Source organism: Streptomyces sp. NPDC037290 (assembly GCF_055603245.1).
Window position 1 is genome coordinate 1 of sequence record NZ_JBVJVZ010000023.1, and the last position, 54,890, is coordinate 54,890.

The 54,890-nt window shown below is 70.8% G+C and carries 56 protein-coding genes, 1 rRNA gene and 1 pseudogene (1 of these 58 running past the window's edge); 29 read left to right on the forward strand and 29 right to left on the reverse strand.

Going from position 1 to position 54,890, the window contains the following annotated elements:
• The 10 genes from rrf to ACZ7HQ_RS38500 all read left to right on the forward strand — a co-directional run.
• Positions 1–86, forward strand: a 5S ribosomal RNA gene (gene rrf, locus ACZ7HQ_RS38455); the annotation flags it as partial.
• Positions 87–146: 60 nt separating this feature from the next.
• Positions 147–791, forward strand: coding sequence for an HAD family hydrolase (locus ACZ7HQ_RS38460; RefSeq protein ID WP_471000151.1), 645 nt, complete (start codon positions 147–149; stop codon positions 789–791).
• 93 nt (positions 792–884) lie between these two features.
• Complete coding sequence (locus tag ACZ7HQ_RS38465; RefSeq protein ID WP_471000153.1) at positions 885–1,625, forward strand: VC0807 family protein; 741 nt, start codon at positions 885–887, stop codon at positions 1,623–1,625.
• An 87-nt stretch (positions 1,626–1,712) separates the two neighbouring features.
• Positions 1,713–2,924 (forward strand): MFS transporter, encoded by a 1,212-nt coding sequence (locus ACZ7HQ_RS38470; protein WP_471000155.1) that lies wholly within the window; start codon positions 1,713–1,715, stop codon positions 2,922–2,924.
• Positions 2,875–4,047: an acetoin utilization protein AcuC gene (locus tag ACZ7HQ_RS38475; RefSeq protein ID WP_471000157.1), complete on the forward strand. Its 1,173-nt coding sequence runs from the start codon at positions 2,875–2,877 to the stop codon at positions 4,045–4,047. The genes ACZ7HQ_RS38470 and ACZ7HQ_RS38475 overlap by 50 nt, the downstream gene beginning before the upstream one ends.
• Before the next feature lie 84 nt (positions 4,048–4,131).
• Complete coding sequence (locus tag ACZ7HQ_RS38480; RefSeq protein ID WP_471000159.1) at positions 4,132–4,947, forward strand: phosphatase; 816 nt, start codon at positions 4,132–4,134, stop codon at positions 4,945–4,947.
• A gap of 129 nt (positions 4,948–5,076) precedes the next feature.
• On the forward strand, positions 5,077–5,289 hold the full coding sequence (locus ACZ7HQ_RS38485; RefSeq protein WP_121791081.1) for a helix-turn-helix domain-containing protein: 213 nt from the start codon (positions 5,077–5,079) through the stop codon (positions 5,287–5,289).
• 147 nt (positions 5,290–5,436) lie between these two features.
• Positions 5,437–5,535 (forward strand): 30S ribosomal protein bS22, encoded by a 99-nt coding sequence (locus ACZ7HQ_RS38490; protein WP_003948845.1) that lies wholly within the window; start codon positions 5,437–5,439, stop codon positions 5,533–5,535.
• A gap of 217 nt (positions 5,536–5,752) precedes the next feature.
• Positions 5,753–6,814, forward strand: coding sequence for an NAD-dependent epimerase/dehydratase family protein (locus ACZ7HQ_RS38495; RefSeq protein ID WP_471000161.1), 1,062 nt, complete (start codon positions 5,753–5,755; stop codon positions 6,812–6,814).
• A gap of 12 nt (positions 6,815–6,826) precedes the next feature.
• Positions 6,827–7,906: a lysophospholipid acyltransferase family protein gene (locus tag ACZ7HQ_RS38500; protein ID WP_471000163.1), complete on the forward strand. Its 1,080-nt coding sequence runs from the start codon at positions 6,827–6,829 to the stop codon at positions 7,904–7,906.
• Between the two features lie 84 nt (positions 7,907–7,990).
• Here ACZ7HQ_RS38500 and ACZ7HQ_RS38505 read toward each other — a convergent pair whose 3' ends face one another.
• From ACZ7HQ_RS38505 to ACZ7HQ_RS38515, 3 genes are all read right to left on the reverse strand, one after another.
• Complete coding sequence (locus ACZ7HQ_RS38505) at positions 7,991–9,220, reverse strand: DUF5667 domain-containing protein (protein WP_471000165.1); 1,230 nt, start codon at positions 9,218–9,220, stop codon at positions 7,991–7,993.
• Positions 9,221–9,466: 246 nt separating this feature from the next.
• Complete coding sequence (locus tag ACZ7HQ_RS38510; protein ID WP_471000167.1) at positions 9,467–10,246, reverse strand: ECF subfamily RNA polymerase sigma factor, BldN family; 780 nt, start codon at positions 10,244–10,246, stop codon at positions 9,467–9,469.
• A gap of 407 nt (positions 10,247–10,653) precedes the next feature.
• Positions 10,654–11,583 carry an HAD family hydrolase gene (locus ACZ7HQ_RS38515; RefSeq protein ID WP_471000169.1) on the reverse strand — a complete coding sequence of 310 codons (930 nt, stop codon included), beginning with the start codon at positions 11,581–11,583 and terminating at the stop codon, positions 10,654–10,656.
• 171 nt (positions 11,584–11,754) lie between these two features.
• Here ACZ7HQ_RS38515 and ACZ7HQ_RS38520 point away from each other — a divergent pair, with 171 nt between their 5' ends.
• From ACZ7HQ_RS38520 to ACZ7HQ_RS38545, 6 genes are all read left to right on the forward strand, one after another.
• On the forward strand, positions 11,755–12,027 hold the full coding sequence (locus ACZ7HQ_RS38520; protein WP_471000171.1) for a glutaredoxin family protein: 273 nt from the start codon (positions 11,755–11,757) through the stop codon (positions 12,025–12,027).
• A 281-nt stretch (positions 12,028–12,308) separates the two neighbouring features.
• Positions 12,309–13,070, forward strand: a complete 762-nt coding sequence (locus ACZ7HQ_RS38525) for a redox-sensing transcriptional repressor Rex (protein ID WP_471000173.1) — start codon at positions 12,309–12,311, stop codon at positions 13,068–13,070.
• A complete protein-coding gene (locus ACZ7HQ_RS38530; RefSeq protein WP_471000175.1) occupies positions 13,067–14,797 on the forward strand; it encodes a glutamyl-tRNA reductase in 1,731 nt (576 codons plus the stop codon). Before ACZ7HQ_RS38525 ends, ACZ7HQ_RS38530 begins: the two co-directional genes overlap by 4 nt.
• Complete coding sequence (gene hemC, locus ACZ7HQ_RS38535) at positions 14,794–15,753, forward strand: hydroxymethylbilane synthase (protein WP_471000177.1); 960 nt, start codon at positions 14,794–14,796, stop codon at positions 15,751–15,753. Before ACZ7HQ_RS38530 ends, hemC begins: the two co-directional genes overlap by 4 nt.
• Positions 15,750–17,462 (forward strand): bifunctional uroporphyrinogen-III C-methyltransferase/uroporphyrinogen-III synthase, encoded by a 1,713-nt coding sequence (locus ACZ7HQ_RS38540; RefSeq protein ID WP_471000179.1) that lies wholly within the window; start codon positions 15,750–15,752, stop codon positions 17,460–17,462. Before hemC ends, ACZ7HQ_RS38540 begins: the two co-directional genes overlap by 4 nt.
• 284 nt (positions 17,463–17,746) lie before the next feature.
• Positions 17,747–18,412 carry a hypothetical protein gene (locus ACZ7HQ_RS38545; protein ID WP_471000181.1) on the forward strand — a complete coding sequence of 222 codons (666 nt, stop codon included), beginning with the start codon at positions 17,747–17,749 and terminating at the stop codon, positions 18,410–18,412.
• A gap of 18 nt (positions 18,413–18,430) precedes the next feature.
• Here ACZ7HQ_RS38545 and ACZ7HQ_RS38550 read toward each other — a convergent pair whose 3' ends face one another.
• Positions 18,431–19,423 carry a phospholipase D-like domain-containing protein gene (locus tag ACZ7HQ_RS38550; protein WP_471000183.1) on the reverse strand — a complete coding sequence of 331 codons (993 nt, stop codon included), beginning with the start codon at positions 19,421–19,423 and terminating at the stop codon, positions 18,431–18,433.
• A 229-nt stretch (positions 19,424–19,652) separates the two neighbouring features.
• Between ACZ7HQ_RS38550 and hemB the strand changes: the two genes are divergently transcribed.
• Positions 19,653–20,645: a porphobilinogen synthase gene (gene hemB / locus ACZ7HQ_RS38555; protein WP_471000185.1), complete on the forward strand. Its 993-nt coding sequence runs from the start codon at positions 19,653–19,655 to the stop codon at positions 20,643–20,645.
• Between the two features lie 21 nt (positions 20,646–20,666).
• On the opposite strand, the gene ACZ7HQ_RS38560 is transcribed toward hemB, so the two are convergent.
• From ACZ7HQ_RS38560 to ACZ7HQ_RS38570, 3 genes are all read right to left on the reverse strand, one after another.
• Complete coding sequence (locus ACZ7HQ_RS38560; protein ID WP_471000187.1) at positions 20,667–21,512, reverse strand: hypothetical protein; 846 nt, start codon at positions 21,510–21,512, stop codon at positions 20,667–20,669.
• Between the two features lie 3 nt (positions 21,513–21,515).
• A complete protein-coding gene (locus ACZ7HQ_RS38565) occupies positions 21,516–21,923 on the reverse strand; it encodes a hypothetical protein (protein ID WP_471000188.1) in 408 nt (135 codons plus the stop codon).
• 180 nt (positions 21,924–22,103) lie between these two features.
• On the reverse strand, positions 22,104–22,925 hold the full coding sequence (locus ACZ7HQ_RS38570) for a DUF4253 domain-containing protein (RefSeq protein WP_471000190.1): 822 nt from the start codon (positions 22,923–22,925) through the stop codon (positions 22,104–22,106).
• 141 nt (positions 22,926–23,066) lie between these two features.
• Between ACZ7HQ_RS38570 and ACZ7HQ_RS38575 the strand changes: the two genes are divergently transcribed.
• A complete protein-coding gene (locus ACZ7HQ_RS38575; protein ID WP_471000193.1) occupies positions 23,067–24,218 on the forward strand; it encodes a hypothetical protein in 1,152 nt (383 codons plus the stop codon).
• Between the two features lie 13 nt (positions 24,219–24,231).
• On the opposite strand, the gene ACZ7HQ_RS38580 is transcribed toward ACZ7HQ_RS38575, so the two are convergent.
• Positions 24,232–24,618 (reverse strand): VOC family protein, encoded by a 387-nt coding sequence (locus ACZ7HQ_RS38580; protein ID WP_471000196.1) that lies wholly within the window; start codon positions 24,616–24,618, stop codon positions 24,232–24,234.
• 72 nt (positions 24,619–24,690) lie between these two features.
• Between ACZ7HQ_RS38580 and ACZ7HQ_RS38585 the strand changes: the two genes are divergently transcribed.
• Complete coding sequence (locus ACZ7HQ_RS38585) at positions 24,691–25,665, forward strand: helix-turn-helix transcriptional regulator (RefSeq protein ID WP_471000199.1); 975 nt, start codon at positions 24,691–24,693, stop codon at positions 25,663–25,665.
• A 46-nt stretch (positions 25,666–25,711) separates the two neighbouring features.
• Here the strand turns inward: ACZ7HQ_RS38585 and ACZ7HQ_RS38590 are convergent, their stop codons facing one another.
• The 5 genes from ACZ7HQ_RS38590 to argS all read right to left on the reverse strand — a co-directional run bounded on the left by ACZ7HQ_RS38590 (position 25,712) and on the right by argS (position 32,475).
• Entirely contained in the window at positions 25,712–26,269 is a 558-nt protein-coding gene (locus ACZ7HQ_RS38590; RefSeq protein WP_471000202.1) for an SUKH-4 family immunity protein, read from the reverse strand.
• 20 nt (positions 26,270–26,289) lie between these two features.
• Positions 26,290–27,948, reverse strand: a complete 1,659-nt coding sequence (locus tag ACZ7HQ_RS38595) for a nucleic acid/nucleotide deaminase domain-containing protein (RefSeq protein ID WP_471000205.1) — start codon at positions 27,946–27,948, stop codon at positions 26,290–26,292.
• 125 nt (positions 27,949–28,073) lie between these two features.
• Complete coding sequence (locus tag ACZ7HQ_RS38600; protein ID WP_471000207.1) at positions 28,074–29,750, reverse strand: WD40 repeat domain-containing protein; 1,677 nt, start codon at positions 29,748–29,750, stop codon at positions 28,074–28,076.
• Positions 29,747–30,625: a nucleic acid/nucleotide deaminase domain-containing protein gene (locus tag ACZ7HQ_RS38605; protein WP_471000210.1), complete on the reverse strand. Its 879-nt coding sequence runs from the start codon at positions 30,623–30,625 to the stop codon at positions 29,747–29,749. Before ACZ7HQ_RS38605 ends, ACZ7HQ_RS38600 begins: the two co-directional genes overlap by 4 nt.
• Before the next feature lie 71 nt (positions 30,626–30,696).
• The gene (gene argS / locus ACZ7HQ_RS38610; RefSeq protein WP_471000213.1) at positions 30,697–32,475 is read right to left on the reverse strand and encodes an arginine--tRNA ligase; all 1,779 of its coding nucleotides are present in this window, start codon (positions 32,473–32,475) and stop codon (positions 30,697–30,699) included.
• Between the two features lie 149 nt (positions 32,476–32,624).
• Between argS and lysS the strand changes: the two genes are divergently transcribed.
• Positions 32,625–34,364 (forward strand): lysine--tRNA ligase, encoded by a 1,740-nt coding sequence (gene lysS / locus ACZ7HQ_RS38615; protein WP_471000215.1) that lies wholly within the window; start codon positions 32,625–32,627, stop codon positions 34,362–34,364.
• A gap of 86 nt (positions 34,365–34,450) precedes the next feature.
• Here lysS and ACZ7HQ_RS38620 read toward each other — a convergent pair whose 3' ends face one another.
• The 3 genes from ACZ7HQ_RS38620 to ACZ7HQ_RS38630 form a co-directional block, all read right to left on the reverse strand.
• Positions 34,451–35,689 (reverse strand): DUF2637 domain-containing protein, encoded by a 1,239-nt coding sequence (locus ACZ7HQ_RS38620; RefSeq protein ID WP_471000218.1) that lies wholly within the window; start codon positions 35,687–35,689, stop codon positions 34,451–34,453.
• A 120-nt stretch (positions 35,690–35,809) separates the two neighbouring features.
• Positions 35,810–36,691, reverse strand: a complete 882-nt coding sequence (locus ACZ7HQ_RS38625; protein ID WP_471000221.1) for a DUF3558 domain-containing protein — start codon at positions 36,689–36,691, stop codon at positions 35,810–35,812.
• 128 nt (positions 36,692–36,819) lie between these two features.
• Positions 36,820–37,692, reverse strand: a complete 873-nt coding sequence (locus ACZ7HQ_RS38630; RefSeq protein WP_471000224.1) for a DUF3558 domain-containing protein — start codon at positions 37,690–37,692, stop codon at positions 36,820–36,822.
• A gap of 222 nt (positions 37,693–37,914) precedes the next feature.
• Between ACZ7HQ_RS38630 and ACZ7HQ_RS38635 the strand changes: the two genes are divergently transcribed.
• Positions 37,915–39,108: an RtcB family protein gene (locus ACZ7HQ_RS38635; RefSeq protein WP_471000227.1), complete on the forward strand. Its 1,194-nt coding sequence runs from the start codon at positions 37,915–37,917 to the stop codon at positions 39,106–39,108.
• A 7-nt stretch (positions 39,109–39,115) separates the two neighbouring features.
• On the opposite strand, the gene ACZ7HQ_RS38640 is transcribed toward ACZ7HQ_RS38635, so the two are convergent.
• From ACZ7HQ_RS38640 to ACZ7HQ_RS38655, 4 genes are read right to left on the reverse strand one after another with little or no spacing between them, the layout of a single operon-like run.
• Positions 39,116–39,271 carry a hypothetical protein gene (locus ACZ7HQ_RS38640; protein ID WP_471000230.1) on the reverse strand — a complete coding sequence of 52 codons (156 nt, stop codon included), beginning with the start codon at positions 39,269–39,271 and terminating at the stop codon, positions 39,116–39,118.
• Positions 39,271–40,032 carry an SDR family NAD(P)-dependent oxidoreductase gene (locus tag ACZ7HQ_RS38645; protein ID WP_471000233.1) on the reverse strand — a complete coding sequence of 254 codons (762 nt, stop codon included), beginning with the start codon at positions 40,030–40,032 and terminating at the stop codon, positions 39,271–39,273. Before ACZ7HQ_RS38645 ends, ACZ7HQ_RS38640 begins: the two co-directional genes overlap by 1 nt.
• 55 nt (positions 40,033–40,087) lie before the next feature.
• On the reverse strand, positions 40,088–40,426 hold the full coding sequence (locus tag ACZ7HQ_RS38650) for a YnfA family protein (protein WP_471000235.1): 339 nt from the start codon (positions 40,424–40,426) through the stop codon (positions 40,088–40,090).
• A gap of 33 nt (positions 40,427–40,459) precedes the next feature.
• The gene (locus ACZ7HQ_RS38655) at positions 40,460–40,864 is read right to left on the reverse strand and encodes a winged helix-turn-helix transcriptional regulator (RefSeq protein ID WP_471000240.1); all 405 of its coding nucleotides are present in this window, start codon (positions 40,862–40,864) and stop codon (positions 40,460–40,462) included.
• A gap of 134 nt (positions 40,865–40,998) precedes the next feature.
• On the opposite strand from ACZ7HQ_RS38655, the gene ACZ7HQ_RS38660 reads away from it, so the two are divergent.
• From ACZ7HQ_RS38660 to ACZ7HQ_RS38680, 5 genes are all read left to right on the forward strand, one after another.
• The gene (locus ACZ7HQ_RS38660) at positions 40,999–41,889 is read left to right on the forward strand and encodes an NADP-dependent oxidoreductase (RefSeq protein WP_471000243.1); all 891 of its coding nucleotides are present in this window, start codon (positions 40,999–41,001) and stop codon (positions 41,887–41,889) included.
• 75 nt (positions 41,890–41,964) lie between these two features.
• The gene (locus tag ACZ7HQ_RS38665; protein ID WP_471000245.1) at positions 41,965–43,050 is read left to right on the forward strand and encodes an LLM class flavin-dependent oxidoreductase; all 1,086 of its coding nucleotides are present in this window, start codon (positions 41,965–41,967) and stop codon (positions 43,048–43,050) included.
• On the forward strand, positions 43,047–43,667 hold the full coding sequence (locus ACZ7HQ_RS38670) for an FMN reductase (protein ID WP_471000248.1): 621 nt from the start codon (positions 43,047–43,049) through the stop codon (positions 43,665–43,667). The genes ACZ7HQ_RS38665 and ACZ7HQ_RS38670 overlap by 4 nt, the downstream gene beginning before the upstream one ends.
• Before the next feature lie 201 nt (positions 43,668–43,868).
• Positions 43,869–44,615: a response regulator transcription factor gene (locus ACZ7HQ_RS38675; RefSeq protein WP_471000251.1), complete on the forward strand. Its 747-nt coding sequence runs from the start codon at positions 43,869–43,871 to the stop codon at positions 44,613–44,615.
• Positions 44,616–46,025 carry a sensor histidine kinase gene (locus ACZ7HQ_RS38680; RefSeq protein WP_471000254.1) on the forward strand — a complete coding sequence of 470 codons (1,410 nt, stop codon included), beginning with the start codon at positions 44,616–44,618 and terminating at the stop codon, positions 46,023–46,025.
• A 44-nt stretch (positions 46,026–46,069) separates the two neighbouring features.
• Here ACZ7HQ_RS38680 and ACZ7HQ_RS38685 read toward each other — a convergent pair whose 3' ends face one another.
• Together ACZ7HQ_RS38685 and ACZ7HQ_RS38690 are read right to left on the reverse strand one after the other, a co-directional pair.
• A complete protein-coding gene (locus ACZ7HQ_RS38685; protein ID WP_471000257.1) occupies positions 46,070–47,896 on the reverse strand; it encodes a phosphatidylglycerol lysyltransferase domain-containing protein in 1,827 nt (608 codons plus the stop codon).
• A 157-nt stretch (positions 47,897–48,053) separates the two neighbouring features.
• Positions 48,054–48,329, reverse strand: a complete 276-nt coding sequence (locus tag ACZ7HQ_RS38690; protein WP_471000259.1) for a hypothetical protein — start codon at positions 48,327–48,329, stop codon at positions 48,054–48,056.
• Positions 48,330–48,418: 89 nt separating this feature from the next.
• On the opposite strand from ACZ7HQ_RS38690, the pseudogene ACZ7HQ_RS38695 reads away from it, so the two are divergent.
• Positions 48,419–48,568: pseudogene (locus ACZ7HQ_RS38695) on the forward strand (M55 family metallopeptidase); the annotation flags it as partial.
• 130 nt (positions 48,569–48,698) lie between these two features.
• Here the strand turns inward: ACZ7HQ_RS38695 and ACZ7HQ_RS38700 are convergent.
• Entirely contained in the window at positions 48,699–49,322 is a 624-nt protein-coding gene (locus ACZ7HQ_RS38700) for a CGNR zinc finger domain-containing protein (RefSeq protein WP_471000262.1), read from the reverse strand.
• Between the two features lie 80 nt (positions 49,323–49,402).
• Between ACZ7HQ_RS38700 and ACZ7HQ_RS38705 the strand changes: the two genes are divergently transcribed.
• Positions 49,403–50,197: an MBL fold metallo-hydrolase gene (locus ACZ7HQ_RS38705; RefSeq protein WP_471000265.1), complete on the forward strand. Its 795-nt coding sequence runs from the start codon at positions 49,403–49,405 to the stop codon at positions 50,195–50,197.
• A 129-nt stretch (positions 50,198–50,326) separates the two neighbouring features.
• Positions 50,327–50,809: a hypothetical protein gene (locus ACZ7HQ_RS38710; RefSeq protein ID WP_471000268.1), complete on the forward strand. Its 483-nt coding sequence runs from the start codon at positions 50,327–50,329 to the stop codon at positions 50,807–50,809.
• Here ACZ7HQ_RS38710 and ACZ7HQ_RS38715 read toward each other — a convergent pair.
• From ACZ7HQ_RS38715 to ACZ7HQ_RS38740, 6 genes are all read right to left on the reverse strand, one after another.
• Complete coding sequence (locus ACZ7HQ_RS38715) at positions 50,806–51,993, reverse strand: SPFH domain-containing protein (RefSeq protein WP_471000272.1); 1,188 nt, start codon at positions 51,991–51,993, stop codon at positions 50,806–50,808. The genes ACZ7HQ_RS38710 and ACZ7HQ_RS38715 overlap by 4 nt on opposite strands.
• Positions 51,994–52,004: 11 nt before the next feature.
• A complete protein-coding gene (locus ACZ7HQ_RS38720; RefSeq protein ID WP_471000275.1) occupies positions 52,005–52,256 on the reverse strand; it encodes a hypothetical protein in 252 nt (83 codons plus the stop codon).
• A gap of 112 nt (positions 52,257–52,368) precedes the next feature.
• Positions 52,369–53,610, reverse strand: a complete 1,242-nt coding sequence (locus ACZ7HQ_RS38725) for a serine hydrolase domain-containing protein (RefSeq protein WP_471000278.1) — start codon at positions 53,608–53,610, stop codon at positions 52,369–52,371.
• Positions 53,611–53,669: 59 nt separating this feature from the next.
• Positions 53,670–53,795 carry a hypothetical protein gene (locus ACZ7HQ_RS38730; RefSeq protein WP_471000281.1) on the reverse strand — a complete coding sequence of 42 codons (126 nt, stop codon included), beginning with the start codon at positions 53,793–53,795 and terminating at the stop codon, positions 53,670–53,672.
• A 208-nt stretch (positions 53,796–54,003) separates the two neighbouring features.
• Complete coding sequence (gene infA, locus ACZ7HQ_RS38735) at positions 54,004–54,228, reverse strand: translation initiation factor IF-1 (RefSeq protein ID WP_471000284.1); 225 nt, start codon at positions 54,226–54,228, stop codon at positions 54,004–54,006.
• A 31-nt stretch (positions 54,229–54,259) separates the two neighbouring features.
• Positions 54,260–54,890 carry the 3' portion of a GNAT family N-acetyltransferase gene (locus ACZ7HQ_RS38740; protein ID WP_471000287.1) on the reverse strand. The gene runs 167 nt beyond the window's last position, so the window shows 631 of its 798 coding nt (coding positions 168–798); its start codon lies off the right edge, out of view — the gene reads right to left on this strand; the stop codon is at positions 54,260–54,262.

Consider the following 54,890-nt stretch of genomic DNA (forward strand, 5'->3'; position numbering starts at 1 on the left):
GTTACATTCCGAACCCGGAAGCTAAGCCTCACAGCGCCGATGGTACTGCAGGGGGGACCCTGTGGGAGAGTAGGACACCGCCGAACAATCTTTGAGAAAGGCCCACGCCGGATGGCGTGGGCCTTTCTGCGTTTAAGCTCGACCGTATGCGCTATGACCTGGTCATCTTCGACAATGACGGGGTACTCGTCGACAGCGAGCCCATCTCCAACCGGCTACTGGCCGCCCAGCTGACCGAGTTGGGGCACCCGACCTCGTACGAGGAGTCCATCCGGGACTACATGGGGTCGGCGATGCACCGGATCCATGACCTGGTGCTGGAGCGGACCGGGGAGCGACTGCCGGACGACTTCGACGACGTCTTCCATGCGCGGGTCTTCGCGGCGTTCGAGCGGGAGTTGCAGCCCGTGGCCGGCGTGGGCGGCGTACTGGAGAAGCTGGCCGCGGACGGAGTGCCGTACTGCGTGGCCTCCTCCGGGAGTCATGCGCGGATCCGGGTCGGGCACCGGACGACCGGACTCGACCAGTGGTTCACCCAGGAGCGGATCTTCAGCTCCGAGGACGTGGGGCGGGGGAAGCCGGCGCCCGATCTCTTCCTGTACGCCGCAGAGCGGATGGGGACGCCGCCGGAGCGTTGCCTGGTCGTGGAGGACTCTCCGCTCGGCGTGCAGGCGGCCGTGGCGGCACAGATGGCCGTCTACGGGTTCACGGCGATGACGCCGGCGGCGAAGCTGACGGGAGCGGACCACCTGTTCTCCACCATGGGGGAGTTGGCTGACCTGCTGGTATGACCGGCGCCATCGGCGTGGGCCTGACAATTGTCATGCGGACCTCCGGACGATCGTTTCTACAGGCGGACCCCCTGCGGGGGCGAAGCTGAGGGCATGACGAAGAACACGGGGGCCCAGGGCCGGACCGAGCAGCAGAAGCAGAACCCGAGCGTGCTGGACAACTTCAAGCCGCTGATCCTGGACGTGGCGGTGCCGCTCGGCTCGTACTACCTGTTCAAGGACGCCCTCGGGATGAGCACCTTCGCCGCGCTCGCCTGGAGCAGTGTGGTGCCGGCGGTGCGGACCGTGTGGGCCCTGGTGAGGGAGCGCAGGGCGAACGGACTCGCCGGGCTGATCCTGGCCGTCAACCTCGTTTCGCTGCTGTTGACCTTCGTCTCCGGTGACCCGCGGCTGATGCTCGCCAAGGACGGCGTGGTCAGCAGCACCGTCGGTTTCGGGATCCTGCTCTCCGTGCGCATGGGCAAGCCGATGATGACCGCGGGCCTGAAGCCCTTCCTGGTGAAGGCCGACGCGGCCAAGGAGGCCGCCTGGACGCGCCTGACGTCCGGAGCGGCGGCACGGTCCGCGGAGTTCCTGCGCAAGGAGCGGGCCTACTCCGTCGTCTGGGGCCTGGCGCTGCTCACCGAGTGCGTCGCGCGGGTCGTGGGCGCCTACACCGTCCCCGTGGACACCATGGTCTGGCTCGGCACGGTCTTCTTGGTCGGCGCGATCGGGATCGGCATGCTCGTCGGCGGTGGACTGGCCATCGAGCCGATGGAGAAGATGCTCAAGGCCGAGACCGAGTCCGGAGCCGGGGTCGGGGAGGCCGGGGCCCCCGCGCCCGTCGCCGCCTGACCCACGCGATCCGCCAGGTAAAGCTGAAGGAAATTCATCTTTGGCCGGATCTACCCACAGGTAGCCCGGGGCCCTACGCTCGCCGCCATGACTGATGTGCTGCGGCGCGGTAGGGCCTCGCTGGCGTTCGCCTTCTTCGCCCAGGGCGCGACCTTCGCGCTGCTGGTGACGCGCATCCCGGCCATCCAGGACCGGTACGGCGTCTCCGACGCGCTGCTGCCCGTCTTCCTGGCCGCCGTGCCGATCCTCGCCGGTGTGGGCAGCGTGACCACCGAGCAGCTGGTGAAGCGGATACGGCCCAGCCGGCTGCTGCGCTGGTCCCAGCCGATGGTGCTGCTGGCGCTGCTCGGCGCCGGGGCGGGCGGGCGGATCGCGGAACTGGCGGTGGCGCTGGGCGGGTTCGGGCTGGCCGTGGGGGCGCTGGACGCCTCCATGAACATGCTCGGGGTGAGCCTGCAGCGGTCGTACGGGCGCAGCATCATGCTCAGCTTCCACGCCGCGTACAGCCTGGGCGGGATCCTCGGTGCCTCGCTGGCGTGGGTCGGGGCGCACTGGCATCTCGCGCTGTGGGTGTCGTACCTGCCGGTGGTGGCCGTGCTGCTGCCGGCGACGCTTCTGGGGAGCCGGTGGTACGTGGACGGGGACGCCGCGCCCCTCGACGCGCAGGGCACCCGGGGTGGGGGTGTCGTCTTCAAGCTGCTGCTGCCGCTGTGCCTGGTGATGACCTTCGCCTACATCGGGGACTCGACCGTCTCCAACTGGAGTGCGAAGTACCTGAAGGACGTGCTGGGCAGTTCGGAGCAGCTGGCGACCGTGCCGTACAACGTGTACATGGTGACCACGCTGGCGGGGCGGGCCCTGGGGGACTTCGGCGTGCGGCGGTTCGGGGCCGTGGCGGTCGTACGGCTCGGGACGCTGGTGGCGGCGGGCGGGTTCGCGGTGGTGGCCTCGGCGCCGGGAGCGTGGGTCGGGATGCTCGGGTTCACGCTGCTGGGGCTCGGGTTGTGTGTGCTGGTGCCGCAGACGTTCGCGGCGGCGGGCAGGCTGTTCCCGGGGGCTTCGGATGCGGCGGTGGCGCGGCTGAACATCTTCAATTACGTCGGCTTTCTGGTCGGTTCGCCGTTGGTCGGGGCCCTGGGCGATGCGTGGAGCTATCGCGGGGCGATGCTTGTGCCAATGGTGTTGGTGCTGGTGACGTTGGTGTACGCCAGGTCGTTCGCCGCTCAACCGGACCGATACGGTGGCGGGCATGAGCGGCCGCGCACAGCTGATGTGGGACGAGGCAGTAACGGGCTATGACTTCGGCCGGGACCATCCGATGGATCCGGTCCGGCTGGCACTGACCCGGAAACTGGTGGGTGCCTTCGGGCTCGACCGGGAGATGGAGGTCGTCGCGGCCAAGCCGGCCGGCGAGTCGACGCTGCGGCTGGTCCATCGGGAGGACTACATCGACGCCGTGAAGGCCGCGTCGGCCGATCCGGCGGCGGCGGACGTCTCGTACGGGCTCGGGACCCTCGATGATCCGGCGTTCGCGGGGATGCACGAGGTGTCCGCCCTGATCGCCGGGCAGTCGGTGGGGGCGGCCGAGGCGGTGTGGCGGGGGGACGCCGATCACGCGGTGAACTTCGCGGGCGGGCTGCACCACGCGATGCCCGGGGCCGCGTCGGGATTCTGTGTGTACAACGACGCCTCGCTGGCCGTCGCCCGGTTGCTGGAGCTGGGCGCCGAGCGGGTCGCCTACGTGGACGTCGACGTGCACCACGGGGACGGGGTGCAGGCGGCGTTCTGGGAGGACCCGCGGGTTCTGACGATCTCGCTGCACGAGCATCCCCGTACGTTGTTCCCCCAGACCGGGTGGCCGGAGGAGACCGGGGCCGGGGCGGGGGAGGGGGCCGCGGTGAACGTGGCGCTGCCGGCGGGGACGGGGGACGCGGGGTGGCTGCGGGCGTTTCACGCGGTGGTGCCGGAGCTGCTCGCGGAGTTCCGGCCGCAGGTGCTCGTGTCGCAGCATGGGGCCGACACGCACTTCGAGGATCCGCTGGCGCATCTCGCGGTGTCGCTGGACGCGCAGCGGGCCGTGCAGGTGGCGTGCCATGAGCTGGCGCACGAGTACGCCGGGGGGAAGTGGGTGGCTCTGGGGGGCGGCGGGTACGCCGTGGTGGACGTCGTGCCGCGGTCGTGGACGCATCTGGTGGGGATCGCGGCGGGGCGGCCGGTGGCGCCGGAGGCGATGATCCCGGAGGCGTGGCGGCAGGAGGTGTTCGCCAGGACCCGGCAGTTGGGGCCTCAGCGGATGACTGACGGGCGGTGGCCGGTGAGTTGGGCGTCCTGGGAGGCCGGTTACGACCCGGCGGATCGGCTGGACCAGGCGGTACTGGCCACTCGTCGGTCGGTGTTCCCGCTGCGCGGCCTGCTGCCCTGAGCCGCGGGGGGTCGGTTAGGCCAACCGTGCGGTATTCCTCCGTTCCCGTCCCGGTCCCGCCGTCCATGCGCCACCATCGCATCCGTGGTGACCGGCGGAGCTCTGCGTGCGCACCTGCTGGCTGTTGGGCTTGCCGGGGAGGTCGGGACCTCCCGGGAGGACAGTCTGCGGAGTTATCGGCTGTTCGCTGCCCGGGATCCGCGCGTGCTGATCGGGATCGATCCCGAAGGGGCCTGGGGGCAGCGGGATTTACTGGCGCTCATGGCGGAGAAGTGCGGGGTTTCGGCCGATCCTCGGCACACTTCGGGCCCGGATGTGATCGATCCTGAGCGGACGCTGGCCGCGCTGGACGCCTTCGCCGGTCGGATCCGCGCCGCCGCGAGCCGCGGTGCGCCCGTGCTGTTCGGGACCGGGCACCCGCAGCGGCTGCTCGGGTTCTACGCCGGCTTGGCGGACGCGCTCTCGGCGGCGGGGTGTGACGTGCTCACCCCTGCGCAGGGTCGCTCTGTCGACATATTGACCCGGTTCGGTCTACGTACGTGTGCGGTCGACTACGCACGAGGAGTCGGGTTGGTGCGGGAAACCGGCGGCGGGCGCCCCGGTTGTGAGCCGGGCGTGCACTGCCATTCGCCGCTGCCGGTTCGGGTGGTCCTGGAGGCCGCGGCGGCGGGCGGAGGTCCGTTGCCCGAGTTGGTCGTCGGGGACCACGGGTGGGTCTGCGGTGCAGGTCAGCTGGGGTTCGAGGCGATCGGGCTGGCCGACACGGACGATCCGGCGCTGTTCGTGGGGGAGGCGGAGGGGCGCGTGTCCGTCGTCGTTCCGGTTGATGACGCCGTGCCGTCTGATCACTACCGGCCGCTCACCCGCTACGTACTCAAACGAGCGTGTCTGTCACAGTAGGCCTGCGATGGGTGCACCTCTTCCCCACTTGCATCACCCGCCCCTACATTGGGGAGTGAGCACGCAACGACGAAGAGTCACCGGAAGGGGAAGCCGGTGGCCGTCGAGTGCGGAAGGTTCAGGTGTGTCATGGCTGCAGCTGGCGAGAGGCCTCTGAACGAGGTTCAGTTCCTTACCGTGGCGGAGGTCGCCTCGGTGATGCGAGTGTCGAAGATGACCGTGTACCGCCTGGTGCACAGCGGTCATCTGCCCGCGATCCGGGTGGGGAGGTCCTTCCGCGTCCCGGAACAAGCGGTACACGAGTACCTCCGTGACAGCTATGTGGGGGTGGAGACAGCCTGACGGCAATCCCAGGGTGACCCCCGGGTGACCTGGGGTGCCCCCCTCGATTACGACCTTGGCGCTCGGTTGGGTAGGCTAGCCCCTCGTAGGTCGTGTGGGCCCATGGCGCCCAAACAACCGAGTGATGAGAAGTGAGCGAGGGTAGTCGTGGGCTCTGTTATCAAGAAGCGGCGCAAGCGGATGGCCAAGAAGAAGCACCGCAAGCTGCTCAAGCGCACGCGCGTTCAGCGTCGCAACAAGAAGTAAGCGACGCCGCGAGAGCGTGTCAGCGCGGCTCTGTGGCCTCCCATCAGTACTGGTGGGAGGCCACAGGCATATCCGGGGTACCCGGCATATTCCGATCAGTGAATTTCCGTCACTTCATGCATCGGGTGGTCATCACAGCGCAACATCAACACGCTAGGTTGGCCGCACACGGGGAACGCGCGGGACACGGCTCAACGCGGGAAGGAAGGCGCTGATCTTGGGGAAGGTCGTGCTCGTCACCGGAGTGGCCCGGCAACTGGGCGGCCGGTTCGTACGGCGGATCCAGCGGGATCCCGAGGTCGACCGGGTGATCGCCGTGGACGCGGTGCCGCCGGCGCACCATCTGGGCGGGGCGGACTTCATCCAGGCCGACATCCGGCAGCCGACGATCGCCCGGGTGCTCGCCGAGACGGGCGCCGACACGGTCGTCCACATGGACGTGACGGGCACGGCGCTGGGCAGCGGCAGCCGGGCCACGGTCAAGGAGACCAACGTCATCGGCACCATGCAGCTGCTCGGCGCCTGCCAGAAGTCGCCGACCGTCAAGCGGCTGGTGATCAAGTCCAGTACGAACGTGTACGGGTCGGCGCCGCGGGATCCGGCCGTGTTCACCGAGACGACTCCGCCGAAGTCGCTGCCGAGCGGTGGCTTCGCGAAGGACACCGTCGAGGTCGAGGGGTACGTGCGCGGGTTCGCCCGGCGGCGGCCGGACGTCGCCGTGTGCGTGCTGCGGTTCGCCAACATCCTCGGGCCGGCCGCGGAGACCCCGCTCGCCGCCTACTTCGCGCTGCCGGTCCTGCCGACCGTGTTCGGCTACGACCCGCGGCTGCAGTTCGTGCACGAGGACGACGTCATCGAGGTCCTCAGGATCGCCTCGCACGAGCCGCGCCGGGGCACCCTCAACAGCGGCACGTTCAACATCGCGGGGGACGGCGTACTGCTGCTGTCCCAGTGTTCCCGGCGGCTCGGGCGGCCGACCGTGCCGCTGCTGCTGCCCGCGGTCACCTGGGCGGGTTCGCTGGTGCGTACGCTCGGTATGACGGACTTCTCGCCGGAGCAGATCCGGTTGCTCACGCACGGGCGGGTGGTGGACACGGTCCAGATGCGCGAGACGCTGGGCTTCAGGCCCAGGTACACGACGGCGGAGACGTTCGCGGACTTCGCCCGGGGCCAGGGCCCCGGGCTGGTGCCCCCGGAGGCCCTCGCGGGGGCCGTCGACCGGATCGCCGCGCTGGCCGCGCGGGGCGGCGGCCGGCCCACCACGCACAGCGCCAACTGAGGAGCGGCAACGATGGCGGACGCCAAGGTCATTCCGTTCGACGACGACCGGTCCCGTGGAAGCACCGTGCAGCGCCCGGCGCGGCGCCGGAGTGCGGGCAGCCGGCGCGGCGCGCTCGGCGAGGCCGGGACCGGGGAGATGGGCGAGGTCCAGCCCCTGCCCGGCCGGGCCAGGGCGCGGGAAGATGGGCCTGTGAGCCGTGAGGAGGAGCCGGAGGAGTCGCTTCGGCGGCCGGGGGCCGACGGGCGGGACGGCGGCCTGGAGCGGCGCGTGGCGGCCGGGCTGGCCTTTCTGCGACGCCGGCTGACCGGGGACTACGACGTCGACGACTTCGGTTACGACGAGGAGCTGACCGACCAGGTCCTGATGTCGCTGCTGCGGCCGGTGTACGAGAAGTACTTCCGGGTCGAGGTGAAGGGCGTCGAGAACATCCCGGCCGAGGGTGGGGCGCTGATCGTCGCCAACCACTCCGGGACGCTGCCGCTGGACGGGCTGATGCTGCAGGTGGCCGTGCACGACCACCATCCGGCCGACCGTCACCTGCGGCTGCTCGCGGCCGACTTGGTGTTCGTGCTGCCGGTGGTCAACGAGCTGGCCCGCAAGCTGGGGCACACCCTGGCGTGCGCGGAGGACGCCGAGCGGCTGCTGGCGCAGGGCGAGCTGGTCGGAGTGATGCCGGAGGGCTTCAAGGGCATCGGGAAACCTTTCAGCGAGCGGTACAAGCTGCAGCGCTTCGGCCGGGGCGGCTTCGTGTCGACCGCGCTGCGGCAGGGTGCGCCGATCATCCCGTGCTCGATCGTCGGGGCGGAGGAGATCTACCCGATGATCGGCAACGCGAAGACACTGGCGCGGCTGCTGGGGTTCCCGTACTTCCCGCTGACGCCGACGTTCCCGTGGCTCGGCCCGCTCGGTGCGATTCCGCTGCCGACGAAGTGGACGATCCAGTTCGGCGAGCCGATCCCGACGGACGGGTATCCGCCGGAGGCGGCCGAGGACCCGATGCTGATGTTCAACCTGACCGACCAGGTACGGGAGCAGATCCAGCACACGCTGTACAAGCTGCTCGTGCAGCGGCGGTCGGTGTTCTTCTGATCGGTCCTCCGACGCCGGTGCTGATACGACGATGGGGGCGCCCCGCTCGGAAAGGGCGCCCCCACTGTCGTGGCCGTGCCGGGGCTAGTGCGTCTCCTCGCCCTCGATGCCCAGGCCGGGCAGGAGGCCCGGGAGGAGCGGTGGGAGGGTGACGTCCGGTGCGCTCGTCGGGGGCTTGCTGGTCGACGGCGCGCTGCTGCCGGGGCCGAGCTTCGGCGGGTCCAGCAGGCCGCCCGTGTTGCCGCCGATGAGGCTCTCGCCGCCGTTGCCGGTGGCCGAGCCGCTCGGGTCTCCGGTGCTGGCGTGCTTGCCGGAGGACGGGGTGTGGCCGGAGGCGCTGGGCGCGGTCGACCGGGGGCCGCCGGACGAGCCGGTGGATGCCGAGCCGGAGCCCTGCCGCTTGCTGCCGCCGCCCTGGGAGGGCGGCTGCGGGAGCAGGGACTGCAGCGGGGCGACCTCTTGGTCTATGGCGTCGAACACCGACGACACCTGTTCTTTGACGTCCCCGAGTTGCACGGGCAGCTTGTCGCTGAGCGCGCTCCAGGCCTCGCGGTGCGCCCGGGAGAACGTGGACAGGGCCTGGATCGGGCCGAGCGAGCCGGGGTCGGCCTCGTAGGCCTCGTGGAGCAGGCGGTGGCCCTCGGTGACGTCGTGCTGCATGCCGGAGAGCGTGCGGCGGATCTCGCCGATGGACTCGTGGTCGAGCCGGCCGCCGCGGCCGCGCTCCATCAGCCGACGGGCCTCGCTGAGCCGGGTGGAGGCCTGGTCGAGGTAGGTCTGGCCACGCTGGTCGTCACCCGTGGCCATGTAGTTGAGCTTGAAGTCCTCGATGCCGCGTTTCAGGCCGTACAGCGAGTCGCCGGGCAGGGCGTCGGAGCTGGCGGCGGCGACCCCGCCGAAGGCCCCGGCGGCCACGCCGACGCTGAGCCCGCCCGCGGCGAGCCCCTTGGTCAGCCGGGAACGCGGGCGGAGTTTGCCGAGCGGGCTCGCCCGGTGCGCGCCCCGGCTTCGCCCGCGCTGTTCCGGCACCGGCACATCCGCCGCCCCTGTGCCCTCCCGGAGCATGGCCTCCATCGCGGCCACCAGCTGGGCGCGTTGCACGACCTTGACCTCGGGGTCGAGCTGCGGCTTGGGCAGTGCGCCGAGGTCCGAGGCGACGGCCAGCAGTGCGCCCCGCTCGGTCTGTTCCTCGGCGGTCGGCGGGGAACCCGCCGCGCTCTCGGACTGCTCGGCCGCCGTGTCCCGGTCGGACTGCTCCTCCAGGGCCTGGGCGAAGGCGTTCGCCCGCCGGTGGGTTGATACGTTCGCGATCACTGGCGGCACCTCCTCTCGTCATGACGGTCGACTCCCCAGGGGGTCCTGAGGGTTGCACGCCGGCGACCACTTCACACGATCGAGCGATCAGGGTCGGCCAAGACGTGACCACAGGGAGCCTGTATCCCGCACAACGACTGGCGCGGCACTTGGGTTACGGACGGCGGATGACCGGATCGGAAAGGCAACCGGCTTTCACCGAGCGTGAGTTGGGCATCGCTGTGCGTGGCGGGCGGGAGTCGTGGCTCAGCGCGCGTCGTCCGGCAGAAGCCGGGCCAGCGTGCGTACGGCGCGGTACTGAAGGGTCTTGATGGCGCCCTCGTTCTTGCCCATGACACGGGCGGTCTCGGCGACCGACAGGCCCTGGAGGAAGCGGAGCGTCACGCACTCCTGCTGCTGGGGGTTGAGCCGGCGTACGGCGTCGAGCAGCGCGGCGTTCGACAGGGACTCCAGGACGGAGTCCTCCGGGGAGCGCTCGACCTCGTTGGCGTCGAGCATCTCGCCGGTGGTGACCTCCAGCCGGAACCGGCTGGACTTGAAGTGGTCGGCGACGAGGTTCCGGGCGATCGTCACCAGCCAGGCCCCGAAGTCCCGGCCCTGCCAGGTGAAGGTGCCGATCCTTCTGAGAGCCCGCAGAAAGGTCTCGCTGGTGAGGTCCTCGGCGGTGGCCCGGCCGCCGACGCGGTAGTAGATGTACCGGTACACCGTGTCGCTGTACTGGTCGTACAGCCGGCCGAAGGCCTCGGCCTCGCCCGCCTGGGCGCGCTCGACCAGGTCCATCATCCGGGCGCTGTCGCTGTCGGCGGCCGGGCGGCGGGCGGTGGTGGCGCCGGCGGAGCGCCCTCGTCTGCCCACCGCAGCGCTGCCGTCGGCCAGTGCGTAGCACGGGCCGACGGGCGCGGCGGTGGCGAAGGCGGGGACGGCGTACGCGGTGGGGACGAGGCCGCGCAGCGTCTCTTTGACCGTTGCGACTGTTGCGCGCAGCGTAGCCAGGCCCGAGGCGTCAACCCCGACGTGTGGGTACACGGGACTCCCAGAGGCAGAGCTTCCATCACGTGCAGTGCGGGACCGTTCACCCGTCGTAGCGACGGAGGGGTACCGGTTTGCGTCTGAGGAGAATAACGCTTCGTGCAGGCACTGCTACACCGAGTTGCTCAAATCATCGATTGCGTCGCTTCTGTTATCGATTGACGCCCGATCAAGTGCCGTAGCTTGACCGGTTGTTGATCGAAAAGGGGCGCGTTTCGGTGAAGTCCGGGGCGTGTTGAAATGGCCGCGGCATAATCCGTGCGCGGTAGCGGTGCGGGCGGGCTTGACGCGCTGCCGCAGGCTGCGCGGAGAACTTGGGGAACTGTCCGAGCAACCACGACGGCCCCGCGGCCTGCACCACCGCGCCGGCCCTCCGGCGCTGAGCCGGGCCGGCCGCCCCGGGCCTATCGGCGCCGTCGGCTCAGGGCGATCGCCGCCGCGGTGCCACCGGCGACCGCGCCGACCCCGGCCGCCGCCGGGATGCCGACCTTCGCCGCCTTGCGGCCCGTGCGGTAGTCCCGCAGGCGCCAGTCCTTCTCGCGGGCGTGTTTGCGCAGCTTGGCGTCGGGATTGATGGCGTAGGGGTGGCCGACCAGGGACAGCATCGGGATGTCGTTGTGGCTGTCGCTGTAGGCCGCGCAGCGCGAGAGGTCCAGGCCCTCCGCGGCGGCCAGTGCGCGGACCGCCTCCGCCTTCGCGGGGCCGTGCAGGGGTTCGCCGACCAGCTTGCCGGTGTAGACGCCGTCCACCGACTCCGCGACCGTGCCCAGCGCGCCGGTCAGGCCCAGGCGGCGGGCGATCACCGTGGCGATCTCCACCGGGGCCGCCGTGACCAGCCACACCTTCTGCCCGGCGTCCAGGTGGGCCTGGGCCAGGGCGCGGGTGCCGGGCCAGATGCGGTCGGCCATGTACTCGTCGTAGATCTCCTCGCCGATCGAGGAGAGTTCGGCGACCCGGTGGCCCTTGACGATCGACAGGGCCGAGTCCCGGGCGTCCTGCATGTGTTCCGGGTCCTCGACGCCGGCCAGCCGGAACCACGCCTGCTGCCAGGCGAACCTGGCCAGGTCGCGGGTCTCGAAGAACTTCCGCTTGTACAGGCCCCGGCCGAAGTGGAACAGGGCGGCGCCCTGCATCACGGTGTTGTCGAGGTCGAAGAAGGCAGCCGCCTTGTCGTCGCCGATCACCGGGAACTCCGGTTCCTCGTCGGCGACCTGCGGGGTTTCCTGCACTTCCTGCGAGGACTTGCGGGCAGCCTCCGCCGAGGCCTCGCCTGCCAGCACGCTGCGCGCCGTGGCGGAGCGCCTACGAGGGGTGAGCCATCCGAGAGCGGCCATGTCGTGAGCATAGCCAGTTTGTTCGGTGCTTCCGTCGGTCGAGAGGTTGGAAGCGTGTGAACTCTCCGCGACCGAGCCGTTAAAGGCGGCCGAGCCGTCGAACAGGCGCCAGGAGCGGCGGCCCGTGCGTACGGGGGAGCGGTCGTCGGGCGACGCGGGAGAATGGCCGGTATGAGTCCCCTCTTCCGGCGCAAGGGCGAGCCCCGCGAGCGGCTCGTCACACTGATCCGCAAGCCCGGCTGCCATCTGTGTGACGACGCGCAGGTCGTCGTCGACAAGGTCTGTGGCGAACTCGGCGTGTCCTGGGAACAGAAGGACATCACCGAGGACCCTGTCCTGCACGGCCGGTACTGGGAGCAGATCCCGGTCGTACTGATCGACGGTGAACAGCACACCTTCTGGCGCGTGAACGAGGAGCGACTGCGCCGGGCACTGACCGCGTAGTCCAAACTGGCCCGGAAAGTCGCTTAGGATCGACGGCGGTTTGGTCTCGGGGGCGAGATTCGTGAGGAGAGTGTGCGGTTTTGCCCCCAGTAACGAAGGAACGGCGGTGCGTATGTGCCGGTTCCCGACCAGGGCGCCCTTGGTGCGTGACCCCGGTCACTTCTGCCGGGCAAATCGGACACCATCTTTGTGCACGCGTTCACAAAGACATAGCCTGCTGTCGACGGGGCGGTCTGGGGACGTATGACCGCCCGCAGCCCCGCTCTACCCGCAGGAGCACCGTGGCAACTGGCCGAACACACCGACCGGCGACCCGTAGCCGAGGGATTCCCGAGGCCACCGTCGCCAGGCTTCCGCTGTACCTCCGAGCCCTGACCGCACTGTCGGAGCGCTCGGTACCCACGGTCTCCTCCGAGGAACTGGCCGCGGCGGCGGGGGTCAACTCCGCCAAGCTGCGCAAGGACTTCTCGTACCTGGGCTCCTACGGAACGCGCGGTGTCGGCTACGACGTGGAGTATCTCGTCTACCAGATCTCCCGTGAACTCGGCCTGACCCAGGACTGGCCGGTTGTCATCGTCGGTATCGGCAACCTCGGCGCCGCCCTCGCGGGCTACGGCGGGTTCGCCTCCCGCGGGTTCCGCGTGGCCGCCCTCATCGACGCCGATCCCGCGATGACCGGAAAGCCGGTCGCCGGCATTCCGGTGCAGCACACGGACGACCTCGAGAAGATCATCAAGGACAACGGGGTGTCCATCGGCGTCATCGCCACCCCCGCCGGAGTCGCCCAGCAGGTCTGCGACCGGCTCGTGGCCGCCGGGGTCACCTCCATCCTGAACTTCGCGCCGACCGTGCTGTCCGTCCCGGACGGCGTCGACGTGCGCAAGGTCGACCTCTCGATCGAACTGCAGATCCTCGCCTTCCACGAGCAGCGCAAGGCCGGCGAGGAGACCGCAGCGGGCGACGGCGCGCTGCCCGCCACCACCCGTGACACCTCCGCCGACCAGGGGCCCGACGGGGACGTACCCGCCGTGATGCCGGCATGAGTCTCCTCGTCGTCGGACTGAGCCACCGCAGCGCGCCGGTCAGCGTGCTGGAGCGGGCCGCGCTGAGCGCGGACGCCCAGGTCAAGCTGGTCCAGGACACGGTCGCCGCCGAGCCGGCCACCGAGTCCGCGGTGCTCGCCACCTGCAACCGCATCGAGCTGTACGCCGACGTGGACAAGTTCCACGCCGGTGTCGCCGAGCTGTCCACACTGCTCGCCCAGCACAGCGGCGTCGGCCTGGAGGAACTGACCCCCTACCTCTACGTCCACTACGAGGACCGTGCCGTCCACCACCTGTTCTCGGTGGCCTGCGGCCTGGACTCGATGGTCGTCGGCGAGGGACAGATCCTCGGGCAGATCAAGGACTCGCTGGCCAGGGCACAGGAGCTGCACACCGCCGGACGGCTGCTGAACGACCTGTTCCAGCAGGCCCTGCGGGTGGGCAAGCGCGCCCACTCCGAGACCGGAATCGACCGCGCCGGCCAGTCCCTGGTCACCTTCGGCCTGGAGCAGCTGGCCGTCACCGTCCCGGTGCCCGCCTGGGCCGATGGCAAGAAGGCGCTGGTCATCGGCGCCGGTTCGATGTCCTCGCTGGCCGCGGCCACACTCGCGCGGGCCGGAGTCGCCGAGGTCGTCGTCGCCAACCGCACCCTGGACCGGGCCGAGCGGCTCGCCCAGATCCTGACGGAGGCCGAGGACAACACGGCCACCGCCCGCGCGGTGCCGATGGACGCCATACCGGGCGAGCTGACACGTGCCGACGTCATCGTCTCCTGTACCGGGGCGACGGGCCTGGTGCTCACGGCGGAGGCGGTCGCCCAGGCGGTCGAGGGCCGCACCGGCGCCCCCGTCGCCGAGATCGGTCGTCCGGCCGAGGACGGCAGCGCCCGTACGGCCTCGAAGGCCACCGTCGCCCCGGCCTCGAAGACCACCGCCACTCCGCTGCCGCCCACCGGCGTCGGCACCGACGAGAACTGCCCGCTGGACCTGGCCGCCGTACAGCCCGGCTTCTCCGTGATGGGCGAGGCCGCGGTCGCCGGCATGGACGCGGCCACCCTGGAGCAGCACGCGGCCTGGGTGGCGGGCGGCACGGTGGACCGCCGGGAGCGCCGTACGCCCGAGGCGGACGCCGAGCTGATCACCGCGCTCGCCGCCACCGCCGCCACCGTGGGCCGGATCCCCGAGCGGCGCAGGCCGGAGCCGGTGGCCGAGCGTCCGGCGCCCTCCCTCTTCCTCCTCGACCTGGCCATGCCCCGCGACATCGACGCGGCCGTGCACCGGCTGGCCGGGGTACGGCTGGTGGACATCGAGTCGCTGGCGGAAGCTTCCGCCGACGCGCCGATGGCGGCCGATGTGGACCTGGTCCGGCGTATCGTCTCCGACGAGGTCGCGGCCTTCGGCGCGGCGCAGCGGGCGGCGCACATCACGCCGACCGTGGTCGCGCTGCGCACCATGGCCGCCGACGTCGTCGCCAGTGAGATCGCGCGGCTCGACGGCCGCCTGCCCGACCTGGACGAACGCCAGCGCGGCGAGATCCGCCAGGCCGTGCACCGGGTCGTCGACAAGCTGCTGCACGCGCCGACCGTGAGGGTCAAGCAGCTCGCGGCCGAGCCCGGCGGCGCCGGGTACGCGGACGCGCTGCGCACCCTGTTCGACCTCGACCCCGAGACGGTCGCCTCCGTCTCCCGGGCCGGGGACAGCACAGACAAGAAGGACCGACCGGCATGAGTGACAAGGCTTTGAGACTGGGGACGAGGCGGAGCAAGCTCGCCATGGCCCAGTCCGGTCAGGTGGCGGAAGCCGTGAGCCGGGTGACCGGGCGGCCCGTCGAGCTGGTCGAGATCACCACCTACGGCGACACCTCCCGCGAGCACCTGGCGCAGATCGGCGGCACCGGCGTGTTCGTCACGGCGCTGCGCGACGCGCTGGTGCGGGGCGAGGTCGACTTCGCGGTTCATTCGCTGAAGGACCTCCCGACCGCGCAGCCCGAGGAGCTGGTCCTGGCCGCCGTACCGGTGCGCGAGGACCCGCGGGACGTGATCGTCGCGCGTGACGCCCTCAAGTTCACCGACCTGCCGCGCGGCGCGCGCATCGGCACCGGTTCGCCGCGCCGCATGGCGCAGCTGAACGCGTACGCCCGCGCCCACGGCCTGGACATCGAGACGGTCCCGATACGCGGCAACGTCGACACCCGCATCCGGTACGTCCACGACGGCGAACTCGACGCGGTCGTCCTGGCCGCCGCCGGACTGACCCGGATCGGCCGGATCGACGAGGTGACCGACTTCCTGTCGGTCGACACGGTTCTGCCCGCCCCCGGCCAGGGGGCCCTGGCGATCGAGTGTGCCGCGGACCACGCGGACCTGATCGCGGCGCTCGGCGAACTCGACGACCCGTTCACACGGGCCGCCGTGACCGCCGAACGGTCACTGCTCGCCGCCCTGGAAGCCGGTTGCAGCGCCCCTGTGGGCGCGCTGGCCGACTTGCTGGCCGACGGGCAGTTTGTCAAGGAAATGCGCCTGCGGGGCGTCGTCGGCACGACCGACGGCACCCGCATGGTGCAGCTGTCCACCACCGGTCCCGTGCCCCAGACGCACGACGAGGCGATGGCACTCGGTCGCGAACTCGCCACCGAGATGCTCGCCCAGGGCGCGGCCGGTCTGATGGGGGAGCGAGCACATTGAGCCCCACCGCCCTTCCTGCCGCCGGTCCTGAACACGGGCACGTCACCTTCCTCGGTGCCGGACCCGGAGATCCGGGACTGCTGACTCTGCGCGCCGTGGAGGCGCTGTCGAACGCGGACGTCCTGGTCGCCGAGCACGAGGTGCTCGACGTGATCCGGACGCACGCCCGACAGGGCGTCTCCGTCGTGCCGACGGACGGCGACTCCTCCTCGGTGTCGCCGCCGGGCACGGGCACGCCCCAGCTGACGGTCGTTGACGGCACGTCAACCACCGCCGCTGTCCCGGGCCCTGCCCGGGATGCCGCTCATCTTGTCATGGAGGCTGCGCGGGGCGGCAGGCGGGTCGTGCGTGCGGTGTCCGGGGACCCGGGACTTGATACGTACGCGGTCGAGGAAATGCTCGCCTGCGCCGCCGCCGGTGTGCCCTTCGAGGTGGTCCCGGGCGTCGCGGCGGCGGTCGGTGTGCCCGCGTACGCCGGTGTGCCGCTGCGGGACGCCGAGGGCGCGGACGTCCGTTTCGTGGACGCCCGTACGGCGTCGGACCGCTGCTGGACGGAGGTCGGCGCCTCGGACGGCACGGTCGTCGTCTCCACGACCCTGGACTCGGTCGCCGCGGCGGCGGGCGAGCTGGTCTCGGCGGGCCGCAAGCCGGACACCCCGCTGTCGGTGACGATCGCCGGTACGACGACCCGTCAGCGCACCTGGACGGCGACGCTCGGCACGATCGCGCAGACCCTGAAGCAGGCGAAGGTGCTGCCGTCCCCCGACGGCGGCCGGCCGGTGATAGCCGTGGTCGGCGAGCGCAGCGCCGCCGCCCGGCGCGACCAGCTGTCGTGGTTCGAGTCCAAGCCGCTGTTCGGCTGGAAGGTGCTCGTGCCGCGCACGAAGGAGCAGGCGGCGTCGCTCTCCGACCAGCTGCGGTCCTACGGTGCCGTGCCGCACGAGGTCCCCACGATCGCGGTGGAACCGCCGCGCACGCCCCAGCAGATGGAGCGCGCGGTCAAGGGCCTGGTGACGGGCCGCTACGAGTGGATCGCGTTCACGTCGGTCAACGCGGTGAAGGCGGTGCGGGAGAAGTTCGAGGAGTACGGCCTTGATGCTCGGGCTTTTGCGGGTATCAAGGTGGCTGCGGTGGGCGAGCAGACCGCGAGGGCGCTGGTGGCCTTCGGCGTGAAGCCGGACCTGGTGCCGAGCGGCGAGCAGTCGGCCGCCGGTCTGCTGGAGGACTGGCCGCCGTACGACCCGGTGTTCGACCCGATCGACCGCGTCTTCCTGCCCCGTGCCGACATCGCCACGGAGACCCTGGTCGCCGGTCTGATCGAGCTGGGCTGGGAGGTCGACGACGTGACCGCCTACCGGACGGTCCGCGCGTCGCCGCCCCCGGCCGACACCCGCGAGGCGATCAAGGGCGGCGGCTTCGACGCGGTCCTGTTCACCTCGTCCTCGACGGTCCGGAACCTGGTCGGCATCGCGGGCAAGCCGCACAACGTGACGGTGATCGCGTGCATCGGCCCGGCCACGGCGAAGACGGCCGAGGAACACGGGCTGCGGGTGGACGTCATGGCACCGGAGCCGTCGGTGCACAAGCTGGCGGAGGCGCTGGCGGACTTCGGCATGAAGCGGCGGGCTGCCGCGCTGGAGGCCGGGGATCCGGTGACTCGGCCGAGCGAGCGGCGGCCGGGGGCGCGGAGGCGTCGGTCGACTACGTGAGGTGTGGCGGAGTGCTCCTTGCCGGGGCACTCCGCCTTTTTGCGCCGTCAGCGCTGCGAGGCGTACGGCGCGAAGCTCGCCCAGGCGCGATTACGCCGCTTTTCTGGGATGCCTGCCCGCTGCGTCCCCGCAACCACTCCTGACCGAATCGCCCTCGGTGTGATCTCGTCTCTGCGATGCTGACCGGCATGGGTGGGGGAGTTCGACGACGTGAGGGTGCAGCCCGCTGGTTACGGCGGCGTGCTGCGGCGGTGGCGTTGACATGCTTCGGGTTTGCGGCCGCTGTGCTGCATGTTCTGGCACCTGGGCTGAAGATCGACGGGGTCACGGTCGCACTGCTCGCGGTGGCGGCGATGCCGTGGCTCGGGGATCTGATCCGCAGCATCGACGTGCCGGGCTTGGGGAAGATCGAGTTCCAGGACATGCAGCGGCGGCTGGAGGCGGTCCAGCGGACGGCGAACGCGGCTCTCGTCGGTGAGGGACCGGGCGGTGCCGTGGACGACACGGCCGCGTCGGACGCGGTCCGGGAACTGGCGGCCGAGTATGTGAAGGTACGCGACGAGCTGCGCGGCGGGCCGGCGCGGACCCACCGGATGGATCAGATCTTCGCCCGCCTGGTGCGGGCGACCCAGCGAGTGCGCGACTTCGACGCGGAGGCGTTGCTGCGCTCGCAGGACGCCGGGCTGCGGCTCGCGGCCTACGCGCGCCTGTTCGCGGTGCCCGAACCGGAGCTGCTCGGCACGCTGGTCGAGGTAGTGACCGTCGAACCACTCGCCTTCAACCAGTACTGGGGATTGCGGGCGGTCGGCAGAGTGGTGGAGGAGACGGGAGCGGAGCACGTTCCGCTTGGCGTGGTCCGCCGCTTGGAGGAGTTCCGCTCCCGTGTGCCGCGCGACAGCGACCGGGGCCGGCTCGCCGGCCGTGTGCTCACGGAGTTCGGCGCAGGGTGACCGCTGGCCGCTGTCCGGTCAGGCCGCCGTACCCCCCGCGTAGTCGCTGTTGAACGTCGTCTCGATGGTCTGGGCGACCGGCTGGGCCACGCCCGTGCCGGTCAGGATGATGCCCAGCTCGCGGTTGTTGCTGAGGGAGTTGCTGCTGATGTTCATGGAGCCGGCCTCGGCCTCCTGGGTGGTCAGGCCGTAGTCGGCGACCATCGCCTTGGCGTGGATGTAGAAGCCGTTGGGGTCGGAGTAGCCGACGACCGTGCCGCCGGCGGCCTTGACGGCGGAGACCTGGCTGGAGTAGCTGGAAGGATTCTCCAGGACCACGCGGACCTTCACGCCGGCCTTGGCGCGGGCGACGATCGCGTTGACCACCGTGCTGTCGCTGAACTCCAGTTCTTCCACGTCGAGGGTCCTGGTCGCGGAGTTGATGAAGGACACCAGGCGGTTGCGGGAGTCGGTGGGGGACCAGAGCAGGTGGTCGCCGTCGGTGGGGGTGACCGAGGTGGCCGTGTAGTCGGCGTTGAAGACCTTCTCGATCGCCGCCACGTCGCGGGTGTCGTCGGTGAAGACGCCGTAGTCCCGGCTGGTCGTGTAGTACTGGGACGTCAGATTGCCTGTCATGACCAGGGACTTCGTGCCGTCGACCGTGATCGTCTTCTGGTGGGTGTAGACGTAGGCGGAGGAGGACCAGACGACGCCCACGCCCGCGTTCCGCAGGGACGTGTACGCCGAGTCGTTGGCGCTCTGGTGCTGGCGGTCGAGTATCACGCGGACCGTGACGCCCTTGTTCTTCAGGGCTATGAGGTCGTTGACGGCCGTGGTGTCCTCCAGCTCGTACATGGTCATGTCGAGCGTGCTGGTGGCCGAGTTGACGAAGTCGTAGATCGTGGGCTGGCTGCCGGTCTGGGAGAAGGTGAACGCGGAGTAGCTCGCGGCGTTCGCGGGGACGGCCGTGGCGACGACGGCGGTGCCGGCGGCGAGGGCGATGGCCGCGCGGGTGAGGGCCTTCCGCAGCATGCGTGACTCCTGTCGGACGGACGGGGAGGGGGTGGCGGGTGCATGACACCACGCGCGTAGAACGCTGGGGAGGCGGGCGGTTCCAAGGACGGCCAGGGGAGCGCAAAAACTTCGTATGAGCGTGCCGCTATGCGCGTGAATGGGCTGTCTGCGGGCTCCCTATGAACCCGCCGCCGGGCCGACAGGCCGTCGGCAAAGGCGCGGGCCGGGCGGGCGTAGCGTAGGAGGCATGACGAAGTACGGATCCTTTCCCGGTACGCGTCCCCGGCGGCTGCGGACCTCGCCCGTCATGCGCCGCATGGTCGCCGAGACGCGCCTGCACCCGGCCGACCTCATCCTTCCGGCGTTCGTCCGGGAGGGCGTGAGCGAGCCCGTGCCGATCGCCGCCATGCCCGGAGTCGTCCAGCACACCCGCGACAGCCTGAAGAAGGCGGCGGCGGAGGCCGTGGCGGCCGGGATCTCCGGGATCATGCTGTTCGGCGTGCCGGAGGAGGCGAAGAAGGACGCGCAGGGAACGGTCGGCACGGACCCGGACGGCATCCTGCAGGTCGCGCTGCGCGACGTACGGGCCGAGGTCGGCGACGACCTGCTCGTCATGTCCGACCTGTGCCTGGACGAGTTCACCGACCACGGGCACTGCGGCGTCCTGGACGCCGAGGGCCGCGTCGACAACGACGCGACTCTGGAGCGGTACGCCGAGATGGCCCAGGTGCAGGCCGACGCCGGTGCGCACGTGGTCGGGCCGAGCGGGATGATGGACGGCCAGATCGGCGTCGTCCGCGACGCGCTGGACCAGATCGGGCGCGAGGACGTGGCGATCCTCGCCTACACCGCCAAGTACTCCTCCGCGTTCTACGGCCCCTTCCGCGAGGCCGTCGCCTCCTCGCTGCAGGGCGACCGCAAGACCTACCAGCAGGACCCCGCCAACTGGCGCGAGTCCCTGCGGGAGCTGGAACTGGACCTCGCCGAGGGCGCGGACATGGTCATGGTCAAGCCGGCCGGACCGTACCTCGACATCCTGGCCCGGGTCGCGGACGCCGTGGACGTACCCGTCGCCGCCTACCAGATCTCCGGTGAGTACGCGATGATCGAGGCCGCCGCCGAGAAGGGCTGGGTGGACCGCGACCGGGCCATCTTCGAGACCCTGACCGGCATCAAGCGCGCCGGGGCGCGGAACATCCTGACCTACTGGGCCACGGAGGTGGCGCGGGGGCTGCGCTGACGGGAGGCGGGGGGCCGGGGGTCAGTCCTGCTGGGGAGGGTACGGCCACAGGTCGTCGCAAGAGCTCCAGCTGCTGCCGTTCTTGCACCTCAGCTCGCCGGCGCTGTTGAAGGCTGCGGTGGGGGAGTAGCGCGTACCTCCCAGGTTCAGGGAGGCGTGCGCGTCGGATGTCTCCAGTGCCACGGCGGAGGCCTGGAAACTGGTTCCGTCGTTCAGGCTGCCCACGGAGCAACCCCCGAGGTCGCTGTACCAGGTCTGTCCGGGGTCGATCCTGATGCCTCGCGAGGTATATCCCCCGCCCGGGCAGTCCAGCGTCGTGCCGTGGACGTACTTCACCGTCATGCCGACGGTGATCTGGCTCCTGCCGACGTTCTTCAGCATGACGCCGAACGCCGCGTCGTGACCGGTGACTTGAGTGCAGGCACTTGCCAGGAGGTTCGACCCTGGCGGTGAGCCTCTCCAAGATCCGCAGTAGAGGTGCTGCCCCGAGTACGGGCGGCTCGGCGTCGCTGTCTTCGGGGCGGCCTTCGGCTCGTCCGGCGAGGCAGCAGGAGCCTCGGCCTTCGGCTTGCTGTCGGCGGACGTGCTCGCCGTCCCCGAAGGCGACGTCGAGGACGACGGGGACGCAGACGCGCTCGCGACCGTCGGGCTGTGCGTCGACTCGGCGGGCACCTGTCCTCCTCCCGCGCCCGAGCCCGCGTGCACGACGAGATAGGTCAATGCCCCGATGGCGGCCAGGCCGACGAGCGTGAGCCCGGCCGAACGGCCGCCGAAGTGCATGTGCTTCGCCTGGTAGGCGTTGCCTGCGACCTGGGAGCCACCGGAGATCTCGTTGCTGGTGCGGTCGGACGAGGAGGGTGCTTCCACGGGTCAGTCGCTCCCGCCGAACAGGCCGCGAAGGGAGAAGCGGCCCTTGGCGTTCCCCACGTTCGTGATGTTCTGTCCCTGGACGACGGCTCCGTGCACGGTGCTGCCGGAGATCTGGTTGCTGTGCACCAGCTGGGTCGGGGGCGCGCCATCCCCCTTCCGCTGCGCCTCCTTGAGCCAGTCGCGCAGGTCCTCGGCGAACGCCGGGTCGCTCTGGATGTAGCGGTCCAGCGAGGCGACCAGCGGCGCGGTGTCCGTCGCCGCGTTGTCGAGCGCGGACAGCGCCTCCTCGTCGCGGCGGAACCGGTGCCGGATCATGTCGAGCAGGGCCTCCAGCGCCCTCGCTCCCACGGCGTCCAGTGCGCCCTGGCCGACGGCCGCGGCCACCGACTGCGCAAGTGAGACATCCATACGTTCCTCCAACCACACTTCCCCGTAGGGCACTTGGCGGCTTCGCGTGTAGCGAGGGCGTGCCCGACCGGACGCGAAGTCAGATCATGACAGAGGCGCGTCCTTTTCCGCGACCGGAAACAAGGTCACGGAAGGGCTGCGCGGACGGCGGCGCGGTGGGACGGGCCGCAAGCGTGCAGCTCAGTCCCACCAGAAGGCCCAGACGGGCTCCCCGACCAGGTCCTTCGCGTACGCGCGGAGGGTGTCCTGCTCGCCCTGGAGGACGTTGTCCGGGCAGAAGGCGAAGTGCTCCGCCGCCACGGCCTCGGCCTCCTCCTGCGTGGCCGGCGGGGCGGCGACGGACAGGACGAGGGTGTCCAGACCGAGGGCCACGACCCGTATGCCGAAGCGGTCCTCCCAGGAGCGCAGCACCGCGCACATCCGGGCCACGTCCCCCTCGTAGTTCACCGGGCCGGTCCAGCCGATCGCCGCCGGGACGTCGGCGGACCGGCGGGCCGGGACCAGCGCGAGGTGGGGCTCCTCGACCTCCGACTCCGGGTCCTGCACCAGCGCGTCGGCGACCTGGGCGGCGCGTGTGTCCGGGTCGGCGGAGAGGGCGGCGGGGGCGGGCGCGAGGCCGGGCCATGCGGCCCCGAACGGCTCGATGTCGTCCACGACCTCCCCGTCCTCCGTCTCCTCCTCCCAGTACTCCGCGAGGACGTCCTCGGCGTCGTGATCTCCCGGGTACGACGTCTCGGCGGGCAGCAGCATCCACTCCTCCACGCCGCCCACGGCGCCGCCGGCGTCCACGAGCACCGGCAGCAGACCGGCGCGGGCCGCCGGTGCACCCAGCGCCTTCCAGGTGCCCGGCGCGGCCGGCTTCTCCGCGTACCACAGCAGGGGTTCGCGCCCGGGGCCGTCGTACGCCGTGTCGACGAGCCTGCCCGGCGGCAGTTGGAGTCCGAGGGAACGCCCGCTCGGGTCGGTGGCCAGCTTGGGCAGCGGATTGGGAAGAGTCGCCATGCCCGTGACTGTAAAGGCCGCCACTGACAACGCCGTTGGCCGCCCCTCCCGATGAACCGGTGCCCGCCGAACCCTCTCTTACCAGGTGATGCTGTGATGGGGGACGGGTGACGGGATGACGGGTGAGGGGAAGGACGGAACGTGCGGATCGGGCGTTACCCGGTGCGATGGCACATCGTGCTGCTCACCCTGTGGACGGCCATCTGGTTCGTCGTGGCCGAGCGCCACGCGGCCGTGTCCTGGCACTACCTGACCACCGGGCAACAACTCCTCTTCGGCCAGAGGACGGGCGGCGGCCTCGCCCTCTACGCCAACCACCCCGAGCTGCAGATCGGTCCCGTCAGCTTCGTGGTGGCCGGTCTCTTCTCACCGTTCCCGGCCGACGTAGGTGAGAAACTGGCCGACGCGTTCATGTCCGGCCTCGGCCTGTACATGCTCGTCCTGGTCGGCCGCGCCGCAGCCGATCACTACCTCGGCACGGGCGTCAACCACAAACGGCTCCAACAGCGTGTCCTGATCGCCGGCGCCGCCTTCATCCCCATGTGGGTCGAGGTGTCGGTCCGCTTCGCCCACCTCGACGACGTCCTGGCCCTGTTCTTCACCACCCTCGCCGTCCGCGCGCTGGTCCGCGGCAACGCCACGGCGACGGGCGTGCTCCTGGCGCTGGCGGTCGACTCGAAGCCCTGGGCGGTCGGCTTCCTCCCCCTTCTCCTGGCCCTGCCCCGCCCGGCCCGCCTGCGCGCGGCGGCCTGGACCTTCGGACTGGTGGCGGTGGCCTGGCTCCCCTTCTACCTGACCCACCTGGACACCCTGCACGCCGCCCGCTTCACCATCCCCAACCAACCCGCCTCCTCACTCCGCTGGTTCGGTGTGAACGACCCCGCGACCCCCTGGTGGGACCGCCCCGCCCAGATGGCCCTCGGCATGGGCCTCGGCGCACTGGCGGTACGCCGGGGCCGCTGGCCGGCGGTGGTCTTCCTGGCAGTCGACGCCCGCATCCTGCTCGACCCGAGCGTGTACACCTACTACAACGCCTCGGTCCTGCTGGGTACGTTGATCTGGGACTCGATCGGCCAGCGCCGCCTGGTCCCGTGGGTCAGCTGGATAGCGCTCATCTCCCTCTACGGCAGCGCCCTGCTGGTCCCGTCGGACTCGGTCCAGGGCTTCATACGCCTGGCCTTCTGCCTCGGCTCGGCGGCGTATGTGCTGCTCTGGCCCCAGCGGGCGCCACGTGGAGGACGGGGCCGGCGGTCACGCCGGGATCCTGTCCAAGGAGCCCTCATCAGCAACTGATCCCGGCGACTGACTACACCAGCGTCGTGATGCAGAACGGGTGACCGGCGGGGTCCAGGAACACCCGCCACCGTTCCCCGCCCGGCTGGAACTCCGCCCTGGTGGCGCCCAGTTCGAGCAGTCGCTTCTCGGCGCTGTCCAGGTCGTCCACGCCCAGCTCGATGTGTGCCTGCTTCTCCTGGGCCGGGTCCGGCCAGGTGGGCCGGCGGTAGTCGGCGAGGCGGTTGAAGCCGAGGCCGGTCGCGCCTTCCTTGCCGAGCAGGACGAAGTCATCCGTGGAGAAGAGGACCGACATACCGAGCAGCTCGCCGTAGAAGCGGGCCATTTCGGCGGGATCCGCGCAGTCGAAGGTGACGGCGGCGTAGCGGAAGGCGGGTGCGGAAGACGTCTCTGTGGTCATGGGGAGGACGCTAGGACATGACCAGGACAGTTCCGGTCCTGGTCATCCGGGGAACGTGCCAGACTTTCCGCCGTGCTCAGCTCGTCCGCCCGCCTCCTGCGGCTGCTGTCCCTGCTCTCCGCCCGCCCGTCCTGGACCTGCGCCGAGCTGGCCGAGCGCATGGAGGTCACGGACCGTACGGTCCGGCGGGACGTGGCACGGCTCCGGGAACTCGGCTATCGCGTCGACTCCGAGGCCGGTCCCTGGGGCGGCTACCGCCTGCGCGCCGGCTCCCGCGTGCCGCCGCTGATCCTGGACGACGAGGAGGCGCTGGCCGTGGCGGTCGGGCTGCGCGAGGCGGCCCTGAGCGACGCGCTCGGCGGAGACCAGGCGGCGCTGTCGGCACTGCTGAAACTGCGGCAGGTGCTCCCACGGCACATCGCGGACCGTCTCGGCGAGCTGGACGACGCCTTCGTACGACTCCCTGGAGCCGACGGCCCTCAGATCAGGCCGGGCCTGCTGCTGGAGCTGGCGGTCGCCTGCCGCCAGGGCGAACGCGCCCGGCTGTCGTACACCGACGGCGAGGGGCGGGTCACGGTCCGGGACGTGGACCCCTACCGCCTCGTCCACACGGGCCGCCGCTGGTACTTCGTCGCGCGGGACGTGACCCGAGACCAGTGGCGCACCTTCCGCGCCGACCGAGTCGACCGCCTCCAGCCCACGGGCCACCCCGCGGACCTTACGAACCCACCCGACCCGGGACACCTGGTCTCCCGCAACATCGCGAACGGCCCCTACCCGCTGTCGGCGGCCATCCGCCTCCCCGTCCCCCTGAGCGAGGCGCTACGGCTGATCCCGCCCACGGTCGGCACCCACCGCCCCGACGGCCCCGACGCCACCCTGGTCGACATCGGCGGCCCCGACCCGGAGGGCCTCGCCCGCTATCTCCTCACTCTTGGCTCACCCCTACGGGTCCTCGAACCCGACTCGGTACGGAAGGCGCTGGCACGGCGCGCCCGGGAGCTGGCCGAGGAGAACGCGCGCGACGCGGACGCGCTCTTTGACTGATGGCCGCTGGCAGACTGCGAGCGCCTTGATCAAATCCACCGGAGTCTCACCACATGCCGTTCTCGAATTCCTCGAGCGACAGGTTCCACTGAGACTCCTCCTCGGTGAACGGTGTGGGATCGAAGGCGCCGACCACGCGCCGGAAACGTTCGGAGAGTTCCGTTCGGTCCATGTTGTTGTCGTGATCCACTTCGAGCTTGCGAAACTCGATCAGACTGAAGAGAAGCGATTCGACGTCGCGATGCAGGAGGATATACTGCGATTCGCTCTCAGGGAATGCGTACACCTTTCCTGAGTGTGGGTCGAGGGCAATGAGCGAGGTGAACAGGTATCCCAGCACCCACCATGTCCGGCTTTCCTCCGGGCATGACCAGCCGTAATGATCGAAGCGGCTGCCGATGACGAGCGGGTCGAAGCCCGGCTCGTACGGGTCCTCCGGATCCTCTTTGGATGTGAAGACTTCCGAGTGCGGAAGTCCGACGGAACTGAGGAGGGACGCAGCGCGTGAATCTACGGGTCCATCGACGGCGAATTGTGGATAGTAGACCACATTGGTCAACCCGTAGGCATCGAGCATGGCGGTAGGGGTGACAGTAAAATGCATGGGTGTATCCTAGCGTGCCGCTAAAGCCCTAGGGCTTTCTTGAGGCCGTTCACGTACTTGGTGTGTTCCGTGTTGGTGGTCTTCATGTTCTGGTCGTAGTAGTCCGCGGCGTGGGTGACCTTGAAATCCTTTCCGAAATGGTAGCTCAGCCAGCGAGCACACACCGGATTCTTCTGGCAGGGTTCTCGTTCCGTGAATATTTCTTTAAGTCTGTGCCCTTGATCCGAGTGCAGGATCGGGAACCCGATCATTCGCTCGGAATGCCCCCGTTTGTTGCTGTAGCCGACGAGAATTGATTCCCTGCCGCCGGCGTCGATGTAGCGACCTGCCGCATAGTTCGTCCCATCGAAGTCATCCCGCGCGACACGGGCTGCCTGTGTGGCCCGGGCCAAATCGCTGGTGGATGCATCGATCTTCTTGGACTTGACCCTGCTCTTATGGGATTGCTCGGCGTAGAACTCCGACTTCTGTTTCTGCGTCGAAGGGATGTAGAAACGGCCGTCGTCGTCGACGACTCCGTGAAGACGTTTTCTGTCGTGGTCGTCGAGCTCTGCCGTACCGCCGTCGGTATGCAGTCGCTGCACGGACCCGTCGGCGTGCATCAGGTACACACGCTGCTCGCCGTCCTTGCCCGTCCTGATGCCCTTGAGCCGCAGTCCGACCTCGTTGTCATGGGCCTTGTGCAGCCGCGAGACCGCCTTCGCGCGGTTGGGGAGCACCTCGGTGAGGTGTTTGCCGATCTTGCCGAGAGCCTTCTCGCAGCCTTTCAGGGCGCCGTGGATCATCGAGTCGAAGGCCTGGGTGAACGGGTCCTTGCCCTTGGTCCGCCCGAAGAGCCCCCTGGCCCGGCCGAGTGGGGCCGAGCTGTTCAGGTGGAGTTCGCTGCCATGGAAGGAGAGCTTGCCGGCGCCGCTCTCGAACTCCTCGTGGTCGATGTGGAGGTCGGCACCCGAGCCCGGGCCGCCGGATGCGGAGGCCAGTTCCATGCCACTGGTTCCGGCTCCCGCCGAGGCCAGCTTCATGCCGCCGTGGCCGTGCCCGTGGCCGTGCCCGCCGCCGGCGTTGCCGTTTCCGCCGCCCGGCCCGGACGGGGCGGGCGGCAAGGTGAACGCGTCCTCCGCCAGGTTGAGGACTGCGTCCTCGATCATCGCTTCCAGCTTGGCGTTGACCGGCTCGGTGACCTTGGCGATCAGCTCGTTCACGATCTGGTCGGCGGCCTCGTCGATGATTCGTTTCACCAACTGCCGCATGGCCGTGACCTCCGCCGCGCCGAGCACGGCGGACAGACCGCCGGTGACGAAGGCCAGACCGACCGAGAGGCCCACGGAGCCGGCCATGACGGCGAGTTCGGCTTCGGCCTTCGTCTTCATGCCGAAGACGATGTCCGCGACCACGTCCAGGGCGTCGGCGAACAGGCGGGCCAGCTCCGGGATCTTGTCCAGGTGGCCGGCCTTGACCTGGTTCCAGTGGGCCTGCATCGAGTGGACGGCCCAGCCGTGCGAGGAGGCGAGGATCTGCTCGACCGTCCTGTGCGCGTCCGCGCCGTGTCCCTCGAACTTGTCGGCGAACTCCCGCATGGCTGTGGCCATGTGGCGGTAGTCGTCCTCGTCGACGTTCGGGAAGTGGATGCCGATGTAGTCGAGGACCTGGTCCAGCCAGTCCGGAATCGTGTAGCCCATCCCCCGTGACGCTCCCTCGCCTTCCCGATCATCATATGAGCAGTAAAACCCTAGCGATGAAAGGAGGTTGAGGGGCAAGGGTGCACGCCACCTCTATGGCATCACTGTGACAACTCGGTCCGGTTTCACACCGGGCGCAGATGCACCAGCATCTCGTCAGTGCCGACCAGGAGCGTCCCGGTTGCGGTTACCGCCAGCGCGTGCACCGGGGCTCCCGGCCAGTACGTGCGAACTGTGCTCTCCTCGCTCAGGGTGTGGTGTTCGACCAGTCCGTCGGCCCAGCCGATGGCCAGCACCGTTCCGTCGCCGGTAGTGCCTGCCGCCAGCGCTGTCACCGGGCATGGCCGCGAGCCGACGGGTGAGGCCAGTGGGTCGGCTCCTGGGCCCCACACCCGCACCGTGCCGTCGTGACCACCGCTGTAGACCACGGGGATTCCCGGCTCGCCCTCGGACGCCGTGGTCAGGTGCAGGGCTGCCACGGCCGCGACTTCGCCCTCGTGCAGCCGGACCGCCAGGGTCCGGGGCTCCGCGTCGCCTTCGGAGAAGGCGTGCACCCGGCCCGTGGCGTCCCCTGTCGCGAGCAGCCCCTCGCAGAACGCCAACGCTTCGGCGCGAGCGGCGAGTTGGGCCTGTGCCGTCTCCGTCAGCCGCTCCAGAGTCGTCGGCCCGTCCGCCAGCAGTGCGGCCAGGCCCGTGGCCCTCGGTGCCGAAGGGCTGTGCCGGACGTGCAGCCGGCCGTGCCCGTCCAGGACCACGACGTCCCCCTCCGGCGTTGCCGCGACGGCGCGCGCGTCCTGCACAGGCTCCGGCAGCCGGCCGACCGGAGCCGCGTCCGACTCGTCGAGCAGGCGGACCGTGCCCTGGTGATCGGCCACGACGAGTGTTCCGGCGAGCTTTCCGCGACCGGACGACAGCGCACGTGCCGGTCCCGGCCACGGCGGACGGACATCGCCGCGCACTCGGCGCCAGACGACCTGCCATGCGGCGCCTTCGGCCAGCGCGGCGAGCGCCTGTGGGAGCCTCGGGTCGGCGTCGTCGCCCAGGGCCGACAGAAGTACGACCGCACGGTTCGCTGGTGTCTGCTCCCGGGCCAGGGAGGCTCCCGCGCGCAGCCATGCCCCCCGCAGGCCTCCGTGAGCGTCCGTGGAGCGCTCGTAATCGACGGACACCTGCCAGGGGTCTGCTGCACAGATCGCGGCGGGGTCGTCCAAGTCGACCGGGTCCGCGGGGCGTTCGTACGGTGCCCGGCTGTCGGCCGACAGGGTGGCGGCCCAGGCGGCGTACCGCTCGGGGTCCGTCCACTGCCGCTGGTCGAGGTCCATCACGGCAGAGGGGGCGGCCGTGAAGGCTCCGATCTGCGGACTGTCGCTCCGTATCTCGACGAGCAGGCGGACCTGCTTCAACTCCGACAAAAGCAGCGCCAGTTCGGTGACCGGCCCCACCTCCTTCGCCTCGTGCAGCTCCGGCAGCGCGATCACCGTGCGGCGCTCGTCGGCGGCCAGCGCGGTCACCAGCTCGCCCGGCGTGCGTGCGGCCACCGACAGCTGCTGGGCCAGCGCCCAGGTGGCGGTCAGCGCGGTCTGTCCGGCGAGCGGTACGAAACCGTGTATCCGGCGCTCCCGCTGCGTCCCCTCCCGCGTCCCGTGCCCGATCAGCCACGCCAGCAGCGTTGACTTGCCGCACCTCGCGCTTCCGGTGACGACGCACAGCCGGGGTGCGTTCTCGTCCGCCAGCCAGGACAGCAGAGCGGCGGCGGCCGGTTCGCGTCCCGCCGCCGGGCGGGACCAGCTGAGTTCGGTCACCGGCCCTCCGCCTGCCGGGCCGCGTGCGTGATCAACTCCTTGAGACCCTCCTCGCGCGAGTCCGCCGTGTCGCCGTAGTCGAAGCTGTGCGTGAACTCCGCGTGCGGAAAGGTCGCTTGCAGCCAGACCGCGCAGTAGTGGCCCGGCATCATGCACGGTTCCAGTTCGCAGTACACGCGCCGGACCTGCTCCGGGGCCACCCCTTGCGCATGCAGCCGCTGCCAGACGAGTTCCTCCGGGTGCGGACGGCCTGGACCCGTCGCGTCCGTGACGATCTGCTTGGCGCCCGTCGCGTCGACGTACTCGAAGGCGGAGGAGAACGGGAAGTTGAGCGTGTGCCGTACGTCGTCCAGGACCCTCGGCCACCAGCTCTCGCGGTCCTCGAACGCGGCGCCGTCGATCTGCCGCAGCTCGGCGTTGAGTTCGCGGAACGCGGCCGCAGCCACCGGGAGGCTGGTCGAAGCGGTGATCACCGGCATGCGGCGGTCCAGCGCCGCCAGGGAGGCGTTGAACGCCGGGACGCTCGAGCTGACGAACATGTCGGGCTCGCCGAAGCCCAGGAACACGGCCTGTACCGCCCCGTCCGGACGTACGCACAGGTGGGCCAGCGCGTCGCTGCCGATCCGCAGCCAGCTCTCCCGGCCGTCGGCCGGTGCGGTCAGCCCCTGGTGCCCGGCCGTCATTCCCAGGGTCGGGTCGTCGGTGTCACCCGCCGCCGCGAAGTATGGCCGCACGTGCAGCGGCACACCCGTGGCCGTCAGCACCTCGCGGGTCGCTTCGGGCAGCTGGACGCCGTAGGAGGCCGGCACCGTGAACCGGCGCATGCCGTCCCGGCCGAAGTGGGACGTGGACGGGTCGGGGACTCGATCGGACATCGGGGTCGGCTCCCTTGGAGTCTGTGGAGACTGGACGGCTCCACAGACTCTAAGGGGCGCCGGTCAGAGGGTCAGAGCTTCTCCGGCGTCCGGATGCCCAGCAGTGCCATCCCCTGGTGCAGGGTGCGGGCCGTGATGTCGCACAGGAACAGGCGGTTCTCCACCTGCTGCGGCGTCTCGGCCTTCAGGACCGGGCACTTGTCGTAGAAGGAGGTGTACAGGGACGCCAGCTGGTAGAGGTAGGCCGTCAGCTTGTGCGGGGCGTACTCCGCCGCCGCCTCCGTCACCGTCTGCGCGAACGCGTCCGCGTGCAGGCCCAGGGCGCGCTCGGCGTCGGCCAGTGCCAGCTCCGGGTGCGCGGCCGGGCGGGTCTCGCCGGCCTTGCGGAGGATGGACTGGATACGGGCGTACGCGTACTGCAGGTAGACGGACGTGTCGCCGTTCAGCGAGACCATCTGGTCCAGGTCGAACTTGTAGTCCCGGTTCGCCGACGTCGACAGGTCCGCGTACTTCACCGCGCCGATGCCCACCTGGGTGCCGCGCTCGGCGATCTCCTCCTCGGAGAGGTCCTGGGCCTTCTCCCGTACGACCGCCGAGGCGCGGTCGATCGCCTCGTCGAGCAGGTCCACCAGGCGGACCGTCTCGCCCTCACGCGTCTTGAACGGCTTGCCGTCCTTGCCGAGGACCGTGCCGAACGCCAGCTGGAACGCCGTCACGTCCTCGTTCAGCCAGCCGGCCCGCCGCGCGGTCTCGAAGACCATCTTGAAGTGCAGCGCCTGGCGGGCGTCCACCACGTACAGGAGGGTGTTGGCCTTGAGGTTGAAGACGCGGTCGCGGATCGCGGACAGGTCGGTGGCCGCGTAGCCGTAGCCGCCGTCCGACTTCTGGACGATCAGCGGGACCGGGTTGCCGTCCGGGCCCTTGACGTCCTCGAAGAAGACACAGAGGGCGCCCTCGCTGCGGACCGCCACGCCCGACTCCTCCAGGAGGCGGCAGGTCTCGGCCAGCATGTCGTTGTACCCCGACTCGCCGACGATGTCCGGGTCGCGGATCTCCATGTCCAGCTTCTCGAAGACGGAGAAGAAGTAGATCTTCGACTCGTCCACGAACTTCTGCCAGGCGGCGAGCGTCTGCGGGTCGCCGGCCTGGAGGTCGACCACCCGGCGGCGGGCGCGGGTCTTGAACTCCTCGTCGGAGTCGAACTTCTTCCGCGCGGCCTTGTAGAGACGGTCGAGGTTCGACATCGCCTCCTCGCCCGAAGCGGCGGTGTCCTCGGTGGACGCCTTGTGGTCCAGCTCGTGCGGGTGCTCGTCCAGGTACTGGATGAGCATGCCGAACTGCGTGCCCCAGTCGCCGATGTGGTGCCGGCGGATCACGTTCTCACCGGTGAACTCGAGGATCTGCACCACCGAGTCACCGATCACGGCCGAGCGGAGGTGGCCTACGTGCATCTCCTTCGCCACGTTCGGCTGGGCGTAGTCGATCACCGTCGTGCCCGGCTGGTCGGCCGTCGGCACACCGAGGCGGCCCGTCTCGTCCGCGTACCGAGCGGCGAGGTTCCGGGTGATCGCCTGGTCCGCGACCGTGATGTTGAGGAAGCCGGGGCCCGAGACCTCGACGTCCTGGATCAGCTCGTCGCCGGTGACGACCTGGGAGACGACCTGCGTCGCCAGCTCCCTCGGGTTCGCCTTCGCCTTCTTCGCGAGCGCCAGGATGCCGTTGGCCTGGAAGTCGGCCCGGTCGCTTCGTCGCAGCAGCGGGTCCGCGCCGGCGGCCTCCGGCAGGGTGGCCGAGAGGGCGGACGCGAGGTGCTGCTCGACGGAATCGCTGAGGGACGTGACCGAGGCCATAGGAATGGGTGCCGTTCTCCTCGTGGGGATGGATAGTCCCAGCCAGTATCCCATGGCAGGTAAAGCCGTTTTCGCGGGCGCGAGCCGGTCTGTGAGAATGGAGTGTCACCCCGATCAGATGGAGTGCCACCCCGTTCAGAAAGAAGGACGTGCCGATCGTGGCTCAGAGCACCGAGACCACCGACTGGGTCTCCCGTTTCGCGGATGAGGTCATCGAGGAGTCGGAGCGCCGGGCCCCGGGCAAACCGGTCGTCGTCGCGTCCGGCCTCTCGCCGTCGGGTCCGATCCACCTCGGCAACCTGCGCGAGGTCATGACGCCGCACCTCGTCGCCGACGAGATCCGCCGCCGCGGGTACCAGGTCCGGCACCTGATCTCCTGGGACGACTACGACCGTTACCGGAAGGTTCCGGCGGGCATCGCGGGGATCGACGAGTCGTGGGCGGAGCACATCGGCAAGCCGCTGACCTCCGTCCCGGCGCCGCGCGGGTCGTCGTACGCGAACTGGGCCGAGCACTTCAAGGCCGCGATGGTCGCCTCGCTGGCCGAGCTGGGTGTCGAGTTCGACGGGATCAGCCAGACCGCGCAGTACACCTCCGGTGTCTACCGCGAGCAGATCCTGCACGCCATGAGGCACCGCGGCGACATCGACGCGATCCTCGCCCAGTACCGCACGAAGAAGGCCCCGAAGAAGCAGCAGCAGAAGGCCGTCGACGAGGCGGAGCTGGAGGCCGAGGAGGGCTCGGGCGCCGCGTCCGAGGACGACGGCAGCTCCGGTTCCGCCGGCTACTTCCCGTACAAGCCGTACTGCGGCAACTGCGAGAAGGACCTGACGACCGTCACCTCCTACGACGACGACAGCACCGAGCTGGCGTACACCTGCACCGCGTGCGGCTTCGCCGAGACCGTCCGGCTGAGCGAGTTCAACCGCGGCAAGCTGGTCTGGAAGGTCGACTGGCCGATGCGCTGGGCGTACGAGGGCGTGGTCTTCGAGCCGAGCGGTGTGGACCACTCCTCGCCCGGTTCGAGCTTCCAGGTCGGCGGGCAGATCGTCGGGATCTTCGGCGGGAAGCAGCCGATCGGCCCCATGTACGCCTTCGTGGGCATCTCCGGCATGGCGAAGATGTCCTCGTCGCGCGGTGGGGTCCCGACCCCCGCCGACGCACTGAAGATCATGGAGCCGCAGATCCTGCGCTGGCTCTACGCCCGCCGCAGGCCCAACCAGTCGTTCAAGATCGCCTTCGACCAGGAGATCCAGCGGCTGTACGACGAGTGGGACAAGCTCGCGGGGAAGGTCACCGACGGCTCCGCGCTGCCGGCCGACGTCGCCGCGTACACCCGGGCGGTCGGTACGGCCGCCGGTGAGCTGCGCAAGACCGCACGTCCGCTGCCGTACCGCACGCTCGCGTCCGTCGCCGACATCACCGCCGGGCACGAGGACCAGGCGCTGCGGATCCTCTCCGAGCTGGACCCGGAGCAGCCGCTGGCGTCCCTGGACGAGGCGCGGCCGCGGTACGACAAGGCCGAGGCGTGGATCAACACGCACGTCCCCGCCGACCAGCGGACCATCGTGCGCGACGAGCCCGACGCCGAGCTGCTGAAGTCCCTCGACGAGGCGTCCCAGCAGTCGGTACGGCTGCTGCTCGACGGGCTCGCCGAGCACTGGTCGCTCGACGGGCTGACCCACCTCGTGTACGGCGTCCCCAAGGTGCAGGCCGGGTTCCCGGCCGACGCCACGCCGAAGGAACTGCCGCCGGAGATCAAGACGGCCCAGCGGTCGTTCTTCGCGCTGCTGTACCACCTGCTGGTCGGGCGGGACACCGGGCCGCGGCTGCCCACGCTGCTGCTCGCGGTCGGGCAGGAGCGCGTGCGCAGGCTGCTCGGGGAGTAGGCGGCACAAGAGAAGCGGCAAAGGGGAAGGGGCCCTCGGCAGAGGGCCCCTTCCCCTTTGTTGCTTTCCCTGGCCGCCGCTCTTTGTTACGCGATGTGGTCTTCCTGCAGTTCCGCCGTGTGGCGGTTGGTGAAGCGGTTGACCATGCGCTCGGCGTCACGCTGCGGCAGGGATATGCCGTACGTCGCCTCCACGTCGCCGCGGAACTGGCCGGCGGTGGGGTAGCTGCCGTCGATCGACTGGCGGAAGACCTGGTAGAACTCCTCCTCGCCCGGCTCGACCCGGGGCGTGCCGCCGCCCTCGCCCAGCTCGCGGGTGCGGTTCGGGCCGACCGGGATGGGGAAGCTGCCCGTCTCCTCCGGGGAGGGCTGCTGGAAGTCCTGCGGCTGCTGGTCCTCGTACCACTCCTCGTACTGTTCGTCGGGCGCGTACTGAGGTTCTTGCAGCATCGGGTCGTACGCCGGGTCGTAGCCGCCGTGGTACTCGATCTGCTGCTGGGCCTGGAACCAGGGGCTCTGCTCGTCCACCGGGGCGTTTTCCGGCTGCCCGGCGTTCTGGCCCGGCAGTGCGGGGCGCTGCTCGCCGGCAGGTGCCGCCCTCTGCGGGACGGGCGCCGCGGAAGCGGCACGACTGTCCGCTGCCACGGCGGGTAGCAGGCTCGGCTCTATCCCCGCCGCCGCGAGCCCCGCCGGGGCCGTCTCCGCGAGCGGGACGCCGTAGCGCGCCAGGCGCAGCGGCATCAGGGACTCCACCGGAGCCTTCCTGCGCCACGCCCGGCCGAAGCGGGAACGCAGCCGCGCCTGGTAGACGAGGCGTTCCTGCTCCAGCTTGATCACCTGGTCGTAGGAACGCAGCTCCCACAGCTTCATCCGGCGCCACAGCAGGAACGTGGGGACCGGGGAGAGCAGCCAGCGGGTGAGGCGGACGCCCTCCATGTGCTTGTCGGCCGTGATGTCGGCTATGCGGCCGATCGCGTGCCGGGCGGCCTCCACCGCGACCACGAACAGCACCGGGATCACCGCGTGCATGCCGACGCCCAGCGGGTCCGGCCAGGCGGCGGCGCCGTTGAACGCGATGGTCGCCGCCGTCAGCAGCCACGCCGTCTGGCGCAGCAGCGGGAACGGGATGCGGATCCAGGTCAGTAGCAGGTCCAGGGACAGCAGGACACAGATGCCCGCGTCGATGCCGACCGGGAACACGTAGGAGAAGTTCCCGAAGCCCTTCTTGAGGGCCAGCGCACGGACGGCCGCGTAGGAGCCGGCGAAGCCGATTCCGGCGATGATCAAGGCGCCGGTCACGACCACGCCGATGAGAACGCGGTGCATCCGAGTCAGCTTCAGTGGCGCGGCCACGCGTACTCCCCTCCCATTGCCTGTTGTTGCGCGCAACAGGGTGGCACACGCATACGGCGAACGTCGTACCGGTCGGGGCTTCGGGCCCCTCGCTCAGTTCTTCTTCGCGGCCGACTTGGACGGAGAAGCGCTGGAAGAGGCCGACTTGGACGGCGACTTGGAGGCGGACTTCGATGCCGACTGCGACGGCGAGGCCGAGGAGGAGGCACCGTTGGCGGACGACACCGAACCGACCACCTCCTTGATCGCCTGCTGCGCGGCCTTCGTCAGGTCGTCGGCGTCCGGGGTCTTCTCGCCCGCGAGACCGGCGCCGTTGTAGTCGAGGGTGATCACCACGTTCTCGACCCGCGTGACCACCGTCTGCTGCTTGAAGAGACCCTCTTTCTTCTTCAGGTCGTAGCGCACGGCGGTCGCCTCCGTGCCCGTGCCGGACAGCGGGGTCTCCCTGGTGTTCTGCGCGCCGTCCACCGCCGCGGCGTCCTTGACCTGCTGGCCGAAGTACGTGTGCGCCTGGGCGCCACCGGAGCCGCGCGTGGCGTCCGAGTCGAAGCGGAGCAGGGAGACGTTCAGCCAGCGGAACTGCGAACCCTTCACGCCGTTGTTGTCCAGGCTGCTCCAGGAGCAGGAGGCACGCGACGACGGCTCGTCCGAACTGCCCTTCTTGCCCGCCGAGGCGCCCTTCGGCACGAGGTTCGTCAGGGTCTTCTTGGACAGCACCCCGCACGCGTCGGGAAGCTTCTGGTACGCCGCGGCCTGCACGGTCGGGGACGCGCTCGCCGACGGCTTCGTGCTGCCGCCGGCGGACTGCTGGGCGCTGCTGTCCGTGCCCTTGCCCTGGGAGTCGCCCGAGTCCGACGAACAGGCGGCGGTGATCAGCACCGCCGGAACGGCTGCCGCGCAGACAAGAACACGGCTCAGGCGCTTGCCACGCGTCTTCAGCTGGGCACGGTCGTCTCGCTGGGCTGCTCGCTGCATGGTTCCTTCACTCATGACACTCGGTGGTCGTGCGGGTTCCTGCGGGGGCCCACGGTACGCGGTGAAGGAGCTGCGCGGTTTCCGTTCGGGGGCTTTGCGGACGGCGGGGCGAGCGGCTCGGCCGGCCCTCAACCGCCCAGCGCGTCATCGAGTTGAGAAGCCAGATTACGGGCCCTGTCCTGCATTTCCTTGCTGTCGGGGAGCGTTCCGGTGGCGGTCGGCTGCTCCTCGTACTCGATGGTGACGACGACGTTGGACGTGCGGAACGCCACAGTCACCGTCCGCTGCCCGACGGTCGAACCGGACGAGTCGAGCTGGTCGTCCAGATACGCCTCGTCACCGAGATCGGCCAGGAGCCGCGGCTGGAGATCGGCCGCGGAGGCCGAGCCGGAGGGAGAGCCGGAGCCGGAGGGAGAGCCGGAGCCGGAGGCGTCGCCGCTGACGGGGGCCGAGGCGGAGGCGGGGGCCGAGGCCGAGGGGGTGCCACCGGAGGCCGGCGCCGACGTGGCCGAGGGCGCGGGCGCCCCGCTCGTCGCCGAGGAACCGCTCGGCTCGGGGATGCCGGCGGCCGACTCCTTTTCCTCGAACAGCTGCTGCGCCTGGTCGTCGTCGCTGACCGCGTTGTCGTACGACACCACGCGCTCGAAGTCGACCGAGAGGCGGTCGGTGGCGTTCGGGGACTCCACCTTCCAGTGACAGCCGACCTTGCGATCGGTGTTGTAGGTGAGCGCTGCCTCGCCCTGGTAGGCCTTGTCCCGCTGGACCGGGTCGGTGAGCTGCCTGACGCCGGGCAGCAACGCGTCGAGGGTGTCGTGGCCGACCGCGCCGCAGGGTTCGGGGAGGGTGCGGTACTTACCGGGCTGGGCGACCGCCGTGGCGGTGCCGGCGTCGCCCGGATTGGCGTTGTCCGTGGGACTGTCGCCGCCCGAGCCGCTCGTGCAGCCGGCCAGCAGCGCCGCGAGGAGGGCGGCGGTGCCGGATACGTACGCCTTCCGCTGCACGGTCGGGCTCCTCTCGGGTGTGCGCTCGCTCGGTGCTCCAGTGTCCCCGCTGGTTAATCGCTTGCCGCAGCGGGGCGCCCCCTGGAGACAATGTGTATCGCACGCACTGCCGTGGCCGCCGGTCCCTTGTCCTTTTTCACCGACCTTGGCGCCGTTATTGCGTTTTGTGACTTATAAGCTTGAAGTAAGCCTTTGTTGTCTTTTTCGGGGGATGAGGAACGTATGTCGTACGTGGAGATGCCGGGCGCGAAGGTCCCGATCCGGATGTGGACGGACCCCGCGACGGTCGAGGACGTGGCCCTGCATCAGCTCCAGAACGTGGCGACCCTGCCGTGGATCAAGGGCCTGGCCGTGATGCCGGACGTGCACTACGGCAAGGGCGCGACGGTCGGGTCGGTCATCGCCATGCAGGGCGCGGTGTGCCCGGCGGCGGTCGGGGTGGACATCGGGTGCGGGATGTCGGCGGTGAAGACGTCACTGACGGCGAACGACCTGCCCGGTGACCTGTCCCGGCTCCGGTCGAAGATCGAGCAGGCGATTCCGGTGGGGCGGGGGATGCACGAGGACCCCGTGGAGCCGGGGGACTTCCACGGGCTGGCGACCGCTGGGTGGGACGGGTTCTGGGGCCGGTTTGACGGGGTGGCTGAATCGGTCAGGTTCCGTCAGGAGCGTGCATCGAAGCAGATGGGAACGCTCGGAAGCGGAAACCACTTCATCGAGATCTGCACGGACACCACCGGCGCCGTGTGGCTCATGCTCCACTCCGGCTCCCGCAACATCGGCAAGGAACTCGCCGAGCACCACATCGGCGTGGCCCAGAAGGTGCCGCACAACCAGGGCCTGGTCGATCGCGACCTGGCGGTCTTCGTCTCGGACACCCCGCAGATGGCGGCCTACCGCAACGACCTGTTCTGGGCGCAGGAGTACGCCAAGTACAACCGCACGCTGATGATGGCACTGCTGAAGGACGTCATCCGCAAGGAGTTCAAGAAGGCCAAGCCGGTCTTCGAGCCGGAGATCTCCTGCCACCACAACTACGTGGCGGAGGAGCGGTACGAGGGCATGGACCTGCTCGTCACCCGCAAGGGCGCGATCCGGGCCGGCTCGGGCGAGTACGGGATCATCCCGGGCTCCATGGGTACGGGCTCGTACATCGTGAAGGGTCTCGGCAACGAGAAGTCCTTCAACTCGGCCTCGCACGGCGCCGGCCGGCGGATGAGCCGCAACGCCGCGAAGAAGCGTTTCTCGACGAAGGACCTGGAGGAGCAGACCCGGGGCGTGGAGTGCCGCAAGGACTCCGGCGTCGTGGACGAGATCCCGGGCGCCTACAAGTCGATCGACCAGGTCATCGACCAGCAGCGGGATCTCGTCGAGGTCGTGGCGAAGCTCAGGCAGGTCGTCTGCGTGAAGGGCTGACGTGCCGTCAGTGGCCGTGCCGGACCGCGTAGATCATGACGAACGCCACGATGTGGATGCCGAAGAGGAAGTAGCCCAGGAAGTACCAGACCTTGCGTTCGTCCCTGGTCTCCTGGGCCAGGCGGCGTTTCTCCAGGGACTCGGCGGAGTTGTCCTCGTGCATCACGGTTCCCGGTGGACCTTGGTGTTGGACGCCTGGGCGCGGGGGCGGAGGACCAGGAGGTCCACGTTGACGTGGCTGGGGCGGGTGACCGCCCAGGTGATCGTCTCCGCCACGTCGTCCGCGGTGAGGGGCTCGGCCACGCCCTCGTAGACCTTGGACGCCTTCGCCTCGTCGCCGGCGAAGCGGGTCAGGGCGAACTCCTCGGTCTTGACCATGCCGGGCGCGATCTCGATGACGCGGACCGGCTGGCCGACGATCTCCAGGCGGAGGGTCTCGGCGAGGACGTGGGTGCCGTGCTTGGCGGCCACATAGCCACCGCCGCCCTCGTACGTGCCGTGCCCGGCGGTGGAGGACACGACGACGATGACGCCGTCGCCGCTCGCCACCAGCTTCGGCAGCAGGGCCTGGGTGAGGTTCAGGGTGCCGATGACGTTCGTCTCGTACATCGTGCGCCAGTCCGCCGGGTCGCCGGTGGCCACCGGGTCCGCGCCGAGGGCGCCGCCCGCGTTGTTGACCAGGACGCCGATCGTCTGGAACGCCGTGGCGAACTCGTCCACCGCGGCGCGGTCGGTCACGTCCAGCTGGTAGGCCACGGCCGAGTGGCCCGCCTTGCCCAGCTCCTCCGCCAGCGCCTCGATCCGGTCCTTGCGGCGGGCGGTGAGGACCACGCGGTAGCCGGCCTCCGCGAGCTGCCGGGCCGTGGCGGCGCCGATGCCGCTGCTCGCCCCGGTGACGACGGCGATGCGGGAGGCGGGGGTCATGGGCAGCTCCTGTGATCCGGGGGCCGAGAAGGGCTCCGTCCAGCGTAAGTGAGGCTCAGCCGCCGTTCCTCGGCGCCCACATGATCACGGACATTCCGGCCAGGCAGATCAGCGCGCCGACGATGTCGTAGCGGTCGGGGCGGTAGCCGTCGGCCACGACGCCCCACAGGAGCGAGCCCGCCACGAAGATCCCGCCGTACGCGGCCAGGATGCGGCCGAAGTGGGCGTCCGGCTGGAAGGTGGCGACGAACCCGTACGCGCCGAGGGCCAGCACGCCGCCGGTCATCCACAGCCAGCCCCGGTGCTCGCGCACGCCCTGCCAGATCAGCCAGGCGCCGCCGATCTCGAAGAGTGCGGCGACGACGAACAGGGCGGCGGAGCGGAGGATCGGCATGGACAGCAGCTTGGCATGCGGGGCTGCCGGGGCTCAGGCGGCGTTCTCGCCGTCGTAGCGCTCGCGGGCGGCGCGTACCTCCTCGAAGTGGGTCTCCGCCCAGTCCTTCACCGCGGTCAGCAGCCCGGCGAGGCTGGCGCCGAGCGGGGTGAGTGCGTAGTCGACGCGCACCGGGACGGACGGGGTGACCGCGCGGTCGATGATGCCGTCCCGTTCGAGGGTGCGCAGGGTCTGGGTGAGCATCTTGGGGCTGACGCCCGGGATTCTGCGGCCGAGGTCGCTGTAGCGAAGGGATCCGCTGGACAGGGCGGCGATGACCAGGCCGACCCACTTGTCGCTGAGGCGGCCGAGCAGCTGGTGGCTCGGGCAGCTGCGGAGGAAGGCGTCGTACTCGGTCCGTGCCTGTTCGCGGCGCTCGGCCGCGGTCATGGTCGCCATGGGCTCTCCTTCGGGTCACCAACGCACTCACAGGTAACTACTTACCGAGAGATAGTACCTCTCCTAGGGTTGGTGCTGCGGGCGGGAAACCGCCGCGAAGAGCATCAAACACCTTGTGAATCAGGAGAGTTGACATGCGTGCTGTGGTGGTGCGGACGTTCGGCGGGCCGGAGGTCGTCGAGGTCGCGGACGTGGCGGTGCCCGAGCCGGGGGCGGGGCAGGTGCGGATCAAGGTCGCGGCCGGTGCGCTGAACCCGGTGGACGTGGCCGTGCGGGCCGGCTTCTTCGGCGGGTCCGACCGGACGCTGGGGCTCGGCTGGGACGTGGCCGGGACGGTGGACGCGGTCGGGGCGTCCGTGGCGTGGGAGGCCGGTGACGCGGTGGTGGCGCTGGTGCCGGGGGTGGCCGACCCGCTGGGTGCGCACGCCGAGTACGTCGTCGTGGACGCGGGCGCGGTGGCGAAGGCGCCGGTCTCGGTGGACGCGGTGCACGCGGGCACGCTGCCGCTGAACGGGTTGACCGCGCTGCAGGCCCTGGACCAGCTGGAGCTCGCGCCGGGCGCGTCGCTGCTGGTGACGGGTGCGGCGGGCGCGGTCGGCGGGTTCGCGGTGCAGCTCGCCGCGCGGCGCGGGATCGAGGTCGTGGGACAGGCCCGCGCGGGTGACGAGGAGCTGGTGCGGTCGCTGGGAGCCGCGCGCTTCACGGCCGACGGGGTCGAGCCGGGCGGTGTGGACGCGGTGCTGGACGCGGCGGTGCTAGGGGAGCCGGCGCTGGAGTGGGTGCGGGACGGCGGCGCGTTCATGGGGGTGCGGCCCGGTGGGCAGCCGGGGCCGGTGCGTGGGGTGCGGACCGCCGCCGTGTCGGTGCGGCCGGACGCGGCGCAGCTGGCGGAGCTGGTCCGGCTGGTGGACGAGGGGGTGCTGACGCTGCGGGTGGCTCGGGCGTACGCCCTGGAGGAAGCCGCGAAGGCGCACGCCCGGCTGGCGGAGGGCGGGGTGCGCGGCCGGCTGGTGCTGGTGCCGTAGCCGGGAATAGCCCGGGTCGGGTGACCGTTCGACGAGATATAGTTGAATGGTCAACCACCTGGAGGATGAGCGACCATGCAGTTCGGGATCTTCACGGTCGGCGACGTCACGCCGGACCCCACCACGGGGCGTACGCCGACCGAGGCGGAGCGCATCAAGGCCATGGTCGCCATCGCGCTGAAGGCCGAGGAAGTCGGCCTGGACGTCTTCGCCACCGGCGAGCACCACAACCCGCCGTTCGTGCCGTCGTCGCCGACCACGATGCTCGGCTACATAGCGGCGCGGACGCGGAAGCTGGTCCTCTCCACCTCCACCACCCTGATCACCACCAACGACCCGGTGAAGATCGCGGAGGACTTCGCGATGCTCCAGCACCTGGCCGACGGGCGCGTCGACCTGATGACGGGCCGCGGCAACACCGGGCCGGTCTACCCCTGGTTCGGCCAGGACATCCGGCAGGGGATCAACCTCGCCATCGAGAACTACGCCCTGCTGCGCCGGCTGTGGCGCGAGGACGTCGTGGACTGGGAGGGGAAGTTCCGCACCCCGCTGCAGGGCTTCACCTCCACGCCGCGCCCGCTCGACGGTGTCCCGCCCTTCGTCTGGCACGGCTCGATCCGCTCGCCCGAGATCGCCGAGCAGGCGGCCTACTACGGCGACGGCTTCTTCCACAACAACATCTTCTGGCCGGCTGAGCACACCAAGCGGATGGTCGAGCTGTACCGGAACCGCTACGCCCACTACGGGCACGGCACGCCCCAGCAGGCGATCGTCGGGCTCGGCGGCCAGGTGTTCATGCGGAGGAACTCGCAGGACGCGGTGCGCGAGTTCCGGCCCTACTTCGACAACGCGCCGGTCTACGGCCACGGTCCCTCCCTGGAGGACTTCACCGAGCAGACCCCGCTGACGGTCGGCTCCCCGCAGCAGGTGATCGAGAAGACCCTGTCCTTCCGCGAGTACGCCGGCGACTACCAGCGCCAGCTGTTCCTGATGGACCACGCGGGGCTGCCGCTGAAGACCGTGCTGGAGCAGCTCGACATGCTCGGCGAGGAGGTCGTACCGGTGCTGCGCAAGGAGTTCGCGGCCGGCCGTCCGGCGGACGTGCCCGAGGCGCCCACCCACGCCTCCCTGAGGGCATCCCGGGAGGTGACCGCCGCATGAGGCTCGTCGTCGTGTCGGCGGGGCTGAGCGTCCCGTCCTCCACCCGGCTGCTGGCCGACCGGCTGGCCGCCGCGGTGGACCGGCGGACACCGGTCGGCCTCCGGGTGATCGAGCTGCGGGAGCTCGCGGTCGAGATCGCGCACACCTTCACCAACGGGTTCGCCGGGAAGGCGCTCGCCGCCGCGCAGGAGTCGGTGGCGGGGGCCGACGGGCTGATCGTGGTCACGCCGGTGTTCGCCGCCTCGTACAGCGGGTTGTTCAAGTCGTTCTTCGACGTACTGGACAAGGACGCGCTGACCGGCAAGCCGGTGCTGATCGCCGCCACCGGGGGTACGGCCCGGCACTCGCTGGTGCTGGAGCACGCGCTGCGTCCGCTGTTCGCCCATCTGCGGGCCGTCGTCGTGCCGACGGGCGTCTATGCCGCGTCGGAGGACTGGGGCGAGGAAGGGCTCCCGGGGCGGATCGAGCGGGCGGCGGGGGAGCTGGCCGGCCTCATGACCGGGCTGTCGGCGGCCGGGGCGGACAGCCCGGGCGGGATCGAGACGGACACCGCGGCCGGGTTCGAGGTCGTGCCCTTCGAGGAGCAGCTGGCGCGACTCAGCCCGTCCGGCGCGTGAGGGCGAGGCCCGTTCGGGACCGGAGCGAGGCCGGTTCGGGGCCCGTTCGGGACCGGAGCGGGGGCCGGCCGCGGCGGACGGTGAGAAGACGGTAGAACCCAGGTACCGGTTGCCCCTGTGACGGTGAGAGGCCGGTAAAAAGGGTGATCGTAGGCCCACCAGCCCCGGCCGAACTGCCGGAGGCCTTGGCAGACTGGGTGCGTGCCCCAGACTGTGCTGCTCGCTGAAGACGACCGTGCCATCCGTCATGCCCTTGAGCGTGCCCTGACCCTGGAAGGGTACGAGGTGACGGCGGTCGCCGACGGCGTGGAAGCGCTGGCGCAGGCCCACAAGACCCCGCCGGACGTCCTCCTCCTCGACGTCATGATGCCGGGGATCGACGGCCTGCAGGTCTGCCGGGTGCTGCGCGCCGAGGGCAACCGGACTCCGATCCTCATGCTCACCGCCCTCGTCGAGACCGCCGACCGCATCGCGGGCCTGGACGCCGGGGCCGACGACTACGTGGTCAAGCCGTTCGACGTCGAGGAGGTCTTCGCGCGGCTGCGCGCCCTGCTGCGCCGGACTAGCCCGGTGGCCGCCGGCAGCGGCAACGGCGCGGGCGGCGGGGGCGGCGCCGAGACCGGCGTCCGGGACGTCCAGCTGTCCGACCGGCAGGTCGAGGCCGCCGGCATCCGCATGGACCTCCAGGCCCGCCGTGCCTGGCGCGGCAAGCGCGAGCTGGAGCTGACCCGCACCGAGTTCGAGCTGCTGGAACTGCTCGTGCGCAACGCGGGCATCGTGCTCGACCACTCCACGATCTACGACCGGATCTGGGGCTACGACTTCGGGCCCGGCTCGAAGAACCTCGCCGTGTACGTCGGCTATCTGCGCCGCAAGCTGGACGAGCCCGGCGCCCCGCAGCTGATCCACACCGTGCGGGGTGTGGGTTACGTGCTCCGGGAGGACTAGGTGGGCCGCCTGCGGCGGCTGCTGGCCCCCGGCCGGCCCAAGCTGGTCTCCCTGCGCACCACCTTCGCCGTCTCCTTCGCAGCCGTCACCGCCGCCGTCACGATCCTCGTCGGCATCCTGTCGTACGGCTCCGCCGCGCGGCTGGTCCGCGTCGACCAGCAGTCGGTGTTCACGCAGGTCGTGCAGGACGTACGGGACGAGGTACGGCAGCACGAGATGGTCCCCGACGACTTCTCCTCCTCCCGGCCCGGGCACGACCTGGTGCGGCCCGCGCGCACCGACGTGCAGGTGCTGGGCGCTCAGGGCCAGATCGTCGACCACGGCAACCCGAGCCTGCCCGTCACCTCCCGTGACAAGGCCATGGCGCTCGCGGTGACGGCCGGGAAGGTCGTCGAGCACAAGGACGTACTGGTGGACACGGACCTGTTCCGCGTCGCCACCGTCTCGCTCGGCGACGGGCGGGGCGCGGTCCAGGTCGCCCAGGAGTTCAGCGACACCGAGGACCTGCTGCGGACGCTGCAGCAGCGCACGCTGATCCTGATGGCGGCGGTCGTGGTGGCGGCCGGCCTGTTCGGGTGGTGGCTGGCCCGCCGGATCACCCGGCGCCTGGTGATCCTCACCTCCGCGGCGGAGGACGTGGCCCGCACCCGCCAGCTGGGCATCGAGGTGCCGGTGGCCGGGCTCGACGAGGTGGGCCGGCTCGGCCGCGCCTTCGACCGCATGCTGGGCCGGCTCGCCCAGTCCGAGGAGGACCAGCGCAGGCTGGTCCAGGACGCGGGACACGAGCTGCGCACCCCGCTGACGTCCCTGCGTACGAACATCTCCCTGCTCCGCCGCATCGACGAGCTTCCGCCCGCCACCCGGGAGGACCTGGTCGCCGACCTCGGCCAGGAGGCGCGGGAGCTGACCGACCTGGTCAACGAGCTGGTCGATCTCGCCGCCGGGCAGTCCGACACCGAGCCCCCGCAGCGGGTGGACCTCGCCGACATCGCCGAGGACGTCGTGGGTCTCGCCAAGCGCCGTACCGGCCGCGAAATCGTGCTCCGCACGAGCGGGGACACGACCACCGACGGGCGGCCCGGGATGCTGCAGCGGGCCATGTCGAACCTGGTGGAGAACGCGGCCAAGTTCGACCGGGGCGGCAAGGCGCCGATCGAGGTCAGCATCACCGGGCCGGCGCGGTCCGGGACCGTGCGGGTGGAGGTGCTGGACCGGGGACCCGGGATCGCCGACGGCGACCTGATCCGGATCTTCGACCGCTTCTACCGCGCCGCGGACGCGCGCTCCCTGCCGGGCTCCGGCCTCGGCCTGTCGATCGTCCGCGAGATCGCCATGGCGCATGGCGGAGCGCCGTTCGCCTTCCGGCGGGAGGGCGGCGGAGCGGTGATCGGTTTCACGGTGGGCGGCTGAGCGGCCGGTCCCGTACGCCCGCCGGCCCCGCGCACACCGCCGGCCTACGACCGCCGTCCGCCCATCCCGGGCAGCTCCAGGAACCCCTCCGCGCGGGCGCTCGCCAGACCGATCCTCGGGATGTCGCTGCTCTTGGCGAACAGCAGGAAGCGCGGTTCCCAGACGGGGCGGTACTTGGCGTTGGCCCGGTAGAGGGACTCGATCTGCCACCAGCGGGAGAAGAACGTGAGCGTGGAGCGCCACAGGCGCAGCACGGGGCCCGCGCCGAGGCGGGCACCGCGTTCGAAGACCGAGCGGAACATCGCGAAGTTCAGGGACACCCGGTGGACTTCCAACTCCTTCGCGCGCAGCAGGAGTTCCACCACCATGTACTCCATCAGGCCGTTCTCGCAGTCGCGGTCGCGGCGCATCAGGTCCAGGGACAGGCCGTGCTCGCCCCAGGGGACGAAGCTGAGCAGGGCGCGCGGCTCGTCGTTCGCGTCGCGGCACTCCAGCATCACGCAGCGACCGTCCGCCGGGTCGCCGAGGCGGCCGAGGGCCATGGAGAAGCCGCGCTCGGTCGCGCCGTCGCGCCAGCGGTCGGCGCGGTCGATCAGGAGGGCCAGCTCGTCGGCGGGGATGTCCTCGTGGCGGCGGATGCGAACCGTGTAGCCGGCCCGCTTGACCCGGTTGTGGGCCTGGCGGACCACGCGCATGGCGCGGCCGTCGAGGGTGAAGTCGGCGATGTCCACGATCGCTTCGTCACCGAGTTCGAGAGCGTCCAGGCCGTGCCGGGCGTAGATCGTGCCGGCCTCCTCGCTCGCGCCCATGACGGCCGGGGTCCAGGCGTGCCGGCGGGCCTCGGTGAGCCAGGCGTCGATGGCGCCGGGCCAGGCCTCGGGGTCGCCGATCGGGTCGCCGGAGGCGAGGGAGACCGCGCCGACGACACGGTAGGTGACGGCGGCCTTGCCGGTGGGGGAGAAGATCGCGGCCTTGTCGCGGCGCAGCGCGAAGTAGCCGAGGGAGTCGCGGGCGCCGTGCTTGTCGAGCAGTCCGCGCAGTCGCTCCTCGTCCTCGGAGGTGAGGAGCCGGCGGCCGCGCGGGGAGCGGAAGCAGGCGTACAGGACCAGGCAGAAGGCCGCGGCGAGCAGGACATTGATGATGATGTCGACCCAGCGGGGCGCGTGCACGGAGTCGACCCGGTCGGCGAGCGGGCCGACGCTGATGCCGCGCAGCAGGGTGTAGGCCAGCTCGTCGAACAGGGTGGCACCGGTCAGGTTGTTGGTCGCGTGCACGAGCAGTGTGCCGACGCCACCGGTGACCAGGATGCCGCTGGCGCCGACGGCCAGCGCGAGCTTCGGGTTGGAGGGGTCGCCGACGGCGTTGAACTCCCGGCGGCCGACCAGCAGCGCGGCCACGAAGAGACCGGTGAGGGCGGTGGAGACCCAGTTGAAGACGTGGTCGCGGAACGGGTGCTGGGTGAGGGCGAGGACGTAGAGCACGAACAGGGGGCCGGCGAGCAGCAGGTTGACGACCCAGGCGGCCCGCTTGCCGCGCCGCATCACCAGCGCCAGGAAGATCGCCGCCGCCGCCGAGACCAGGCCGGCGGTGGCCAGGTACGGGGTGAAGAACTGACCCGCGTGGTGCGTGTGCGCGTGTACGTGGCGGGCGGTGAAGAGCTTGCCGTCGTTGTGCTCCTCCACCTCTTTGCGGAACGGCAGCGAGATCACCGCGATGATGTTGAACACGGCGATCAGCCGCAGGTACCACACGGTGCCGGAGGCTGCCGCCGAGCGAAGCCGGGGGCTGGGTGCGGGGATCCGGGACTCGCGGCGCGTACCGCGCTGGCCGGGGACCTTGGCGGCGGTCACAGTCGACGCTTCAGCGGGCATGGTGACTGGTCACCTTGGGTGGGAGGGACGGGGCAGACGCTTACCCTACAGTTTGTAGGGCAGTGTGCCTGTGCATCGGGAGCGTACCGGCATCGGCTCTTACTCACGCCCTTCCCGTGCCGTGCCTCTTACCCAACCCCTTCCCCCGTCGCGTCTCTTACCCCGCCCTTTCCCTGCCACGCCGGGCCGCCATCAGGTGCCAGGCCAGGTTGCCCACCGCCGCGCCGGCCGCGACCACGGCGACGATCACCCCGCCGGTCGCGAGACCGTCGCTGAACAGGTGCGGGCGCCGGTCGAGGCTGTGCAGACCGAAGCCGCACAGCTCGTACACGCCGACGGCGGCGACGAGCAGGCTGACGGCCAGCAGGGCCAGCGTGGGCGCGAGACTGCGCACGCAGACGTCCCCACCGGCTTCCGTTTCCGTGTCCTGCATGGGTCCCCCGATGAACAGACGTGTGAACGGGCGCGTGGCCGCCGGTGGTTGGGAACCTACAATACGTAGGGTCCGACCGGGTCGACGCCGTGCGCATGTACATCGGCGCGGACATGGAAGGCGTCACCGGGCTCGTGGACGCCGACGGCGTCCGGCCGGGCGGCCGGGACCACGAGCGCGGTCGTTCCATGATGACCGAGGACGTGAACGCGACCGTGCGGGGCGCGCTGGCGGCGGGTGGGCGGGCGGGCGTGCCCGTGCCGGCCCGCACCGACGACGTGGCGTGTGCGGAGGTGACGGCGTGGGACGCGTCGGGCGTCACGGTGCCCGTGACGTGCTCGTTCCCGCGGGCCTTCGGCAGGGGTCCGCTCAGTCCTCGCCGGTCCGCCCCGTGCGGCGGGCGTAGGCGCGGGCCGCGCGGGCGCGGTCGCCGCAGCGGGTGGAACACCAGTGGCGGCGGCCGTGCCGGAGCAGGTAGCGGTTGCAGGGGGCGGAGCCGCAGGCGGTGAGGCGGTCGGCGTCGGGGCCGGTGAGCAGGTCGGCGGCGTCGGCGGCGAGGCTTGCCAGGGCGTGCTCGACGATCTGGGTGACGGGGTGGGCGGCGGAGCGGTACAGGCCCCGCTCGGGGGACCAGTGCAGCAGCGAGGCGGCCGGGGCGAGGGTGAGCGCCTCGTTGACGGCGGCGAGGGCGTCGGCGGGGGCGGGGCGGCCCTCGACGCGGGCGGCGAGCAGCGTGCGGATCCGCTCCCGCAGGGCCCGCAGCCGGCTCGCGCACGTCTCGCGCAGGTCGGCACCGGCCGGGGCGAGCCCGCGGTCCACCAGCCAGCGCTGTGCCGCGGCGGGCGTGTCGAGGAGGTCGACGCGCTGTCCGCCGGGCAGGGCGACCGCGCTGTTGGCGAGGTCGAGGGCGGGGTGCTGCGCGGCGCCGGGCGCGGGCGGCGGGACCGGCTCGGCACTCTCCTCTGCGGGGATCACGGGGTTCACGGTTCTCATGGTACGGCTTGCGGTCATCCGTGAGGCAGGGGTAGCGTCTCTCACGGATGACACACACGCTATCCGTGAGGTGAGTTGGTATGGCCGCAACACCCTTCGCATCCCCCGCCCCCGTCCCCGCCGCCGAAGAGCGCATCCCCGTCCGCGTCCTCGGCGGCCCCACCGTCCTCATCGAGTACGGCGGACTCCGCTTCCTCACCGACCCCACCTTCGACGACCCCGGCGACTATCCGTCGCCCAGCGGCCGGACCCTGACCAAGACCGCCCCGCCCCGCACGAGCGCCGCCGGGCTCGGCCCCGTGGACGTCGTCCTGCTCTCGCACGACCAGCACGCCGACAACCTCGACCACTCCGGCCGGGCCGTACTCGCCGGCACCCCCCGCACCTTCACCACGCCCGCGGCGGCCGGCCGGCTCGGCGGCGCCACCGAGCCCCTCACCCCCTGGCAGTCCGTCGACCTGCCCCGCCCCGACGGCGGCACGGTCACCGTGACCGCCGCCCCGGCCCTGCACGGCCCCGAGGGCTCCGAGCCCTTCGTCGGCGAGGTCACCGGTTTCCTGCTCACCTCCGCCGACCTGCCCAGCGTCTACGTCAGCGGGGACAACGCCTCCCTGGAACTGGTCCAGGAGATCGCCGAGCGGTACGCCCCGGTCGACACCGCCGTCCTCTTCGCCGGCGCGCCCCGGATGCCCGCCCTCGACGACGCCCTCCTCGTGCTCGACGGCAAGGGCACGGCCACCGCCGCCCGGCTGCTCGGTGCCCGCCGGGTGGTACCGGCCCACTGCGACAGCTGGGCCCACTTCACCGAGGGCCGTGAGCACGTGGTGACGGCATTCGAGGAGGTGGGCCTGGCGGACCGGCTCCAGCTGGACTGACCGGCTCGCCGGCGGGTCAGGACCGTACCGACCGCCGGACTGGGCGCGGGCGGGGGTGCCGGCCACGAAGTGCACGAACATCTCCCCGGCGATCTCCGTCAGCGAGACCGGGGAGGCGCCCGCCGGCCGGTGACCGGCAGGCACCACCAGCACATGCCGGTCGTGATCGAGCACCACGGTCTCCAGGCCGGCCGCTCGCCCTGCGGCAGCCCGAGGAAGGCGATGGCCAGTTCCCCGCCGCGGACCGCCGCCGGCTCGTCCCACCCCGGCGCCGACTGGGTCTGCCTGAGTCCGCCGGCCGTACTGGAACCGGGCACACGGACCGGCCGCTGCCGGCGCGGCACGGACACCCTGCTCCTCGGCGCCGACGGCCGGTCGTGGATCAGCGCCGAGGACCTGGCGGTGGCGGTGCCGGACGAGCTGGAACGTCGGGGCCCGGACCGCCAGGTGACGGTCGTGCAGGACAGCGACCCGAAAGGGGCGCCGGGCCGTGTCCGACATGCGGCTGCCGCCGCGCGAGGGCGACCAGCCGGGGCGGCGCGGCGGACACCCGACGGCCTGTCCCGGCTGAACCCGGCGGGCGACCAACCGCTGAACCCGCGGGGCGACTAGTCGACGTCCACCGGACCGTCGTCGTCCGACGCCCGCTCCTTGCCCGAGCGCAGCTGGAGCAGGCCGTTGAGGTCGCCCCGGGTGCCCTGGCCGTCCTTGTCCTGGCCGCCGTTCAGGTTCTGCCGGACGGAGTCGAGGATGGTCAGGCCCTGGGACACCAGGCCGGCGGCGATCTCGCCGAGACCGTCCGCGCCGTTCAGGACGTTCACGTTGGCGCCGGACAGGCCGCCCGCGGCCTCCTTCACGATCTGCGGGAGCTGGTCGATGAGCATCCGGTCCAGCGCGACCCGGTCGTAGGAGGCGGCGGCCTCCGCCTGGATCTTCATGCGCTGGGCCTCAGCGGCGGCAAGGATCCTGACCCTCTCGGCCTCGGCCTCGGCGGGCTTGACGACCTCGGCCACCAGCTGCTTCTGACGCAGTTCGGCCTGGCGCTGAGCCAGCTCCGTCTGGGCGGACAGCACCTCCTGCTGCGCGTGCGCCTGGGCCAGCGGTCCGGCCTGCGCGGCCTGCGCCTGGGCGCGGTCCACCTCGGCCGAGTACTCGGCCTTGACGATGGCGGTCTGCCGGGCGTACTCCGCCTGCTTGCGGGCCGCCTCCTGCTCCGCCTCGACCGCGGCCTGGGTGGCCTGGGCCTGCGCGATCTGCGCCTGCCGCTGGATGGCCGCCTTGTGCGGGGCCGACATCGCGTCGATGTAGCCGGTGTCGCCGTCGTCGATCGACTGGATCTGCAGCGAGTCGACGATCAGGCCGATCTTCGCCATCTCCGTCTTGGAGGTGTCCAGCACCTCCGCGGCGAGCTTCTGCCGCTCGGTGACGATCTCCTCGACCGTCATCGAGCCGATGATCGCCCGCAGGTGGCCGGCGAAGATCCGGCCGGTGAGCACCGACATCTGCTCCTGGTCGGACAGGAAGCGCTGACCGGCGTTGATGATGCTCTCGTGGTCGTTGCCGACCTTGAACGCGATCACCGCGCGGACGTGCAGCGAGATGCCCTGCTTGGTCACACAGGTCTCGGTGACCTCGGCCTCGCACATCGACAGCGTGAGGAACCGGACCTTACGGAAGACCGGGAGCACGAACTTGCCGTGACCCGTCACCACTCGGAACGGCGCGCCCCCCAGTCCCCGCCGGCCCCCCGAGATCAACATCGCCTCGTCGGGAGCGGGAACGCGGTATCCGAACATGCTTGTACTCCTCAGCCTGCGCCGGCGGCCTGTCCGCCGAGCGCCTCCAATGGATCCACCCACTCGATGACGCCGACCTCGCGGCATCCCCGTGATTCGATCACGAGGACCGTGGCGCCCGCGGGCAGGGGATCCTCGGACCACGCCAGGAAGGTCTCGGAGCCGCCCCTGACCCGCACCAGGACCTCACCGGGGCCCGCGGCCCCCCGCGTCCCGATGAGCACCTTGCCCATGCAGCCGATCACGGCCTCGTCCTGCGGCATCACCGGCCGTCCTCCTCGTCCTCACCCCAGGATTCCGACGATAGACCCAGCGGAGCCGGGACCCAACGGGAAGGGCCGGACCCCTTCCCGGGCGGCGGGGACGTGCTCGGTGTCAGTCGTCGAGCGCCTGGTAGAGCGTGGTCCAGAAGTCGAGCATGAGCTGCACCGAGTTCGGGACGGACGCCCCGACCTGGGTGAGCAGGATTCCGGTGATCCCGTTCTCCGGGTCGGCGTAGGTCGAGGTGCCGCTTCCGCCGTCCCAGCCGAACTGGCCTATGGGTGCGTAGTCACCGCGGTAGGTGCGCACCGCCATCCCGAAGCCCCAACCGCCGTGCTGTCCCTGGCCGAAGGACACGTGGACGTTGTCGACGGCCATGGCGTGCCGGGCGGCCTGCTGCTCGGGCGTAAGGCGGTTGGTGGTCATCAGTTCCACGGCGGGCCGGGACAGGATCCGCTCGCCCCCGTGCACCCCGTGGTTCAGCAGCATCCGGAAGTAGGCGTGGTAGTCGTCGGCGGTGGAGACCAGCCCGCCGCCGCCACTCTGGAACGCCGGAGGCGCGCTCCAGCGTCCCCCCACGGCCTCGTCCCACACGGTGAACTCGCCGGTCCCCGGGTCGGGAGCGTAGAGGGTCGGCAGCCGGTCGATCCTGTCCTCGGGCACATGGAACCCGGTGTCCTTCATGCCCAGCGGGCCGAAGACGCGCTCGCGCAGGAACGACTCGAACGACTGGCCGGTGACCCTGGCGACGAGCACACCGACCAGGTCGCTGCTGATCTGGTACTGCCAGCGCTCCCCGGGCTGGTACATCAGCGGAAGCGTGCCCAGACGGCGCATCCACTCGTCCGGCCCGGGCATCGGCTCCGGGAGATTGGGCGTGAGCCCCTGCTCGAAGACGGCGTTCATGATCGGGGTGCCCAGCGTCGTCATGTCCATACCGAGCCCGAACGTGGAGGTCAGCACGTCCCTTACGGTGATCGGCCGCCGCGCCGGCACTGTTTCGTCCAGCGGGCTGTCGATCCGCTTCAGCACCTGACGGCCGGCCAGTTCAGGGAGCCACGGCTCCACCGGGTCGTCGAGGCGCAGCCTGCACTCGTCGAGCAGGACCATCGCCGCCGCGATCGAGACGGGCTTGGACGTCGAGGCCATCCGGAAGATCGTGTCCCGGCGCATCGGCGCGCCGCCGTCGTGGCGCGTCGTCCCGACCGTCTCGACATGCGTCTCGTCGCCCCGGCTGAACAGCGCGACCACCCCGGGGATCTTCCCCGACTCGACATGCCGTGCCAGCACGTCGCGCACGCGTTGCAGCCCTGTCTTGGAGAACTTGCCGTACTGGTCGGTGCGGTCCACGGACATGGTGGTGTGCTCCTTCGACTGAACGGACGGAGGGGGACCGCGGTTGGGTTCATGGATCGTCAGCAGCCGAGCCGGTCGGTGATCACGTCCGGCACCTGCCGCAGGTCGCGTGCCGTGCGGCCCCGCAGGCCGGTCTCGGCGATCCCGGCCGCGCACCCCGCGCTCACGCAGGGGCGTCCGGTCACGACCGGCCGCTCCGCCCACTCCTCATGCACGCTTGCCGGCCCCCTCCAGCTTCACGCGCTGATCCTAGAGGGGCCGGAGCGGACCGGCAGCGTGTTCGGATCATTCGGCCGCGGGTCCGGATGGGCCGTCAACTGACGGGCGGGCGACGCGAGTCGACGCGCCGCCGCCATCCGGCTCACCCTGGCCCTGCGCCGCCCGCGCCCACCGCTACGTGCGGTAGCGGAAGAGGATCCGGCCGCGCGTGAGGTCGTACGGGCTCAGCTCCACGAGGACACGGTCGTACGGCAGGATTCTGATGTAGTTCTTCCGGATCTTCCCGCTGATGTGCGCAAGCACCGTGTGCCCGTTCTGGAGCTCCACCGTGAAGGTGGCGTTGCGCAGGCACTCGACGACGGTGCCCTCGACTTCGATGCCTCCTGCCGCTTTCGTCATGTTCTCCCGCCTCTCCGGCCGGCGTGGGGCGTCAGCGGCACACCAACTCCAGGTTGCTGCTGACGCGCTGGGCGCCGATTCCGTCGAACAACGCGGTCGCCGCCTCGTTGGACTCGTTCACTTCGGCCGCTGCCGTTTCGATCCCGCCGCGGTGCAGCGAACCCAGCACGTGGGCCAGCAGTGCCCGGGCGATGCCGCGGCGATGCCGGCCGGCCCGGACCGCGATCAGCCCGATCCGCGGCAGCCGGGCCACCGGAGCGAGCCTGACCAGGCCCACGTACTGGCCGGCCACTGCTGCCACCGCGTACTTCGACGGGTCCACCACGGTGACCCCGCGCGGCCGGGGCAACACCTCGGCCGGCATCGCCTGCCATCCGACGGTGGCCTCGACCTCTTCGCGAATGGCACGGTCCAGCGCGCGCAGCGGGCCATCCTCCGCCTCGCCGGCGGGCACGATCGTCACGCCCGAGGGCGGCTGCACCGCATCGAGCCCCGTGACCCGCGGGTCGGTGGGCACGAGGTACTCCCACTCGCGGCGCCGGGTGGTGAACCCGGCCCGCTCCCAGCCGGACATCAGATCGCGGTCGGCCTCGTCGACCACCGTGTACAGCGGCCTGGGCAGCTCGGCCAGCATCGCGTCGGCGAGCCGGCCGAAGGCCGCG

Bases quoted from the DNA above. Each gene is read 5' to 3' on its own strand.
- ACZ7HQ_RS38550 (WP_471000183.1), bottom strand. From the start codon at position 19,423: ATGCTGCGGAAGGCCCTCACCCGCGCGGCCATCGCCCTCGCCGCCGGC.
- ACZ7HQ_RS38620 (WP_471000218.1), bottom strand. From the start codon at position 35,689: ATGCACCGCGTTCTCATCGGCGTGGTCGTGACCGGCGCCTTGATCATC.
- ACZ7HQ_RS38640 (WP_471000230.1), bottom strand. From the start codon at position 39,271: ATGCACGAGGACAACTCCGCCGAGTCCCTGGAGAAACGCCGCCTGGCC.
- ACZ7HQ_RS38460 (WP_471000151.1), top strand. From the start codon at position 147: ATGCGCTATGACCTGGTCATCTTCGACAATGACGGGGTACTCGTCGAC.
- hemB (WP_471000185.1), top strand. From the start codon at position 19,653: ATGACGAAGTACGGATCCTTTCCCGGTACGCGTCCCCGGCGGCTGCGG.
- ACZ7HQ_RS38530 (WP_471000175.1), top strand. From the start codon at position 13,067: ATGAGTCTCCTCGTCGTCGGACTGAGCCACCGCAGCGCGCCGGTCAGC.
- ACZ7HQ_RS38570 (WP_471000190.1), bottom strand. From the start codon at position 22,925: ATGGCGACTCTTCCCAATCCGCTGCCCAAGCTGGCCACCGACCCGAGC.
- ACZ7HQ_RS38660 (WP_471000243.1), top strand. From the start codon at position 40,999: ATGCGTGCTGTGGTGGTGCGGACGTTCGGCGGGCCGGAGGTCGTCGAG.
- ACZ7HQ_RS38655 (WP_471000240.1), bottom strand. From the start codon at position 40,864: ATGGCGACCATGACCGCGGCCGAGCGCCGCGAACAGGCACGGACCGAG.
- ACZ7HQ_RS38605 (WP_471000210.1), bottom strand. From the start codon at position 30,625: ATGTCCGATCGAGTCCCCGACCCGTCCACGTCCCACTTCGGCCGGGAC.
- ACZ7HQ_RS38725 (WP_471000278.1), bottom strand. From the start codon at position 53,610: ATGTCCGTGGACCGCACCGACCAGTACGGCAAGTTCTCCAAGACAGGG.
- ACZ7HQ_RS38470 (WP_471000155.1), top strand. From the start codon at position 1,713: ATGACTGATGTGCTGCGGCGCGGTAGGGCCTCGCTGGCGTTCGCCTTC.
- ACZ7HQ_RS38635 (WP_471000227.1), top strand. From the start codon at position 37,915: ATGTCGTACGTGGAGATGCCGGGCGCGAAGGTCCCGATCCGGATGTGG.
- ACZ7HQ_RS38670 (WP_471000248.1), top strand. From the start codon at position 43,047: ATGAGGCTCGTCGTCGTGTCGGCGGGGCTGAGCGTCCCGTCCTCCACC.
- ACZ7HQ_RS38595 (WP_471000205.1), bottom strand. From the start codon at position 27,948: ATGGGCTACACGATTCCGGACTGGCTGGACCAGGTCCTCGACTACATC.
- argS (WP_471000213.1), bottom strand. From the start codon at position 32,475: ATGGCCTCGGTCACGTCCCTCAGCGATTCCGTCGAGCAGCACCTCGCG.
- ACZ7HQ_RS38465 (WP_471000153.1), top strand. From the start codon at position 885: ATGACGAAGAACACGGGGGCCCAGGGCCGGACCGAGCAGCAGAAGCAG.
- ACZ7HQ_RS38705 (WP_471000265.1), top strand. From the start codon at position 49,403: ATGGCCGCAACACCCTTCGCATCCCCCGCCCCCGTCCCCGCCGCCGAA.
- ACZ7HQ_RS38625 (WP_471000221.1), bottom strand. From the start codon at position 36,691: ATGCAGCGAGCAGCCCAGCGAGACGACCGTGCCCAGCTGAAGACGCGT.
- ACZ7HQ_RS38520 (WP_471000171.1), top strand. From the start codon at position 11,755: ATGAGTCCCCTCTTCCGGCGCAAGGGCGAGCCCCGCGAGCGGCTCGTC.
- hemC (WP_471000177.1), top strand. From the start codon at position 14,794: ATGAGTGACAAGGCTTTGAGACTGGGGACGAGGCGGAGCAAGCTCGCC.
- ACZ7HQ_RS38685 (WP_471000257.1), bottom strand. From the start codon at position 47,896: ATGCCCGCTGAAGCGTCGACTGTGACCGCCGCCAAGGTCCCCGGCCAG.
- ACZ7HQ_RS38580 (WP_471000196.1), bottom strand. From the start codon at position 24,618: ATGACCACAGAGACGTCTTCCGCACCCGCCTTCCGCTACGCCGCCGTC.
- ACZ7HQ_RS38515 (WP_471000169.1), bottom strand. From the start codon at position 11,583: ATGGCCGCTCTCGGATGGCTCACCCCTCGTAGGCGCTCCGCCACGGCG.
- ACZ7HQ_RS38720 (WP_471000275.1), bottom strand. From the start codon at position 52,256: ATGCCGCAGGACGAGGCCGTGATCGGCTGCATGGGCAAGGTGCTCATC.
- ACZ7HQ_RS38500 (WP_471000163.1), top strand. From the start codon at position 6,827: ATGGCGGACGCCAAGGTCATTCCGTTCGACGACGACCGGTCCCGTGGA.
- ACZ7HQ_RS38700 (WP_471000262.1), bottom strand. From the start codon at position 49,322: ATGAGAACCGTGAACCCCGTGATCCCCGCAGAGGAGAGTGCCGAGCCG.
- ACZ7HQ_RS38650 (WP_471000235.1), bottom strand. From the start codon at position 40,426: ATGCCGATCCTCCGCTCCGCCGCCCTGTTCGTCGTCGCCGCACTCTTC.
- ACZ7HQ_RS38590 (WP_471000202.1), bottom strand. From the start codon at position 26,269: ATGCATTTTACTGTCACCCCTACCGCCATGCTCGATGCCTACGGGTTG.
- ACZ7HQ_RS38565 (WP_471000188.1), bottom strand. From the start codon at position 21,923: ATGGATGTCTCACTTGCGCAGTCGGTGGCCGCGGCCGTCGGCCAGGGC.
- ACZ7HQ_RS38485 (WP_121791081.1), top strand. From the start codon at position 5,077: ATGGCTGCAGCTGGCGAGAGGCCTCTGAACGAGGTTCAGTTCCTTACC.
- infA (WP_471000284.1), bottom strand. From the start codon at position 54,228: ATGACGAAAGCGGCAGGAGGCATCGAAGTCGAGGGCACCGTCGTCGAG.
- ACZ7HQ_RS38645 (WP_471000233.1), bottom strand. From the start codon at position 40,032: ATGACCCCCGCCTCCCGCATCGCCGTCGTCACCGGGGCGAGCAGCGGC.
- ACZ7HQ_RS38475 (WP_471000157.1), top strand. From the start codon at position 2,875: ATGAGCGGCCGCGCACAGCTGATGTGGGACGAGGCAGTAACGGGCTAT.
- ACZ7HQ_RS38690 (WP_471000259.1), bottom strand. From the start codon at position 48,329: ATGCAGGACACGGAAACGGAAGCCGGTGGGGACGTCTGCGTGCGCAGT.
- ACZ7HQ_RS38665 (WP_471000245.1), top strand. From the start codon at position 41,965: ATGCAGTTCGGGATCTTCACGGTCGGCGACGTCACGCCGGACCCCACC.
- ACZ7HQ_RS38715 (WP_471000272.1), bottom strand. From the start codon at position 51,993: ATGTTCGGATACCGCGTTCCCGCTCCCGACGAGGCGATGTTGATCTCG.